The sequence below is a fragment of the Shewanella zhangzhouensis genome (assembly GCF_019457615.1).
In the GTDB taxonomy this organism is placed as follows: Bacteria; Pseudomonadota; Gammaproteobacteria; order Enterobacterales; family Shewanellaceae; genus Shewanella; species Shewanella zhangzhouensis.
The window spans coordinates 2,853,767-2,911,437 of record NZ_CP080414.1 but is presented as its reverse complement, the minus strand read 5'-3'; the positions used below and the strand labels follow the sequence as shown (position 1 = coordinate 2,911,437).

Annotated in this window: 57 protein-coding genes (2 of these 57 running past the window's edge); 48 read left to right on the top strand and 9 right to left on the bottom strand. The window is 48.2% G+C overall.

Features of this window, described 5'->3' with window-relative positions; translation table 11 throughout:
* The 12 genes from flhF to K0H63_RS12670 form a co-directional block, all read left to right on the top strand.
* A protein-coding gene (flhF, locus tag K0H63_RS12725; RefSeq protein WP_220064996.1) for a flagellar biosynthesis GTPase FlhF crosses the window boundary here: on the top strand, positions 1–975 show its 3' portion. The gene continues 417 nt to the left of window position 1, outside the view; only the last 975 of its 1,392 coding nucleotides appear in the window; its start codon lies off the left edge, out of view; its stop codon occupies positions 973–975.
* Positions 976–979: 4 nt separating this feature from the next.
* Positions 980–1,861 (top strand): MinD/ParA family protein, encoded by an 882-nt coding sequence (locus tag K0H63_RS12720; protein WP_011760394.1) that lies wholly within the window; start codon positions 980–982, stop codon positions 1,859–1,861.
* Positions 1,854–2,573, top strand: a complete 720-nt coding sequence (locus tag K0H63_RS12715) for an RNA polymerase sigma factor FliA (RefSeq protein ID WP_220064995.1) — start codon at positions 1,854–1,856, stop codon at positions 2,571–2,573. Before K0H63_RS12720 ends, K0H63_RS12715 begins: the two co-directional genes overlap by 8 nt.
* Before the next feature lie 44 nt (positions 2,574–2,617).
* Entirely contained in the window at positions 2,618–3,001 is a 384-nt protein-coding gene (gene cheY, locus K0H63_RS12710) for a chemotaxis response regulator CheY (protein WP_011760392.1), read from the top strand.
* A 13-nt stretch (positions 3,002–3,014) separates the two neighbouring features.
* Positions 3,015–3,752 (top strand): protein phosphatase CheZ, encoded by a 738-nt coding sequence (locus tag K0H63_RS12705; protein WP_011760391.1) that lies wholly within the window; start codon positions 3,015–3,017, stop codon positions 3,750–3,752.
* A 15-nt stretch (positions 3,753–3,767) separates the two neighbouring features.
* The gene (locus K0H63_RS12700) at positions 3,768–6,047 is read left to right on the top strand and encodes a chemotaxis protein CheA (protein WP_220064994.1); all 2,280 of its coding nucleotides are present in this window, start codon (positions 3,768–3,770) and stop codon (positions 6,045–6,047) included.
* Between the two features lie 30 nt (positions 6,048–6,077).
* Positions 6,078–7,187: a protein-glutamate methylesterase/protein-glutamine glutaminase gene (locus K0H63_RS12695; protein ID WP_220064993.1), complete on the top strand. Its 1,110-nt coding sequence runs from the start codon at positions 6,078–6,080 to the stop codon at positions 7,185–7,187.
* A 1-nt stretch (position 7,188) separates the two neighbouring features.
* Positions 7,189–7,608, top strand: a complete 420-nt coding sequence (locus tag K0H63_RS12690; protein ID WP_434086766.1) for a membrane anchored protein in chemotaxis locus — start codon at positions 7,189–7,191, stop codon at positions 7,606–7,608.
* A gap of 22 nt (positions 7,609–7,630) precedes the next feature.
* Positions 7,631–8,422 carry a ParA family protein gene (locus tag K0H63_RS12685; RefSeq protein ID WP_220064991.1) on the top strand — a complete coding sequence of 264 codons (792 nt, stop codon included), beginning with the start codon at positions 7,631–7,633 and terminating at the stop codon, positions 8,420–8,422.
* Positions 8,406–9,434, top strand: coding sequence for a chemotaxis protein CheW (locus K0H63_RS12680; protein WP_220064990.1), 1,029 nt, complete (start codon positions 8,406–8,408; stop codon positions 9,432–9,434). Before K0H63_RS12685 ends, K0H63_RS12680 begins: the two co-directional genes overlap by 17 nt.
* 7 nt (positions 9,435–9,441) lie before the next feature.
* Complete coding sequence (locus K0H63_RS12675) at positions 9,442–9,936, top strand: chemotaxis protein CheW (protein ID WP_011760385.1); 495 nt, start codon at positions 9,442–9,444, stop codon at positions 9,934–9,936.
* A gap of 69 nt (positions 9,937–10,005) precedes the next feature.
* Complete coding sequence (locus tag K0H63_RS12670; protein ID WP_220064989.1) at positions 10,006–10,410, top strand: DUF2802 domain-containing protein; 405 nt, start codon at positions 10,006–10,008, stop codon at positions 10,408–10,410.
* Positions 10,411–10,513: 103 nt separating this feature from the next.
* Here the strand turns inward: K0H63_RS12670 and K0H63_RS12665 are convergent, their stop codons facing one another.
* Positions 10,514–10,816 carry an EscU/YscU/HrcU family type III secretion system export apparatus switch protein gene (locus K0H63_RS12665; RefSeq protein ID WP_011760383.1) on the bottom strand — a complete coding sequence of 101 codons (303 nt, stop codon included), beginning with the start codon at positions 10,814–10,816 and terminating at the stop codon, positions 10,514–10,516.
* A 2-nt stretch (positions 10,817–10,818) separates the two neighbouring features.
* Complete coding sequence (locus K0H63_RS12660; protein ID WP_220064988.1) at positions 10,819–12,495, bottom strand: hypothetical protein; 1,677 nt, start codon at positions 12,493–12,495, stop codon at positions 10,819–10,821.
* Positions 12,496–12,967: 472 nt separating this feature from the next.
* On the opposite strand from K0H63_RS12660, the gene K0H63_RS12655 reads away from it, so the two are divergent.
* Together K0H63_RS12655 and K0H63_RS12650 are read left to right on the top strand one after the other, a co-directional pair.
* A complete protein-coding gene (locus tag K0H63_RS12655) occupies positions 12,968–13,732 on the top strand; it encodes an MlaA family lipoprotein (RefSeq protein ID WP_220064987.1) in 765 nt (254 codons plus the stop codon).
* Positions 13,733–13,801: 69 nt separating this feature from the next.
* Positions 13,802–14,905: a response regulator gene (locus K0H63_RS12650; protein WP_220064986.1), complete on the top strand. Its 1,104-nt coding sequence runs from the start codon at positions 13,802–13,804 to the stop codon at positions 14,903–14,905.
* Positions 14,906–15,227: 322 nt separating this feature from the next.
* Here the strand turns inward: K0H63_RS12650 and K0H63_RS12645 are convergent, their stop codons facing one another.
* Entirely contained in the window at positions 15,228–16,700 is a 1,473-nt protein-coding gene (locus tag K0H63_RS12645; protein ID WP_220064985.1) for a peptide MFS transporter, read from the bottom strand.
* A gap of 425 nt (positions 16,701–17,125) precedes the next feature.
* On the opposite strand from K0H63_RS12645, the gene rfaH reads away from it, so the two are divergent.
* The 29 genes from rfaH to K0H63_RS12500 all read left to right on the top strand — a co-directional run bounded on the left by rfaH (position 17,126) and on the right by K0H63_RS12500 (position 46,809).
* Entirely contained in the window at positions 17,126–17,629 is a 504-nt protein-coding gene (rfaH, locus tag K0H63_RS12640) for a transcription/translation regulatory transformer protein RfaH (RefSeq protein ID WP_220064984.1), read from the top strand.
* Positions 17,630–18,530: 901 nt separating this feature from the next.
* Positions 18,531–21,014: an SLBB domain-containing protein gene (locus K0H63_RS12635; RefSeq protein ID WP_220064983.1), complete on the top strand. Its 2,484-nt coding sequence runs from the start codon at positions 18,531–18,533 to the stop codon at positions 21,012–21,014.
* A 120-nt stretch (positions 21,015–21,134) separates the two neighbouring features.
* A complete protein-coding gene (locus K0H63_RS12630) occupies positions 21,135–21,530 on the top strand; it encodes a four helix bundle protein (RefSeq protein ID WP_220064982.1) in 396 nt (131 codons plus the stop codon).
* A gap of 126 nt (positions 21,531–21,656) precedes the next feature.
* Positions 21,657–22,643 (top strand): Wzz/FepE/Etk N-terminal domain-containing protein, encoded by a 987-nt coding sequence (locus K0H63_RS12625; protein WP_220064981.1) that lies wholly within the window; start codon positions 21,657–21,659, stop codon positions 22,641–22,643.
* A gap of 109 nt (positions 22,644–22,752) precedes the next feature.
* Positions 22,753–23,799 carry a UDP-N-acetylglucosamine--undecaprenyl-phosphate N-acetylglucosaminephosphotransferase gene (gene wecA / locus K0H63_RS12620; protein WP_220067899.1) on the top strand — a complete coding sequence of 349 codons (1,047 nt, stop codon included), beginning with the start codon at positions 22,753–22,755 and terminating at the stop codon, positions 23,797–23,799.
* Between the two features lie 108 nt (positions 23,800–23,907).
* Complete coding sequence (locus K0H63_RS12615) at positions 23,908–24,753, top strand: SMP-30/gluconolactonase/LRE family protein (protein WP_220064980.1); 846 nt, start codon at positions 23,908–23,910, stop codon at positions 24,751–24,753.
* The gene (locus K0H63_RS12610) at positions 24,743–25,663 is read left to right on the top strand and encodes a glycosyltransferase family 2 protein (protein WP_220064979.1); all 921 of its coding nucleotides are present in this window, start codon (positions 24,743–24,745) and stop codon (positions 25,661–25,663) included. The genes K0H63_RS12615 and K0H63_RS12610 overlap by 11 nt, the downstream gene beginning before the upstream one ends.
* Positions 25,664–25,688: 25 nt before the next feature.
* Positions 25,689–26,381, top strand: coding sequence for an acylneuraminate cytidylyltransferase family protein (locus K0H63_RS12605; RefSeq protein ID WP_220064978.1), 693 nt, complete (start codon positions 25,689–25,691; stop codon positions 26,379–26,381).
* Positions 26,382–26,385: 4 nt separating this feature from the next.
* Entirely contained in the window at positions 26,386–27,324 is a 939-nt protein-coding gene (locus K0H63_RS12600; RefSeq protein WP_220064977.1) for a phosphoglycerate dehydrogenase, read from the top strand.
* Between the two features lie 8 nt (positions 27,325–27,332).
* Positions 27,333–28,100, top strand: coding sequence for an SDR family NAD(P)-dependent oxidoreductase (locus K0H63_RS12595; RefSeq protein ID WP_220064976.1), 768 nt, complete (start codon positions 27,333–27,335; stop codon positions 28,098–28,100).
* Positions 28,097–28,852 (top strand): hypothetical protein, encoded by a 756-nt coding sequence (locus K0H63_RS12590; protein ID WP_220064975.1) that lies wholly within the window; start codon positions 28,097–28,099, stop codon positions 28,850–28,852. Before K0H63_RS12595 ends, K0H63_RS12590 begins: the two co-directional genes overlap by 4 nt.
* A 110-nt stretch (positions 28,853–28,962) precedes the next feature.
* A complete protein-coding gene (locus K0H63_RS12585) occupies positions 28,963–30,234 on the top strand; it encodes an oligosaccharide flippase family protein (RefSeq protein ID WP_220064974.1) in 1,272 nt (423 codons plus the stop codon).
* A gap of 12 nt (positions 30,235–30,246) precedes the next feature.
* A complete protein-coding gene (locus K0H63_RS12580) occupies positions 30,247–31,422 on the top strand; it encodes a hypothetical protein (protein WP_220064973.1) in 1,176 nt (391 codons plus the stop codon).
* The gene (locus K0H63_RS12575) at positions 31,409–32,272 is read left to right on the top strand and encodes a glycosyltransferase (protein WP_220064972.1); all 864 of its coding nucleotides are present in this window, start codon (positions 31,409–31,411) and stop codon (positions 32,270–32,272) included. The genes K0H63_RS12580 and K0H63_RS12575 overlap by 14 nt, the downstream gene beginning before the upstream one ends.
* Entirely contained in the window at positions 32,269–33,084 is an 816-nt protein-coding gene (locus tag K0H63_RS12570; RefSeq protein ID WP_220064971.1) for a motility associated factor glycosyltransferase family protein, read from the top strand. Before K0H63_RS12575 ends, K0H63_RS12570 begins: the two co-directional genes overlap by 4 nt.
* A 12-nt stretch (positions 33,085–33,096) precedes the next feature.
* A complete protein-coding gene (rfbB, locus tag K0H63_RS12565; RefSeq protein ID WP_220064970.1) occupies positions 33,097–34,176 on the top strand; it encodes a dTDP-glucose 4,6-dehydratase in 1,080 nt (359 codons plus the stop codon).
* Positions 34,176–35,063 (top strand): glucose-1-phosphate thymidylyltransferase RfbA, encoded by an 888-nt coding sequence (gene rfbA, locus K0H63_RS12560; RefSeq protein WP_220064969.1) that lies wholly within the window; start codon positions 34,176–34,178, stop codon positions 35,061–35,063. Before rfbB ends, rfbA (K0H63_RS12560) begins: the two co-directional genes overlap by 1 nt.
* Positions 35,060–35,935, top strand: a complete 876-nt coding sequence (gene rfbD, locus K0H63_RS12555; protein WP_220064968.1) for a dTDP-4-dehydrorhamnose reductase — start codon at positions 35,060–35,062, stop codon at positions 35,933–35,935. Before rfbA (K0H63_RS12560) ends, rfbD (K0H63_RS12555) begins: the two co-directional genes overlap by 4 nt.
* Positions 35,932–36,477: a dTDP-4-dehydrorhamnose 3,5-epimerase gene (gene rfbC / locus K0H63_RS12550; protein ID WP_220064967.1), complete on the top strand. Its 546-nt coding sequence runs from the start codon at positions 35,932–35,934 to the stop codon at positions 36,475–36,477. Before rfbD (K0H63_RS12555) ends, rfbC (K0H63_RS12550) begins: the two co-directional genes overlap by 4 nt.
* Positions 36,478–36,479: 2 nt before the next feature.
* Entirely contained in the window at positions 36,480–37,541 is a 1,062-nt protein-coding gene (locus tag K0H63_RS12545) for a DUF1972 domain-containing protein (protein WP_258405578.1), read from the top strand.
* 66 nt (positions 37,542–37,607) lie between these two features.
* The gene (gene galU, locus K0H63_RS12540; RefSeq protein WP_220064966.1) at positions 37,608–38,492 is read left to right on the top strand and encodes a UTP--glucose-1-phosphate uridylyltransferase GalU; all 885 of its coding nucleotides are present in this window, start codon (positions 37,608–37,610) and stop codon (positions 38,490–38,492) included.
* 78 nt (positions 38,493–38,570) lie between these two features.
* Positions 38,571–39,929: a phosphoglucosamine mutase gene (gene glmM, locus K0H63_RS12535; protein ID WP_220064965.1), complete on the top strand. Its 1,359-nt coding sequence runs from the start codon at positions 38,571–38,573 to the stop codon at positions 39,927–39,929.
* A 339-nt stretch (positions 39,930–40,268) separates the two neighbouring features.
* A complete protein-coding gene (locus tag K0H63_RS12530) occupies positions 40,269–41,402 on the top strand; it encodes a dTDP-glucose 4,6-dehydratase (RefSeq protein WP_220064964.1) in 1,134 nt (377 codons plus the stop codon).
* A 25-nt stretch (positions 41,403–41,427) separates the two neighbouring features.
* Positions 41,428–41,793 carry a four helix bundle protein gene (locus K0H63_RS12525; RefSeq protein ID WP_220064963.1) on the top strand — a complete coding sequence of 122 codons (366 nt, stop codon included), beginning with the start codon at positions 41,428–41,430 and terminating at the stop codon, positions 41,791–41,793.
* A gap of 4 nt (positions 41,794–41,797) precedes the next feature.
* Positions 41,798–42,700, top strand: a complete 903-nt coding sequence (rfbA, locus tag K0H63_RS12520; RefSeq protein ID WP_220064962.1) for a glucose-1-phosphate thymidylyltransferase RfbA — start codon at positions 41,798–41,800, stop codon at positions 42,698–42,700.
* A 134-nt stretch (positions 42,701–42,834) separates the two neighbouring features.
* Positions 42,835–43,716 carry a dTDP-4-dehydrorhamnose reductase gene (rfbD, locus tag K0H63_RS12515; protein ID WP_220064961.1) on the top strand — a complete coding sequence of 294 codons (882 nt, stop codon included), beginning with the start codon at positions 42,835–42,837 and terminating at the stop codon, positions 43,714–43,716.
* Between the two features lie 50 nt (positions 43,717–43,766).
* Complete coding sequence (gene rfbC / locus K0H63_RS12510; RefSeq protein ID WP_220064960.1) at positions 43,767–44,297, top strand: dTDP-4-dehydrorhamnose 3,5-epimerase; 531 nt, start codon at positions 43,767–43,769, stop codon at positions 44,295–44,297.
* Positions 44,298–44,402: 105 nt separating this feature from the next.
* A complete protein-coding gene (locus K0H63_RS12505) occupies positions 44,403–45,761 on the top strand; it encodes a UDP-glucose dehydrogenase family protein (RefSeq protein WP_220064959.1) in 1,359 nt (452 codons plus the stop codon).
* Positions 45,762–45,801: 40 nt separating this feature from the next.
* A complete protein-coding gene (locus K0H63_RS12500; protein ID WP_220067897.1) occupies positions 45,802–46,809 on the top strand; it encodes an NAD-dependent epimerase in 1,008 nt (335 codons plus the stop codon).
* 55 nt (positions 46,810–46,864) lie between these two features.
* Here K0H63_RS12500 and K0H63_RS12495 read toward each other — a convergent pair whose 3' ends face one another.
* On the bottom strand, positions 46,865–47,392 hold the full coding sequence (locus K0H63_RS12495; protein WP_220064958.1) for a copper resistance protein NlpE: 528 nt from the start codon (positions 47,390–47,392) through the stop codon (positions 46,865–46,867).
* A 271-nt stretch (positions 47,393–47,663) separates the two neighbouring features.
* Here K0H63_RS12495 and K0H63_RS12490 point away from each other — a divergent pair, with 271 nt between their 5' ends.
* The 5 genes from K0H63_RS12490 to K0H63_RS12470 all read left to right on the top strand — a co-directional run bounded on the left by K0H63_RS12490 (position 47,664) and on the right by K0H63_RS12470 (position 51,941).
* Positions 47,664–48,419 (top strand): phosphatase, encoded by a 756-nt coding sequence (locus K0H63_RS12490; protein ID WP_220064957.1) that lies wholly within the window; start codon positions 47,664–47,666, stop codon positions 48,417–48,419.
* A 237-nt stretch (positions 48,420–48,656) separates the two neighbouring features.
* Positions 48,657–49,448 carry a 3'(2'),5'-bisphosphate nucleotidase CysQ gene (cysQ, locus tag K0H63_RS12485; protein ID WP_220064956.1) on the top strand — a complete coding sequence of 264 codons (792 nt, stop codon included), beginning with the start codon at positions 48,657–48,659 and terminating at the stop codon, positions 49,446–49,448.
* 27 nt (positions 49,449–49,475) lie between these two features.
* Positions 49,476–50,375 (top strand): fructokinase, encoded by a 900-nt coding sequence (mak, locus tag K0H63_RS12480; RefSeq protein WP_220064955.1) that lies wholly within the window; start codon positions 49,476–49,478, stop codon positions 50,373–50,375.
* A 139-nt stretch (positions 50,376–50,514) separates the two neighbouring features.
* A complete protein-coding gene (locus K0H63_RS12475) occupies positions 50,515–51,252 on the top strand; it encodes a YdcF family protein (protein ID WP_220064954.1) in 738 nt (245 codons plus the stop codon).
* Positions 51,249–51,941 (top strand): DUF2982 domain-containing protein, encoded by a 693-nt coding sequence (locus K0H63_RS12470; protein WP_220064953.1) that lies wholly within the window; start codon positions 51,249–51,251, stop codon positions 51,939–51,941. The genes K0H63_RS12475 and K0H63_RS12470 overlap by 4 nt, the downstream gene beginning before the upstream one ends.
* Before the next feature lie 98 nt (positions 51,942–52,039).
* Here the strand turns inward: K0H63_RS12470 and K0H63_RS12465 are convergent, their stop codons facing one another.
* From K0H63_RS12465 to galE, 5 genes are all read right to left on the bottom strand, one after another.
* The gene (locus K0H63_RS12465) at positions 52,040–54,364 is read right to left on the bottom strand and encodes an OmcA/MtrC family decaheme c-type cytochrome (RefSeq protein WP_220064952.1); all 2,325 of its coding nucleotides are present in this window, start codon (positions 54,362–54,364) and stop codon (positions 52,040–52,042) included.
* Between the two features lie 155 nt (positions 54,365–54,519).
* Entirely contained in the window at positions 54,520–55,500 is a 981-nt protein-coding gene (locus K0H63_RS12460; protein ID WP_220064951.1) for a LysR family transcriptional regulator, read from the bottom strand.
* Positions 55,501–55,712: 212 nt separating this feature from the next.
* Positions 55,713–56,129 carry a bactofilin family protein gene (locus tag K0H63_RS12455; RefSeq protein WP_220064950.1) on the bottom strand — a complete coding sequence of 139 codons (417 nt, stop codon included), beginning with the start codon at positions 56,127–56,129 and terminating at the stop codon, positions 55,713–55,715.
* Positions 56,130–56,582: 453 nt separating this feature from the next.
* Complete coding sequence (gene napF, locus K0H63_RS12450; protein ID WP_220064949.1) at positions 56,583–57,080, bottom strand: ferredoxin-type protein NapF; 498 nt, start codon at positions 57,078–57,080, stop codon at positions 56,583–56,585.
* A 28-nt stretch (positions 57,081–57,108) separates the two neighbouring features.
* Positions 57,109–57,671, bottom strand: the 3' portion of a protein-coding gene (gene galE, locus K0H63_RS12445) for a UDP-glucose 4-epimerase GalE (protein ID WP_220064948.1). Its footprint extends 448 nt past the window's final position; the window shows 563 of its 1,011 coding nt (coding positions 449–1,011); its start codon lies off the right edge, out of view; the stop codon is at positions 57,109–57,111.

Sequence of the window (57,671 nt, the reverse complement as noted above, 5' to 3'; positions counted from 1 at the left end):
ACTTTTACGCCGGATGCCGAGAAAAACCGTGCGCCGGGCCGCCAGCAAATTGAACTGGACGCCATGAAAGAAGAGTTGGCATCACTGCGCAATTTGCTGACCCATCAGGTGTCTTCCCTGATGATGGAGCAGAAAAATCGAACCGATCCTGTGGGCGCCATGCTCGAAACCCGCCTGCTGGAGGCTGAGTTCTCTCCAGCTGTGGCGGCTAAGCTGGCGGGCTTGTCTCAGCACTACAGCCCGGCTGAACTGGTCAAGGCTTTGCCACAAAGCTTGGCAAATATGCTTGATAATCAAGGTGATGATATTGTGAGGCGTGGTGGCGTCGTCGCCTTTGTTGGCCCAACCGGTGTTGGTAAAACCACGTCTATTGCCAAAATTGCGGCCCGATTTGCTGCTCATCACGGCGCCGATCAGGTTGCACTGATCACCACCGACCATTATCGCATTGGAGCCTTTGAGCAATTGGCAACTTATGGCAAAATCATGGGATGTCCTGTTAAGCAAGCTCATGATCTCAATGAGTTGCAACAAATTCTTTATCAGCTGCGCAATCGCAAGCTAGTATTGATAGATACCGCCGGAATGGGACAGCGAGATATGCGACTGGTGGAGCAATTAGACAATTTAACGGCTAACAGTGCCTTGCCGATCCGCAGTTATCTGGTATTGTCAGCAACGTCGCAACGTCGTGTGCTTCAGGATGCGGTTAAACACTTCCAGCGCATCCCTTTATCCGGCGCTGTATTGACCAAACTGGATGAATCTGTTTCTCTGGCCGGCGCATTAAGCGTACTTATCCAGAGTGGGCTGCCACTGAGTTATGTGACTGATGGACAAAGAGTTCCTGAAGATATGAAAGTCGCAGACACCCTGGCGTTGGCAAGACAGGCGCTTGATGCCCTGAATGAACCTGAGTATCAGGGCATCGACAACAATATGTGGTCGGAAAGCACGACCTTTGCGTTCGAGTAAAGCTATGACCCGTGATCAAGCAAGCGGTTTACGTATGATGAATCAGCCATATAACGAAAAAGTAAAAGTCATTGCCGTGACAGGCGGCAAAGGTGGGGTAGGCAAGACCAGCGTGTCCATCAATACGGCTGTGGCTCTGGCAGAAAAGGGCAAACGGGTATTGGTACTGGATGCCGACCTCGGCTTGGCTAACGTCGATGTGATGTTGGGTCTGCGTGCCGAAAAAAATCTCTCCCATGTGTTGTCCGGGGACGCCGAACTGGACGATATCATTCTGCGTGGTCCCAAGGGCATAGGCATAGTACCCGCTACGTCGGGTACTCAGGCGATGGTCGAGCTGACCGCTGCGCAGCATGCAGGTCTTATCCGGGCCTTCAGTGAAATGCGCACCCAATTCGATGTGCTTATTGTCGATACCGCAGCCGGTATCTCCGACATGGTGCTCAGTTTCTCCCGTGCGGCTCAGGATGTGTTGGTTGTGGTATGTGACGAGCCTACGTCTATCACAGATGCCTATGCACTCATCAAAATCCTCAGCCGTGAGCATGGTGTGTTCAGGTTCAAGATTGTGGCAAATATGGTTCGCAGCCTACGCGAGGGCATGGAGCTTTTTGCTAAACTCAGCAAGGTGACTGACCGTTTTCTCGACGTGGCTCTTGAATTGGTTGCAACCATTCCCTTCGATGAAAACTTGCGAAAATCAGTACGTAAGCAAAAATTGATTGTAGAGGCTTACCCCAAATCACCTGCTGCCATTGCCTACCATGGGCTGGCGAATAAGGTGATGAGTTGGCCTATTCCGCAGCAACCCGGTGGCCATCTCGAATTTTTCGTAGAGCGGCTGGTACATCGTCCCGATTATCAAGAGGACAGAGCGAGTGAATAAAGCCGCGGCGTATACCTCCATGGAGAGTAAAACCTCCATCGTTGAACAGTACGCACCGCTGGTTAAAAGAATCGCGCACCACATGTTGGCCAGATTGCCGGCATCCGTACAGTTGGACGACTTGCTGCAGGCGGGCATGATTGGCCTGCTCGAGGCTTCGGCCAAATTTGACGGCGGCAAAGGCGCCAAGTTTGAAACCTTTGCTGGCATTCGAATTCGTGGTGCCATGCTGGATGAAATCCGTAAAGGTGATTGGGTTCCACGTTCTGTTCATCGTAATCAGCGCAGAGTCGCCCAGGTGATAGACGAACTGGAACAAGAGCTCGGACGTGATGCCCGGGACACAGAAATTGCCGAAAGACTTGATATGTCGATGGAGGAATACCATCATATCCTCAATGATGTTTCTGTTGGTAAAATCATAGGGATAGAAGATTTAGGCGTATCACACGATGTTCTGGTTCCCGACGGGGAACAAACCAACGACATTTATGATGACCTGGCTCAGAACCAGTTCCAGCAGGCTTTGGCAGATGCCATTCGCCAGTTACCCGAGCGGGACGCGCTGGTGTTATCACTTTATTACGATGAAGCACTGAATTTAAAAGAAATAGGCGCCATTCTTGATGTGAGTGAGTCGCGGGTATGCCAGATCCACAGTCAGGCGATGCTCAGGCTCAAAGGTAAGCTCAAGCATTGGACACAAGTATAAATTATTATTTGAGCAGCTAGAGTGTCAGCTCACCGGAGGAAACCTTGGACAAGAATATGAAGATTCTCATTGTTGACGACTTTTCAACAATGAGACGTATCATCAAGAACTTGTTGCGAGACTTGGGGTTTAATAACACCCAGGAAGCAGATGATGGCTCAACCGCCTTGCCGATGCTGCAAAAGGGTGATTTCGATTTTGTGGTTACCGATTGGAACATGCCGGGCATGCAGGGTATCGATTTGCTCAAAGCGATTCGCGCCGATGAAAACCTGAAGCATATTCCGGTACTGATGGTGACCGCTGAAGCCAAGCGTGAGCAGATTATTGCCGCCGCTCAGGCTGGCGTAAATGGCTATGTGGTTAAGCCTTTTACTGCTGCGACACTGAAAGAGAAGCTGGACAAGATATTCGAACGACTTGGTTGAGCAAGGATGAGCTATGCAGGCAAACACATCAGGGCTCATTAGTCTCGAACAGGCACAGGAACTCGTCACGCTCCTCAGTGCAGGTGAGCAGGAAAAGGCTGATTTACTGCTGCGGGACCTTGCTGTCCCCATTCAGAAAGAGCTGTTTGACGAAGTGGGTAAGCTGACCCGCCAATTACACAGTGCGCTGGTTGATTTTCAGTTGGACAGTCGCCTGATGGAACTGGCCAGTATCGACATTCCTGACGCCAAAGAGCGACTGAACTACGTCATCGATATGACGGAGCAGGCAGCCAATAAAACCATGGATGCCGTAGAAGAGTGTTTGCCTCTCGCTGACGCCCTCATTAACCATATTCAAACCGTCATGCCAGCCTGGGATAAGCTCATGCGGCGTGATATCGACATTACTGAGTTCAAAAGCCTGTGCCATGACGTACAGCAGCTGATGAATCGCAGTGCCATGGACTCAGAAAGACTGCGCGAGCTTTTGAATCAGATTTTAATGGCGCAGGACTTCCAGGATCTGACCGGACAGATGATCCGCCGTGTTATCGATTTGGTTCGTGAAGTCGAGAATAGCCTGGTGTCAATGTTGACCGTCTTTGGCGAGCAACCAGCCACAGAAGTTACCCAGAAGAGTACCAGCAGCATAGAAGCGGAAGGTCCAATCATGAATGCCGAGCTTCGTCAGGATGTGGTGACTGGTCAGGATGAAGTCGATGACCTGCTGTCCAGCCTGGGTTTCTGATAAGGAGTCAATTTAATGTCATTTGATGTTGATGAAGAGATTCTGCAGGATTTTTTGATAGAAGCCGGCGAAATTCTCGAGCTTCTGCAGGAACAATTGGTTGCTCTTGAGAATAATCCGGAAGACACGGATCTGCTCAATGCCATTTTCCGGGGCTTTCACACGGTTAAAGGTGGGGCTGGCTTCCTGGGGCTCGCACCCATGGTGGACGTGTGCCATGAATCGGAAAATACCTTTGATTTGCTCCGAACAGGTAAACGCCACGTCACCGCTGAACTGATGGATATCATTCTTCAGTCGGTGGACGCAATCAATACCATGTTCGCCCAAACTCAGGCAGGACAAGAGCAAGAACCTGCCTCTGCCGAGTTACTGGATAAACTCAAGCTTCTGTCCTCCGGCGCACCCTTACCGTCTGAAGGCGGAGAAGCCCCCTCATCGCCTTCATCTGAACCTACGATAAACGTGGACGATGAGATTCCCGGCGTTGAGCTTTTTGGCGACCTTGAAGAGCCTGTGGCGGCTGAGCCCGCTAGCCAGGCACCTGCCATGAGTGATGATTTTCTGTTTGACTCACCCGCCAGTGATTCCAGCATTGACGAAATCAACGAAGCCGAATTCGAAGCACTCCTGGATGCGCTGCACGGAAGTGGTAAAGGCCCTGGTGTCACCGGAGCGACTGGCGCTGCGCCAAGTACCGACAAAGCTGCCGCCAAAGCCGCACCTGCCGGTGATGAAATTACCGACGACGAGTTTGAAGCCTTACTCGATGAACTCCATGGTTCGGGCAAGTTTAAAGCCACCACCGATAAAGTGGTTGCCAAAGTGGAAGACAGTCCCGCAGACCATGTAGACACTGATGAAATCACCGATGACGAGTTTGAAAAGTTGTTGGATGAACTTCACGGTAAGGGTACCGGGCCCGGTATTGCATCTGCAGCTAAACCTGCCTCGCCAGCAGTGAGTCAGCCCAAATCAGCCGCAGCGCCCGCCGAGTCGCCAAAGCCCGTTGTAAAACCCTCATCATCTGTTGAAGCACCAAAACCTGTTGCTGCAGCAGAAAAAAGTCCAGCACCTGTCGCAAAAGCCGCACCGGCAGGCGGCGCCTCTGTGCCTCAGGGGGAGACCACTGTCAGGGTCGACACTGCCCGACTCGACCAGATCATGAACATGGTCGGTGAGTTGGTGCTGGTACGTAACCGCTTGGTCAGCCTGGGTGTTACCCGCGAAGACGAGGAAATGTCCAAAGCCTTGGCTAACCTCGATTTGGTGACAGCCGATTTACAGGGCGCCGTGATGAAAACACGGATGCAGCCCATCAAGAAGGTATTCGGCCGTTTCCCACGGGTAGTACGTGACCTAGCACGCAGCCTCAATAAAGAAATTGACTTGGTGCTGGTCGGCGAGGAAACAGATCTCGATAAAAACCTGGTGGAGGCCCTCGCAGACCCTCTGGTGCACCTGGTGCGCAACTCAGTCGACCACGGGATTGAAATGCCCGCCGATCGTGTAGCCAGTGGTAAACCTAAGACAGGTACCATTACCCTATCTGCCAGTCAGGAAGGGGATCATATTCTCCTGAAAATCGAAGACGACGGCGCTGGGATGGACCCGGAAAAACTCAAGGCCATCGCCGTAAAACGCGGTGTACTTGATGAAGATGCCGCGGCCCGTATGTCGGACCATGAGGCCTACAATCTGATTTTTGCTCCCGGTTTCTCCACCAAAACCGAAATTTCCGATATTTCTGGCCGTGGTGTGGGTATGGACGTGGTGAAAACCCGTATTACCCAGCTCAACGGTACCGTGCACATCGATTCGGTTAAAGGCAAGGGCACCATCCTTGAGATTAAAGTGCCGCTGACGCTGGCGATTATGCCAACCCTGATGGTGGAAGTGGCCAAGCAGGTATTTGCTCTGCCACTGTCGAGCGTCAATGAGATATTCCACCTGGATTTGACCAAGACCAACATAGTGGATGGTCAGTTGACTGTGATTTTCCGGGATAAGGCCGTTCCCCTCTTTTATCTGGAGCAGTGGCTGAGCCGCCGCAAAACCAAGTTCAAGCATGGTGACAAAAAGCACGGTCATGTGGTGATAGTGCAGTTGGGGACGATGCAAATTGGTTTTGTGGTCGATGCCCTAATCGGTCAGGAAGAAGTGGTGATTAAGCCGCTTGGCGCTTTGCTCCATGGCACGCCGGGTATGGCCGGTGCCACTATTACCTCAGACGGTGGAATAGCGCTGATTCTGGATGTTCCCGGATTATTGAAACATTATGCCAAGCGGAAGTAGCCCGAGCGCGTGCTGTTGGCAGGAATATAAATGACAATAAAAGTATTGGTCGTTGATGACTCAAGCTTTTTCCGACGCCGGGTCAGTGAAATAGTCACTCAGGACCCGGAGTTGGAGGTAGTTGCAACGGCATCCAACGGTATGGAAGCCATTAAGATGGCCTTGGAGCACAAGCCTCAGGTCATTACCATGGATATTGAAATGCCGGTGATGGACGGTATTACGGCTGTGCGCGAAATTATGGCCAAAATACCGACCCCCATTTTGATGTTTTCCTCTTTGACCCACGATGGCGCCAAAGCGACTCTGGATGCGCTGGATGCCGGGGCATTGGACTTTTTGCCCAAGCGGTTTGAAGACATCGCCACCAACAAAGACGAGGCGATTAAGCTTTTGCAGCAGAGGGTTAAAGCCCTTGGCAGAAGAAGGCTGTTCAGACCCGTCATTTCCAGAAGCCCCACACCAGAGCCAACCCGCCCCGCCATCGGCTCTCGGCCTCAGGTGCAATTGCAACGTCCTCAGACGCCTGCTGCTGCACCAGTGAGTGTGCGTGCCAGTGGAAAGCAATATAAATTGTTGGCGATAGGTACATCAACCGGCGGCCCGGTTGCACTGCAGAAAATCCTGACGCAGTTTCCCGCCAATTATCCGTTGCCTATTGTGCTTATCCAGCACATGCCGGCGGCTTTTACCCCGGCGTTTGCTCAGCGGCTCAATGGCCTGTGTCGCATTTCGGTGAAGGAAGCCGCTAACGGTGATTTGCTGCAGCCTGGCTGTGCCTATCTGGCGCCCGGCGGCATGCAAATGATGATAGAAAAGGCGGGTGTCAGCGGGCGTATCAAGATAGTCGCTGGCAATGCAGATATGAATTACAAGCCCTGTGTTGATATTACCTTTGCGTCTGCCTCAAAGGCTTATGGAGGTGATGTGCTGGCTGTGGTGCTGACAGGTATGGGTGCCGATGGCCGCGAAGGGGCGCGCATGCTCAAAAATCTGGGCGCTACCATCTGGGCCCAGGACGAAGCGAGTTGCGTGGTTTACGGTATGCCTCAGGCTGTTACTGCTGCCGGGATATCCTCCCAGTCCATCGGGCTTGAGAATATGGCCGAAGCCATTTTAAAAGAGTCAGGCCGTGGCTGACATGCGCCGTGATAGCTCTGGTGGAATGGCACTTGTCATTTTTTTGCTGGCGCTTTTCAGTGTGGTGATCACGGTGCTTTATTTCGATTTACGGGTAAAATACACCGAGCTGAAAGATAAAAATGCCGAACTCGCTGCAAGTCAGGTGCTGCTGATGGTACCAGACAGTCAGGCAGAAGCTCTGGCGCAATGGTTGGAGTCACATCCCCGCGAGACAGAGCGCTTACTAAAGCAGGTCGAGATCAAGGCTAATGGGGGGGATGGCGTCAAGGAGGACAGTACCCAAGGGGCTGAAAGCATACCCAGAAAGCTGGTGCCTGAAGTTATTTCAGAAAACAGCGATGGAGTGAAAGTTATCTCACTCCCAGATGGGGGCATCAGGGTAACAACCCGTGACGAAAAAACTGAAAAAAAACAATAAACGCTTACTGGGGGCCTGAGACGTGAACGTCTGGACCATTGCAAACCAAAAAGGTGGCGTGGGTAAAACCACAACCGTGGCAAGTTTGGCTGGCCTGCTGGCCAAGCAGGGTAAGCGCGTGCTGATGGTTGACACCGATCCCCATGCATCTTTGGGCTATTACCTTGGTATCGACTCTGAAGAGGTACCTGGGTCCCTGTATGATGTTTTCGTCGCCCATAAATCCCTCACTAAAGACCTTATCAGGCAACATACAGTGCCTACTCTGGTGGAAAATCTGGACTTGATCCCGGCAACCATGGCGTTGGCAACCCTCGATCGTGCGCTGGGGCATCAGGAAGGTATGGGGCTGGTGCTGCGCAATCTGCTCAAACTGATGGAAGACGACTACGATGTGGCACTGATTGACTGTCCACCGGTACTGGGCGTCCTTATGGTCAATGCGCTCGCAGCAAGCCAGCATATTGTGATACCGGTACAAACAGAGTTTCTGGCCATCAAGGGCCTTGACCGCATGATTAAGACTATGGAGTTGATGGGTCGCTCCAAACATACCCGATATAGCTATACCGTTGTTCCAACTATGTATGACAGGCGCACCAAGGCATCGCCGGCGGCGCTGGACGCTCTGGCTCAGCAATACGGTGATACCCTGTGGCCTGATGTTATTCCGGTCGACACCAAGTTCCGCGATGCCAGTTTGGCGCATCTACCCGCGTCACATTACGCAGCAGGTAGCCGTGGTATTAAAGCTTATGAACGTTTACTGACTTTTTTGATGGCCGGAGAATTTGACCATGTCAAAGTCAGTTGACGAAACCGTTGTTGATTTTTTCCGTTTGCTGCTGAGTGAAGATGCTCAGGCTGGTGATAAATCCTATGTGGTACCCAATGTCGCTGGCAACGCATTTACCGATGCCGGGGCTCCTGGGCGGGAGGCTCTGCCCGGCTCGGCATATGGCGAGCTGGCATCAGCGCCTTCGATACCTCAACCAGTAAAGACTGAGCCTCAGATCGCAAAATCCGAGTCAGCACAATCACCAAGGCTTGCCCCAAGCCGGGATCCGCTGGATAAGGCCTCGTTGGAAAAGCTGCTGGCGCCGGTGTTTGATGTTAAACCGGTTGAACAGCCCGCAGTTGCGCAACCTGCTATCGAACAAAAGTCTGCCTTGGTTGAATCAACCCCTGTGGTTGCAGAGACTGTGGCCAAACCAAAGATTGCAGTAAAGCCGCAGGTTCAGGAAAAAGTAAAAGCTCAGGTGACGCTTGAAGCAGAACAACAAGCCATCCCGGCAGCACACGTGCAAACTGCTCCACAGACACAAACGGGAGCAACGCCACCGAGCATTACAAAAGACCTGCGTGAAGAGCTGGATGATGAGTTTCAGGTACTATTCTTTAAAGTAGCCGGATTAACCCTGGCTGTGCCCCTGGTCAGTTTGGGTGGGATAGTTAAGGTTGAGCGCATCAATCATATTTTCGGGCGCCCTGATTGGTTTCTGGGTGTGCAGACTCACAGAGAGTCGCAACTCAATCTGGTGGACACCTGCGCCTGGGTGATGCCGGAAAAATACAATGAAGAACTGGCGCAAAACGTAAATTATCAATATCTTGTATTATTGGAAGACAGTAATTGGGGCTTGGCCTGTGAATCTTTGGTTAACTCGGTACGGATTAAGCAGTCCCAAGTCAATTGGCGCACCACGGCGGGTAAACGCCCCTGGTTGGCCGGTGTAGTGAAAGAACAAATGTGTGGCATCTTGAATGTCAGGGCATTGATCCAAATGCTCAATGCAGGTTTAGGTTGTCAGGATCCTATTAGCTGAGGTACGTATGACAGACTCGAGAAATGTAGCGGCAGTGGCTGCCGGAAAGGATGATGCGGTATTACAGTGGGTGACCTTCAGACTGGATAACGAAACCTATGGCATCAATGTGATGCAGGTTCAGGAGGTGCTGCGTTATACCGAGATTGCCCCTGTACCTGGAGCCCCTCACTACGTTTTGGGTATTATCAACCTGCGTGGCAACGTGGTGACGGTTATCGATACCCGCTCACGTTTTGGGCTGCAGCCGGCTGAAGTCGATGACTCTACCCGAATTGTCATCATCGAAGCCGAAAAACAGGTTATCGGGATTTTGGTCGACAGTGTGGCAGAAGTGGTTTATCTGCGCCGCTCTGAAATAGACAATGCGCCAAACGTGGGTACCGAAGAGAGTGCCAAGTTTATTCAGGGCGTAAGTAACAGGGATAATGAACTGCTTATTCTGGTTGATTTGGACAAATTGCTGTCTGATGAAGAATGGGCCGAGCTTGCTCAGATTTAATTAGATACCAAGCCACAGGCCGCCAATGGCGGCCTGTGGCGTATCTGACTCAGGGAGTGGTATTGCTGCATGGTTGAAAATGGGTTTCTAATCGCAGCCTTGGTGTACGTTTTAGCTTGTTTGGCGCTGGTGCTGTATCTGCAAAAGCAGCTCGGGAAGCTTCGCACCAAGGTGGATGCGTTGTCGTTGCTGCTTAAAGAAACCGACAAGCAGCGAGAGGGTTTCAAGCGGGAATTACATGAGCTCAGAAGTGGCACCATAGGCGTGGGTAAGCGGGTGCTTGAGTTGGAAAAGCGCTTGGTCGCACAGGATGCCAGAATCGATGAAACCCGTGAGCAGGACCCACAAGCCAGGCTGTATACCCGGGCGATGAAAATGGTCTCACTGGGTGCCGGTATCGAAGAGTTGATGCACGAATGCGAGCTGCCAAGGGCCGAAGCAGAGTTGTTGCTGCGCCTTCACGGCAAGGGGTAGTCAACCTCAGTTGCGGATGTTCACAGTCAGAGATGTTTTGTAGCACATGACCTTAGCTTCGATGTACAAGACATAAAAAAAGCTGCCTTTGGCAGCTTTTTTATTACACGGAAGTCTTTATCTTGTTGTGCATGTTTGCCCATTCTTCCGGGTAGCGACCATCCAACATGTACACAAACGACAGCAGTTCAGCGATGAGCACATAAAGCTCCTTCGGGATGCTTTCATTGAGTTCCATCATGGTCAGAAAATTGGCCAGTGCAGGGTCTTCGTGAATGTGGATGCCACATTCGCGGGCGAGGGCAATAATCTCCTCTGCGAGTAAGGCCTCGCCTTTGGCAGTTACCTTAGGGGCGCCATTACCGTCGTAACTTAAGGCTACCGCTATCTTGTCTTGCTTATTCATTCTCAGGCCCTTAAATCCACGGCAAAGGATTTGCCGGGCAGCAAACTGCCGGGCACGGTATCGTGGCGACAGGAAAGTATTGTGGTGCCAAAGCCCAATGATTGCAGATGTGCCTGCAGCACCGGGAGATAATTTCCTACACGGCTGTTGAGTTTCTCCTGACTGCAGACAAGCTGTACATTCAGCGCGCTCGGAGTGCGTTTAGCGTCGACCAGCAGTTCTGCATCATTCAATGAAAACTTAAGCTTGAGACGCCAACTATCTGCGTTGTCTTCCTGCTCCTGGCTGGCTTGGCGTTGCCAGTGGCCTTCCAATTGCCGCTGCTTTTCCCCCAAAAGGTAAGGGAGGCAGAAGAACCACCCGTCCCTTGGATTACTGGCCTCTGCATATTCACGCCTTACCTGCGCAAGTTGCATCAACGAGTCAAGGGTGTCGTCATCGGCGAGTGTCATGGCGTCCACCAGGCTCACCCCAGTTCCCTTGGCCGCTACATTGAGCCATTGCGTCATCAGTGGGGTAAGTGAGTGCTCGCGTTTAAGGGCCGCGCCACCAAGCAGCAACTGAAACACCATGGCCAGGGGTTGGTGCAATACCGCATCAGCAACGGCTCCCTGGCGGGCCAAAAGCTGGTTTCCGTTCGAAGCAGCGACGGCCTCCTGTATCGCCATGCCGCCCATTAACATGTTCACCGGCAGTGGTTTTAACAGGGCGAGTAAACGACGCGCCGCGTCTGGCGTTGTGGTTTGAGGCGTTTCTTCAATGTCTGCTAATTTTACCGGGGGAAGCGCGCCGGTTTTATCGAGATGCATTAAAAGCCTTTTCTCTGCAGCAAGGTGAGTGCCTACTTGCGCTTTACGCTCCGGCTCACCGATTATCTCGGCCGTGGCCTTTTGAAGAAGTGCAGACTCGCTGTGAACAGCCTTACCTGACTGAGAGTTAGGTGCCTTTACCTGTATCTGCTTATCCGCCTGCGCCTTATCCGCACTATCTGCCATTTTGCTGCTAAGGGTGGCCGTAAGCTGATTTTTGGCCTCAGTAACAGAAGATCCTGGAAACTTTTCGGGCTTGTCAGGGGCAGAAAGTGTGTTGGGCGCACTGGATTTGCTTGTCGCTAACGGAATTTCTGTTTTGATGTTGCGTTGGCCGCTCTCATCCGATGGCGTTGGTGCCGGCATGGCGGGTTTGTTTGCGTTTTCTGTGCTGCCGGTATGGATGTGATTGACCGTTTGCCCGGTGAGCTTTCTTTGCAGCGAGTTCAGAATAGCTTCTGGCGTTACGGGGGCCATTAAGCGATTTTGGGTCACAGGCGCTGCATTGCCACCGATGGCCTCGAGGCTGACTTTCGCTTCGGCCTTAATCGGGTCGAGCATGAGTTTAAGCTCTCCTTCCTTTAAGACGATTCTTACTCTCATCAGGTCAGGCTGTGGCGGTTTAAGCAAGGGTAAGGGCAACTGAAAGCCGCCTTTAAAGCTCAAATTCCCGTTGGTATATCTGGCGTCTCCCAACAGGTAACCACCTGGAGCTTTGGTTAGAGTCAGCAACTTCTCTGTATCAATGCCAAGGCGGCGAATCTGTTCTGCCAAGGCGCCAGGGAAGGGGAGCTGAATGCTTGGGGCGAGGGCGACCAGGGTCGCGACGGTGAGAGACGAAACGGCCGCCTGCTGGGGCACTCTCAACATCAGTGTTTGTGCCGAAAATTGGGACAGGTCAACCGGCGGTTTTATGAGATAGCTGGTATTTGCGATGGTGAGTATCGCAGCGCCCTGTGTCTGACTCAGTCTGACAGGCAGCAAGCTTGTTTCAGCCCCTGTGCTCGAATTGCTGGTCAGTATTGATGTGAGTGCGCTGATTTGAGTCATGTTATAGCTCGGGTGCAAGTGAGTCTCATCGAGGTCCTGAATTGGCGGTGCTTTGCTATGTGAGAAGACTGGATACTGAGTACATCACTTCATAGCGGCTCGATATTTAGCGTTGGAACAAAGTATAAGTTGCCTGCATACACCAACTTACACAATTTATCGATTGATCTTATTGTGGGGAAAAGTATGCTTAGCCGTCAAAGTAGCAGACGTGGTTCAGAGTGTTATGCTTTATTATCGTCAGCCACGGCGCTTTCTAAAGCCGATTTAGGCCTTTTGTATAGAGAGAGTTATGAAGTTGAAATGGATTGCCTTGCCATTCATGTTGTTGGCAGGCTTGGCTCAGGCAGAGCAGGACAATTCGGTCTCAGAGAAGCAGGTTGAAGTTGTTTACAACGATCCCCGCGACCCTTTCGAAGGGTTTAACCGCGCCATGTGGGATCTTAACTACAACGTGCTGGACCGCTACATCTATCGTCCCGTCGCCCACACCTACAAAGATTATGTGCCCAGTCCGGTAAAGTCGGGGCTGCATAATTTTGTCCGCAATCTTGAAGAGCCCAATGCCTTGGTGAATAACACACTTCAGGGAAAATTTGGTTGGGCGGCCAACGCCGGCGGACGTTTTGTGGTGAACTCCACCATAGGTCTGCTCGGGGTCGTTGATGTGGCAGACATGATGGGCATGCATCGGAAACAGGATGATTTTAACGAGGTTTTGGGTTACTACGGTGTGCCCAACGGTCCTTACTTTATGGCACCATTTTTTGGCCCCTATGTTACCCGTGAACTCGCGAGTGATTGGGTCGATGGACTATACTTTCCATTGTCAGAGCTGACGATGTGGCAGTCTGTGGTCAAATGGGGCATCAAAAGCCTGCATGTGCGGACAGAAGCCATCGACCAGGAACGATTGCTCGACAATGCTCTGGATCCCTACACCTTTGTAAAAGATGCATATTTACAGCACATGGACTACAAGGTGTATGATGGCAATGTACCATCAAATCAAGAAGATGATGAGCTTCTTGATGAATATATGCAGGAGCTAGAATAGCCGTCCTCAAGGGATAACTCCGCTAGAGAGTCCCCCTCCTATGCGCTATCTGCTCCCTGAGGGAAGTATATGGCGCTAAAAGATGTATCTGTGTTGTTGGTTGAAGACGATCCTGTGTTTCGCAGGGTCGTCGCGTCATTTTTGGACAGCCGTGGCGCTTTGGTGACCGAAGCCGACGACGGTGTTCAGGGCCTGGATTGCTTTAAACGACAAAACTTTGATGTAGTGCTGGCCGACCTGAGTATGCCCAATCTGGGCGGACTCGACATGCTGCGGGAAATGTATCGTCTTGATCCCGCCATGCCTTCCATTGTGATTTCCGGAAATAACGTGATGGCCGATGTGGTCGAGGCGCTCAGAATTGGGGCTTCAGACTATTTGGTGAAGCCGGTTGCTGACTTATACATTATCGAGCAGTCAATTCGCCAAAGTCTTGGCAGCATGGGGGCGCAGAGCTCGGAACTACAGGATATGGATGAGCTCTCCCGGGTTGAACTGGAAGAGAACCTGCGTCTACTTGAGCAAAATACTGAGGCCGCCAAGCACATTCAAAAAGAGCTGTTTCCCGCTTCACAGGTGCTTTATCCCAAAGTCAGAATCGATTACAGCCTGTATAAAAATGATGGGATCAGCGCGTTTTTTATCGATTCCACCATGGCAGACAGCGACCACCTTATTCTCTATATGGCGCACTTTCATCCGGAAGACAATCGCGCTGCCTTCGCCAGTGTACTGCTGAGAAGCTTTGTTAATCATAAATTGAAGGCCTACCGCAATGGCGTGAGCACCACTGTGGTTGAGCCCTTTAATATGCTCAGCTACCTGAATGAGCGCATTGTAAAGTCTGGGCTTGAAATCACCGTGGACATTGTTTACCTGAGTGTTGAGCTTAAACATTACCGCGCGTCTGTGTCCCAGGCGGGGCACGGGCTTCGCTGTTATCTTCGAAACGATAAAGGCCTTACACCACTGGCCTTACCCGATGCGCTCCAGCTTGGTCTCCTTGATTGGGGAAAGCCCAGCAGCCAGTTCCGCTCCTTATTGCCCGGTGAGAAACTCTGCATCGCCACCTCAGATCCCTCCCACAAGCAAATGTTGCTGGACGACAGGTTTGATGGCCTTGTTTGTAGTGATGGGGTACTTGCCGGGGGCTATGTGCAGGCGAGTTTCTAGAACGCGACTTCGTGGCTATAGAACGCTGCTTCGCAGCCACAGAGCGCTCGCAACGCGGGCTGCGTGTCTCCAGGGCGCGCGGACACGCTGCTTCTAGAATCTAGAATCTAGAAGGGCGAAGCCCGCTCTGCTGTTCCTGTAAGCGAAGCGCTCTGCTTTCTGTTATCGAGCGTTCGGTAGTGAGCCTGCGAATGTTCGGTTTCCGGAAAACAATAAAGCCCGCATAGCGGGCTTTATTGTTTCTAGAACCTAGAACTTAGAAGTCGCAAAGCGACGCTCTAGAAGCGAAGCGCTCTGCATGTCGTGAAACGCTTCGTTGTTATCAGCTGCGCTTCATCGCTTCATGCTCGCCGGTAACGGCGATTTCTTCTTCCAGGGCTTCTTCTTCGGTGTGGTGCACTTTGCTTTCGGCGCCATGCATCCAATCAACCAGTTTGTCAGCCATAAAGTACAGGATCACACCTGAAATGGCAGCGGTGATGGCGATACCGGCAAAAATAGACATGGCATTGGCCAGCTGTTCTTCTTTCTCACCACCGTGACCGATAAAGGAACCCACAACACCACCAATCTTGTTGGCAGCGGCGATGAAGAGGAACCAGGCACCCATCATCAGAGATACGATACGCAGGGGAGCAAGCTTGGTCACCATAGACAGACCAATTGGAGACAAGCACAGTTCACCCATGGTGTGGAAGAAGTAGGCACCAACCAGCCACCACATGCTGGACTTGGCAGTTGGGTCACCACCCATTTCAACCACGGCACCAATCATAAACAGGAAACCGATGGCCAGCAGAACCAGGCCGAGCGCAAATTTTACAGGTGAGTTTGGCTCACGGTCGCCAAGGCGCACCCAAATAGAGGCAACCACAGGGGCAAAAATTACGATAAACATGGCGTTAAGTGACTGGAACCAGGTAGTGGGTACTTCCCAGCTGCCAATCATGCGGTCGGTAAAATCGTTGGTAAACAGGTTCATCAGGCCGCCGGCCTGTTCAAAGCCTGCCCAGAATACGATGGTGAAGAGACCCATCACCATGATCACTTTGATACGGTCGCGCTCAACTTTGGTTAGCGGTTCTTTACGTACCTGACCACGGGCCTCGTCTTTTTGCTTCTCAAGCTTGGCAGCAGGCACTGTACCGATGTTGCCCAGCAACTTTTGTGCAAACAGGAATTGGATGATGAGTGACAGCACCATACCGATACCGGCACAAACAAAGCCAGCCTGGAAGTTACCATCATAGGCGCTGACCACAGAGCCAACGATGATACCCGACAGGAAGGCACCTACGTTGATACCCATGTAGAAGATGGTGAACGCGCCGTCGCGGCGATGGTCGCCCTCGGCATACAGGTCACCCACCATGGTAGAAATGTTGGGCTTGAACAGGCCGTTACCGAGGATAAGGACGCCCAGACCCAGATAGAATACTTCGGTCTCCATGCCCTGAACCCAGGCGTGGGGAGTACCCAGAATAAATTGGCCGGCCGCCATCAGGGTGCCGCCAATCATGATGGCTTTACGTTGACCAAGGAAATTATCGGCTAACCAGCCACCCAGCAGCGGGGTGAGGTACACCAGGCCGGTAAAAGTACCGTACAGAGAAATTGCATCGGCCTGGCTCCAACCTAAGCCATGACCGCCCTCACTTTGTACTCTGTCAACCAGATACAGCACCAAAATGGCACGCATGGCGTAATAACTGAATCGTTCCCACAGTTCCGTTGTGAACAGCAGAAACAGCCCCTTTGGATGCCCGAGCATCGTACCCTGGGAATTTTCGCTCATTAAGTCTTCCACCTTAAGCTTGTGATTGCACGTAAAGCAGCGGCCCTACGAAACATAAAATGTGACATTCCTGACGGCATAATTAACAGTAAGCATCTGTTAGTAAATGTTTTTTACAACTTGTTGCAGGAGCGTCTATACGTCGTTTTTATAATAAACCCCTAATGTAACAGGGTTATGCCCTAAAAAGGCCTCCTTTATATACCCTTTAGCCTACCGCAAAGTCAATTTTGAGGTGATTCGAGCTGTTTAGATTCCCTCCCCGTAAAGCCCCATATCCGGGAGGCAAGGTGTGATTTGATTGATCTAGAGCTGTTACTCGATGTATCAATCGATGCTACAAATAATCGTTCAAATCGGCGCACGATTAGGGTAAGCTTCTTGGCCGTGAATAGGACGTCACCCAACCGTAATAGAGACATTAGATGAAGGCTTGGTATCTCATTTACTGTAAGCCCCGCAACGAAGTGCGGGCACAGCAGAATCTCTCCATGCAGAACCTCGAAACCTACCTGCCAAAATATCGAAAGCAGGTAAAATCGAGCGGAGGAACTGTATCTGTCTCTGAATCAGTGCTTTTTCCAAATTATTTGTTTGTTCTGTTTGATCCCGAAGTCACCAGCGTAAGAAGCATACACGCAACCCGCGGTGTTTCTCGCATTGTTGGATGCAGCGAACAAATGACTCCCATCGATGATGCGTTAATTCGTGCCCTCAAGCGTAAAGAATTGCAGGTCGAAAAGCTTGCCAGCGAAAGGCCATTGGTAGCGGGCGAGCGGGTAAAGTTTTGTGCAGGTCCCTTTTCTGACCTCGAAGCCATCTTCCTCGAATCGGATGGTAACAAGCGCTGTCAGGTGCTGTTTGAGTTTATGGGGCAGCAAAAGCAGCTCGACGTTGAGCCTTCAAGTATCGTTCGTATATGTGCGTGATCCCCCTCAAAGGTTGTAAGATTTTTGCCATAGAGTGACTGTTACACTCTGTGGTGGAGTCATTTTGTTGACTGATAAATATGTTTTAAAGCAGTTATTTACTTGAATACAGTGTAAATCGGCAGTTTGTTGACTGTTCAAGCATAAGCAAAACCATTGAATTTAAGAGAGTTTGCTGCATTTTTGGGCTGGGGCAGGCAGCAACTTCGGGTACACTCCCCAAGCTGTTGCTTATAGTCAGCTGGATGCGCTCAACATTGAGTGTTCAAATCAGTTTTATGGCAAACAGTGACGAGTTTTAAATAACTCACTGAAAAATATGGAACTCGTTAATCGAGGGGCACGTTGGAAGCCAAAATCCATGGGCGGTAGCGTGCCTGAAGGGCAACGGACAGAACAGTTTCTGTCCGTTAGCGAACGCCGAAGCCCCTCAGGGGCGCCACGCGGACGGTAGCGTGCCTTAACCCCACTTACGTGGCGAAGAGCGCAGCAAAAGGCGCTGCTTCTAGGGCGCCCGCAAAGCGGGCTTCTAGGGCGCCCGCAAAGCGGGCTTCTAGGACGACACTTCGTGTCTCTAGAGCGCAGCGTAAACGCTGCTGCTAGAACCTTGAACCTTGAACCTTGAACCTTGAACCTTGAACCTAGAACCTAGAACCTAGAACCTAGAACCTAGAACCTAGAACCTAGAACCTAGAACCTAGAACCTAGAACCTAGAACCTAGAACCTAGAACCTAGAACCTAGAACCTAGAATCGAAGCGCTGTTCTTTCTGCTTTTTCAGTAGCTCAGCGTTCGGTAGTGAGCGTGCGAGCGTTCGGTTTTCCTGGAACCTAGTTCCTGAAAGTCGCGCAGCGACGCTCAGCTTTGTTTTACATTCAATCACCTTTTACGGAGACATCTGGTGTTACAACAACTAAAACAATTCTTGATTGCCGGTGTGGGTGCACTGGTTTTGGTTGGGGGCCCTGTTGCAGCAATTACGCCGTCGCCGCAAATGATTGAACAGTTCAAAAATCTGCCCAAAGCGGAGCAGGAACGTATTGCACGGCAATATGGCATCGACCCGAGCATGCTTTCTGGCCAAGCCACCCAACCGACGATTACAAATCCTGAAGTTGTTGCACCGCGAAGCACAGGTTCGATTACCGAAGTCGTTAACCAAAGCGAGACTGACGCCTTTAATCAGGCCACCAAAACCGAATCTCAGATTGAGGCCCGCGAAGAAGACCTTGAAAAGCAGCTCAAGCGCTTCGGGTACGACATGTTCGCAGGTGAGCCCTCTACTTTTGCTCCTGTGTCTGACGTACCCGTACCCGCCGAATACATGATGGGGCCGGGCGATGTGCTGAATGTGCAGCTTTATGGCAAAGAGAATAAAAATTTCAGCCTGACCGTTGGCCGTGATGGCCTGGTGCAATTCCCCGATTTGGGGCCCATCTCCTTAGTAGGGATGAGCTTCTCAGAAGCCAAAAACTTCCTCACCGACAAAATCGCACAATCCATGATTGGCATTCAGGCCAACATCACCATGGGCGAGCTGCGCTCCATCCGCATTTTTGTGGCAGGTGATGCCTATCGCCCCGGGTCTTATACCGTCTCCAGCCTCTCTACTATCACTCAGGCGCTTTTTGTGTCTGGCGGCATAAATGAAATTGGCTCTTTGCGTAATATTCAGCTCAAGCGCGCTGGCCGCACCGTGGGCACCTTCGATTTATACGACTTATTGCTCTCCGGCGATGCCTCAAAAGATTTGCGCCTGCAATCAGGTGACGTGGTGTTTATTCCGTCAGTAGGTGGGCTGGTGAGTGTAACGGGAGAGGTTCGCCGCCCAGCCATATATGAAATCAAAGCTAATGACACCATGGCCGATGTACTTAACATGGCCAGCGGTGCCAAACCGGGCGCCTATCCAGAAGCCAGTACCATTGAGCGTTTCAGCAAAGATGTAAAAACCGTAATTAATGTGGATTTAACTCAGTCTTCTGGCCTCAGTGTTAAGGCCAAAGCAGGGGACTTGGTGAGAGTAAAATCAACATCCACCCGTATCGATAATGCAATAACCCTGGTGGGCGCAGTCGTTCGACCAGGCAAATATCAGTACCGCAATGGCATGCGCCTTCGCGATATGCTGCCGTCAATCTGGGGCGATTTAACCCTGAATGCCGATCTGGATTACGGCTTGCTGGTACGTGAGATTAACCAGCGTGGTGATGTAAAGGTAATTCAGGTTTCTGTGGGCAAAGCCATCAGTGGTGATGAAACTGCCAATATTGCTTTGCAGCCTCGTGACACCCTGATGGTATTTGATTATGCCGACAGAGAGACACTTCTAGAGCCTGTTATTACCCAACTGCGTCAGCAAAGCCGCTTTGGTGATGCGATAAAACTGGCCGACATTAACGGCAGTGTGCGTTTCCCCGGTAAGTATCCGATTACAGAAGGCGCCACCATTAAAGATTTGCTTGTGGCCGCTGGCGGCCTTAAGGAAGGCGCTTATACGCTTTCGGCTGAACTGACCCGTCAGAACATCTCTGAGCAAACCGGCGTAACCGTAAGCCATCAACAGCTGAGTTTGCAGGATGTTTTGCTGGACATTCCTTCTGCCAATATCGCCCTGCAAAGCCGTGATGTGTTAACCGTGCGCGACTTACCCGACTGGCAGGACACCCGTTGGGTAACCATTAAAGGTGAAGTACGGTTCCCCGGTACCTACAGTATTCAACGTGGCGAAACCCTTAAGCACGTACTTAGCCGTGCCGGTGGTCTGAGTGAGGATGCGGCACCACGCAGTGCTGTGTTCTTGCGTGAATCGGTAAAGCAAAAAGAAAAGACTGAGCTGTTAAAGTTATCCGACGAACTGCGCCGTGAAATTGCAGCCAAGGCGCTTACCAAGGATACCCCCACAGTGGGCTATGCCGATGCCCAAAGCATGCTTAAAGAGCTTGAAAATGTTGAGGTGCTGGGCCGTTTGGTGGTGGACATCAACGCCATTCAGCTTGGCATAGACGAAGCCGACCTCAAGCTTGAAGACGGCGATGCCCTTTATATCCCGGCGCAAAACCAAACCGTATCAGTAATGGGGCAGGTACAGCACCCCAGCACCCACAGATATAAAAAGGGCTTTACCTTTGACCAGTATCTCGAGCTTGCCGGTGGGCCCCGTAAACGCGCCGATGACGACCGCGCTTACATTCTCCGCGCCGATGGCTCTGTCGCCATGCCCGGAAGCTCTTATTGGTTTAGCAGCAACGAAGAGATGCAACCAGGTGATACCATCGTTATGCCGCTGGATACCGAGTACAAAGACAACCTGACACTGTGGAGCCAGGTAACGCAGATCATCTACAACACCGCCGTAGCAGTGGCAACGATCAGCGGGCTGTAACTCGAAGGCCAGAGCGCCCGCAAAGCGGGCGTCTGAACGCCCTTCGGCCTACAGAACGCAACTGCGTTGCTACAGTGACGATAAATCGTAGATGTTCATTTCGTTATTCCAAGGATGGATATGAAATTTAAATCGTTAGAGGTGTGGCAGCTGAGCTATCAGCTTGCCATTACCACTTACCGAGAAACTAGTGGCCTAAAGGATTGGGGCTTTAAGGACCAAATTACCGGCTGTGCATTGTCAATTCCTTCTAATATTGCCGAGGGGATTGAAAGGCAAGGCCCGAAAGAGCAAATACAGTTTCTCTTCATTGCCAAAGGGTCTTTGGCCGAGTTCATAACTCAGGCCATGATTGGAAGAGACATAGGCTATCTGAATGACAGTACTGTTGATGATTTGCTGGATGATGCACAGACGATTTCCGCAATGTTAGGCGGGCTGATATACAGCATAAGTAACAGGTGTAAACCTAAGGCTGCAAAAGGTAAACCTAAGACCGCAAGCAGTAAATCGTAGGCCGGAAACGGTTTAATTTTCTTTTTCTGTAGCGAAGCGTTCCGTAGTGTAACGACTGTAGTCGTGGAACGTTCCTTAACAACGTGTTCCGTAGAGAATCGTTCAACTTTCCATACATAAAAGCTAATGACTACTCAAATTACTCATAACCCACATAGTTCTACATCAAATGCGGATGCCGACTTCCCCCGCTCACGACCGTTGGAAAGTTCCGATGAAATCGATTTGCGAGAGCTCTTCTCTGTCATCTGGCAAGGCAAATGGCTCATCATCGCTATTACCGCCGTTTTTGCCATTGGATCGGTGATTTTTGCCATCATGCAGCCAAATATATATAAAGCCGAAGCACTATTGGCACCAGCTGACGCAGATGGCAGTAGCGGTGGTCTTGCTGCCTTGGCATCCCAGTTCGGAGGCCTCGCCAGTATGGCGGGCATAAATTTGGGCGGCGGCAGTGGCACAGATAAAACCCAGCTCGCCATTGAAGTACTAAAGTCGCGCCAATTTGTGGGTGAGTTCATTGAAAAACACCAAATACTGCCTGAGCTGATGGCAGTAGACAAATGGCACATGGCGGATAACAGCTTAAGTTTTGACCCAGAACTCTATAACGCACAGACCAAAACCTGGGTCCGCGAGGTGAAGGCGCCATTTAAGCCTGAACCATCATTATTGGAATCGCACAAAGAGTTTTTAAAAATCCTGGCTGTAAGCAAAGACAAAGAAAGCGGCATGGTTAAGCTTGCTGTCCAGCACCAATCGCCGTTTGTTGCAAAACAGTGGGTAGACTGGCTAGTAGCCGACATCAATCGCGTGATGAAAGAGCGCGATGTGTCAGAGGCCATGCGCAGCACCGAGTTTTTGAATAAACAGATAGAACTTACTAACGTGGCTGATATACGAGCCATTTTATACAAGCTGGTAGAAGAACAGGCGAAAACCATCATGTTTGCTGAAGTCCGTGATGAATATGTGTTTAAAACTCTGGACCCAGCATTGGTACCTGAAGAGAAGGCAAAACCAAAGCGTGCTTTGATTTGTGTGCTTGGAACGATGCTGGGGGGCATGCTCGCGATCATGATCGTGTTGTTCAGACATTTTGTGAGAAAGTAAATTTAGCGTGGCTGTAATGGGTGCTAGAACCTAGAACCTAAAACCTAGAACCTAGAACCTGGAATATTTTGGATTGATTCATGAAGTTTAGTCTGGAAGGGGTGAAATGATGGATTATGTTATCCCACTTTTGGCAACATTCGGTATTTCCTTTGTTGCCATTAAATTGATAAAGCCTTTGGCGGTAAAGGCGGGGCTCGTTGATCTACCTAATGAGCGTAAATTGCACGTTGGAGCTATCCCTCTCATTGGGGGTATCTCAATATTTATTGGCGTGTTGATGGCTTCTATGTTTTTTATTCAGCAAAGCCAAATATTTAATATTTACCTCATATCGTCTGCTCTAATTTTGTTTCTAGGCGTATTGGATGATAGATACGACCTGTCTGTCAAGCTTCGAATGACGTCTCAAGTACTAGTAGCTTCTTTGATGATATTTGGAGCAGGTTTTTACCTTAAAACTCTTGGTCATATTGTTGGTCCAATCGAGGTTCTGCTTGGTCCTTTAGGTGCTTTGGTTACGATAGTCGCTGTTATAGGTGCAATCAATGCGTTTAACATGGTTGATGGTATCGATGGTCTCGCGGGTATGTTAAGTTTGGTCACCTTTTCTGGATTGGCATTTCTACTTAGTCGTGTGAATAATGACTGGTATTTATTGCCAATATTATTTATTGCGGCTTTATTAGCATACTTGATGTTTAATCTTAGTTGGCCTAAAAACTTCGGCAAAATTTTTATGGGCGATGCTGGCAGTATGTTAATTGGCTTAACCGTAGTGTGGCTTTTGGTAATTGGTTCAAGCCAAGACGTTCAAGCATTTCGCCCAGTAACGGCTTTGTACCTGATAGCCATTCCTCTTATGGATATGGCTGCAATAATGTATCGCCGAATTCGTAAGGGAGTTTCGCCCTTCAAAGCAGATAGAGATCATCTTCATCATATTTTTGAACGTGCTGGTTTTAACCGTAAGCAAACATTGCTTATTATAACAGTTATTTCAGCATTTATTACAATCATAGGTTGCCTGGCCGAAGTCTATATGGTTTCAGAGTCATTAATGTTTTTTGGCTTTATGATAATGTTTACCATCTACAGTTGGATTTTAATGCATGTTTGGCAGGTTGTAAGTTGGATTAGATTAAGGCTGAGTTAAAACTTTTTAGTGCCAATGTTAAAGCGGTATTATTGGTTACTAGGTTTAATTAGTTCAATCATCATTACCTAATTAAATAAACTATATTTATCGTTGAAAGTAAATTTTATGGAAATTAAAGCGCTGCTTGCTCCTGAATGTGAACTAGGTGAAGGGATTTTTCTAGATAACCAAAGACAAATGTTGTATTGGGTTGATATTTTAAAAGGCAGTTTGTATCAATTTAGTATTCTAGAGCAAAGCCTTATTAATGTTTTTATAATCGATGGGTACCCGAGTTGTATATTTTCGGTATCCGAAGACTCGCTTATATATGCTGATAAAAGTGGCCTTAAGGAATTAAAGTTATCAAATGGTAGTGTAAAGTGCTTAAGTCCGCATATAGACCACTGTGCGCATACGCACAGAGCAAATGATGGAGTGAAATTGGCTGATGGTAGCTTAGTTTATGGAACAATGGCATATAATCCTGAAAGTACTATTGGGAAGATATATCATTCGACACCAGAAAATTCCGTAGTCGTGCATAATTTAGACTTTCATATTCCAAATACATTTGTTCAAATGGGCGAGTCTTTATTAATCTCTGATTCATTTACTAAGAAAATTTATGAGCTTAGTTTGGTTAAAGACGAAAAACGACAAGAGCTTCTTAGACTGTGGAAGGACTTTTCCAAAAAAGACTTTACACCCGATGGAGGGTGCTTATCTGCTAGAGGGTTTATACATATTGCTTTATGGGACGGTGCCGGGGTACTTGTTCTCGACAGTGTTGGCAATGTGGTGAAACAGATATCGTTGCCAGTACTTAGACCAACAAACTGTGTTATACATGAGAATCGATGGCTATATGTTTCTAGCGCTCGTGAAAACATGACCCTTGAACAGTTAAAACAATACCCTCTCTCTGGAAAAACGTTAGTTGTTGATTTGGGAAGTGATTATGAGTATTAAACCGCTTGTAAGCATCGTGATCAGAACCTTAAATGAGGAAAAGCATTTAGTAGAGCTACTGGAATCAATAAAAAATCAAGATAAATCTGAATTTGAAATTGAAACTGTAATAATCGACTCAGGTTCAACCGATCACACTTTAGAAATAGCTGATAGCTATGGTTGTAAAATAACACACATCAAAAAAGAAGATTTTACGTTTGGTAAATCATTGAATGATGGATGCGATTTTGCAAGCGGAGACTATTTTGCTTTTATAAGTGGACATTGTATTCCTACGGACAGATATTGGATTAAAAACCTTGTTACTCCTCTCTTAGATACTTGTAGTTATACATATGGGAGGCAGTTAGGGCGTGATACTACTAAATTTAGTGAGAGACAGTTATTCGATAAATACTTCCCAGGGCAATCACGTATCCCTCAAGTAGGTTTTTTCTGTAACAATGCTAACGCCGCTATACGAAAAGATGCTTGGTTGGCGCATAGATTCAACGAAGAACTCACAGGATGTGAGGACATGTACCTAGCAAAATTGCTAGTCGATAACGGAAAAAAAATAGGGTACGTGTCAGAGGCTTCTGTTTATCATATACACGATGAAACTTGGTCAAAAATTAAAATTAGGTATGAAAGAGAAGCCGTAGCATTACAACAAATAATGCCACAAGTTCAAATAAGTTTTTTTGATATGATTAGTTACATATTGGTTGGTATTGCAAAAGACATCAAAAAAGCTATAACTGAAAAAATATTTTTTCAAGAGATTAAATCGATATTTGCTTTTAGAGTGGCTCAATATTATGGTGCTTATGTTGGAAACAAAATGCATAGAAAGCTATCGCAAAGCATGAAGTATAAATATTTTTACCCGCGAGTAACAGATATGGATGTATCTGAGGATATTTAGTTTTAAGTAAAAGGTTATCGCTAATATGAGAATTGTTGCTTTATTGCCCATGAAGGCTAATAGCACGAGAGTGCCAGGAAAAAATTTCAAAGATTTTTGTGGTAAACCGCTGTTTAAATGGATTTTAGATACTCTACTTAGTATTGAAGAGATCGATGAAGTTGTTATAAATACAGATGCTAGAGAAATTCTTTTAAAAAATGGTTTGATTGAGTCAGAACGCGTATCAATTCGGCAAAGAAAACCTAGTATTTGTGGTGATAACGTTTCAATGAACAGAGTTTTACAAGATGATGTTGAAAATGTTGAAGCTGATATTTATCTAATGACGCATACTACAAATCCATTAATCTCCAAAGATACGATAAGGCAAGCGTTAACCAAATATATTTCTGAGTTGGCATCAGGAAACGCAGATTCCTTATTTACAGTAAATAAAATTCAAACGAGATTTTATAATGAATCCTGTCAACCTATTAATCATGATCCAGAAAACTTAATACCTACTCAGGATCTTGAACCATGGTATGAAGAAAATTCAAATTTATACCTATTCAATCGCCAGAGTTTTGCTTCAACAAAAGCGAGAATAGGTAAAAAGCCAACTATGATGGTTACACCTGCTCTCGAGTCGTCAGATATAGATACACCAGACGATTGGGACCGTGCGGTTGTTATGACACACTACATGTTTGAAAAGCAGATGATTAAGGTATAAGAAAATGAAAAGAATACTGGTAACTTGCCCACCAATGCTGGGCTTGTTGGATGAGTTTATGGAGCCTGCTAAGCAGCAAGGATTAGAGTTAGTAGCAGCTAAAACTACTCAAGTTTTAACAGAAGAAGAGTTAATTCAATTGTTACCTGAGTATGATGGTTGGATTATTGGGGACGATCCAGCAACAAAAAGAGTCTTTCAAGCTGCAGTTGGCGGAAAATTAAAGGCTGCAGTTAAATGGGGTATCGGAGTTGATAATGTTGATTTTTCAGCATGCCATGAACTAAACATCCCCATAACAAATACACCAAATATGTTTGGTGGTGAAGTAGCTGATCTTGCCATGTGTTATTTACTCTCTTTGGCAAGACAAACGCACTTTATTGACAGGGAAATAAGAAGTAATTTTAGTTGGCCAAAACCTGCAGGAATGAGTATATCAGGAAAACATATAGGTGTTATTGGTTTTGGAGATATTGGTAGAAACCTTACAAAACGTTTATCAGGTTTTGATGTTTCTGCAACTGTCTACGATCCTGGTGTAGAGGGTAATGGGGGATTTAGCTTTGTGGAAAGGAAAGTCTTTCCTGATGGAGTTGATAGATGTGACTTCCTAATTTTCACATGCTCTTTAAATGAACATAATTATCACATGTTAGACGCTGATGTTATATCTTCTATGAAAAAGGGAGCCATGGTGATAAATGTTGCACGAGGCCCTTTGATTGATGAAGCCGCTTTAATTCACGCGCTTCAAACTGGTCACATCTCTGCTGCAGGGCTAGACGTATTTGAAGTTGAACCTTTAGCAAATAGTTCTGAACTGCGTAATATGCCACAATGTATTTTTGGTTCCCATAATGGTTCTAATACGCGAGAAGGTGTGCGACGTGCCACTTATAAAGCTATTGATGAAATGGCGAGCTTTCTAGCCAATAGATAAGGTGATCTATGGAAGAGTTAACACTTAAGAAATGGGTCTTAATTACTGGTGCGCTTGGCGGTATAGGGCAGGCGCTGGTCCAAGAGTTTTCCATAGCTAACTATAATGTAATTGCTACAGACGTAAGGGAAATTGGTGAGAATTTCGAACACTTGGACGATATAAAGTTCTTACAATCAGATCTTGATAAAATTGCTCAATGTGAGATTGCTGCAACATCATTTCACAGAAAAGTGCACGAATTGACCAATGGGCAGGGTATTAATGCATTAATTAATAATGCCGCAATTCAGATTGTCGAAAACTCTCAGACTCTTACCCGACAGCAGTGGAATAAGACATTAAACGTCAATCTATTAGCTCCTTTTTATCTGTCCCAGATTTTTGTTAATGAGCTTAGTAATAACAGTGGTTCTATTGTAAATATAAGTAGTATACATGCGACAAACTCAAAAAAGGATTTTGTTGCTTATGCTACTAGTAAAGCAGCTCTGAGTGCATTGACGCGAAATATGGTTTTAGACCTAGGTAGTAAAGTCCGGATAAATGCTATTGAGCCTGCAGCTATTGCAACTGAAATGCTCAAAGAAGGATTCTTAGGCAGGGAGGAGCAATATAGGCGTCTTGAAGAGTTTCATCCAATTGGACGAGTTGGAACGCCAAGCGAAGTAGCAAAGCTAGCTGTTTTTTTAAGCTCGGAGAGTGCAGGATTTGTTCAAGGCGCTTGTATTAGTGCAAGTGGTGGAATAAAGAGTTGTTTAAGTGATCCATCATGAATAAAGCGAAAATATTTCTTAAAAAAACTATACTAAGCATTTTTAACATTGTCTATAAAATCCAGTTGCTTAGATATAAGAAGAAGCGTAAAAAGGTTCTCCTATACACAGATTCAAGAGGCACGGAAATCGATAGTTTTTATAAACAACGGAACCCGTACTTTTCCTACATTAAATATCTAAAAAACTATGAGGTTGTTTATAAATTTTGCCCGCATAAGTTTACTAGTATTTTAGATTTCCTAGATTATTACAACAACAGTGATGAAGTTTTTGACTTTGTAATTTTACATTGTGGGATAGTAGATTTTGCTCCTCGACCATTGTCCTCCTACCATAGTATGTTAGAAACTAAATATTCATATTTGGTAAAGCGGAATTGGTTACAATACTTTTTAAACAGGGAGGATTTTTTATGTGACTATGAAGATGAGAAGACTCTTCAATTTATGACGCTGGAATTTTTAGAGAACAAAATAGTTCCCGAACTGCAAAAAATCAACGGGTTAATATATGTCGGAGTTAATAGAGTTTTAGAAAATTGGGACGGAAATTACTGGCGTAAAAGGCCGAGTTGTATCAATCAACAACTCGTTCAAGACCAGTTAATAATGAGTAAGGTGCCTATTAGCATTGATTTTTGTGATTGGTCTGATGACGACATAAAAAAATATACGGTTGATAATGTGCATTACAATGGACACGGATTGGAGCATATAGGCGAACAGTTGTACAGGATTTTGACTAAATGAAAAAATAAATTTTTAATTGCATTGCATTGCATATTGCATATTGCATATTGCATATTGCATATTGCATATTGCATATTGCATATTGCACATTGCACATTGCACACTTCCACGTGCATATCATTTTCAAAGTCATAAGTATAGAAGTCTTTTACGCAAACATGTTGGGAAACTTAATAAAATATGCGTTTAGTGAAGGGGTGGCCAAGTTAGCTCCTTTTTTTACTACGCTTTATGTAGCAAAATTTATTTCTGTTGAAAGTTTCGGTAAGTACAGCTTGGTCATTGTTGCTTATGAATTATTTTTCATATTGATATCTTTTAATATTCAAGCAACAACCAGGATTGATTATTTTAAATTAACTCGCGCTTCATTTCTAAATTCAAAGCGGCAACATCTTATTATTTGTTTTTTTTTGGCAATATTCATTTCGATTCTTTCGTCCGCCAGTAATGAATATGCTTATATACTTATATTATTAGTTTTTTCTTCTCTGACACGATGTATATCCGTTTTTCAGTTAGCAGTATATCAGTGTGAAAAAAGTGCTTCAAAGTATGTGATATCCAATTTGACCTTTACTATAAGCTTATCAGTTTTTACTCTGATTTTTGTCAATACAGGTTGTGAGTATCTCAGTTGGTTATATGGTTTACTATTAGCTAGTTTGTTTCAGTTAGTGGTTAGTTCTACTTTGTTTGGTTACGTTAGAACAGTGTTGTTTCTATCTTTTAATAGAGTTGACTTTAATTTAGACTCCTTTAAGTCAACTTTTGTAATCGCTTTGCTTTTTCTTCCTCAAGCTTTGGGTTGGTGGCTCAAGTTGGGGGCGGATCGTTGGGTTATTGAACAAGGATTAGGCGCTTCAATTTTGGGTGAATATTCACTTGCTTTTCAATTTGCATCAGTTTTGCTTATTGCTGCAACTGTTATTAACTTAGTATTAGTTCCCGAGCTAAATGTAAGTTTAAAAAATTGTAATATAAAAAGAATAAAAATTCTGATATCGTCAGCGATTTTATTTTTAGTTTTGCTATCATTCATAGTTAATTATGCAGGAGTTGAAGTTATTCGAAAGGTTTATGATTTTGAATATAAAAATAGCATTCAATACCTTGAGTTTCTTATCTTTCCGTTTCTTGTTCAGTCTTTTGTTCTTATTTTTAGTAATCTTTTATATTACCTAGGGAAAGGTGCTTTTATGGCTAAAATAATATTAGTGACGTTTACTCTTCAGATTGCTATCAATTATTTTTTTGTTGAATATTTTCACGTTAGCGGAATGATTTTAGTTTCTTTATTTGCTAATGTTATTGTGTTTATGCTAATAGTTGTTAAGTCTATAATAGAGTTAAAGCGAGAGCTTAAGAGCTATCTAATTTAAGCGAAGATGATTTTGAAAATCCTAAATTTAGAATTGCTAGCTTTTCAGATATTTATATTTGTTGTGGTTGTCTGTTATTCTTGGACGCCAATTGCGGTTTTTTGCATACCTGTTTTTATTATGATTGCCTTTGCAGCAACAAAATTAAAAATTTTAAACTATATATTATTATCATATGTAGTGTTAATTTTTTTGGTTATGTATACGCTAAATAATCAGATCATGTACGTCGAGTGGGCTAGAAATCTTTTATTTATACCTTTGATAGGAGTTTCCTACGTATTAGGTGATTGGTTAACAAGAAATAGTAAACTAATTAGGCCAGTTGCTATGTGCTTTTTTCTATCTTCGACTGTCGTAGTTTTATATACATTCTTGATTGCAGTACCTTCAGATTGGGCTTTGTTTCTTGGCGAGAGAAGGGGATATATGGCTAGAGAGTATTTGTTCTTTGGCCGATTTTTTGAGTTCTCTTTAGGTGTTACGCATTTAAATTTATATATTAACTTTTGCCTAGTGTTAATTGTCGCTGCCATGGTTAACTTTGGTGCTAAAAAAATATATTTTTTCGGACTATTTCTTTTTGTAATTTTAGGCTTGCTGACACAGTCACGATCTCCAGCATTATTTGCATTGATTATTCTATCTGGATATCTAATTTATCAGTTTAGCATTGCAAACAAAAAGACAAATTATTTGTTAATTCTTTTGTTTGTTATTTTTTCTATGGTTTTGTTATTATCACCAATTTTTATGTTTTCAGACATCTTTTCGTCTTCTAGATTTTCAGCGGAAGGTATGACCGATGTATCCAGGCTAATATTTTTTGCTAAAGGTTGGGAGCATATGACTTCAGAGCCATGGGGCAATTCCCTATTGTATACCGACCCCACAATGCCTTTGCTCAATTATCATAATACGTTCTTGTCTATTGGAAATCGTATAGCATTGTGTGCATTCTTTATCTTTCTGATTTTATTTTTATTTAGTGCTTTTCAAATCAACAACTTTAAAAATGTTAAGCTTAAAGCAACCTTGTTTCTTTTGCTGTATTTTTGTTTTCATAATTTTATGATTGAAGATGTAATTAAATTTGATGCCTTTGTTTTATTTGTATTTCTAGTTTTAGTTACATACGTTAGGCGGATGGCTTTTATGGAAAATAGGTTTGGAAATGCAATCAAATAAGAGATTTGTTCCTGTAGATATATTGACTGCCAACTACAACAATAATGACTATTTGGATGACTTTTTTGATAGCATTTATCAGTCATCTGTCTGGCCTACGCGCATTGTTTTTGTTGATGATAAGTCAACCGATAAATCTCTAGAGACTGTACGGCGATGGTTGTCTAGGTTACCGCAGATATTCATTGTGGAGCTTAGTTGCAACGTAGGATTTGCGCACGCTTTGAATGAAGGTTGTAAATATATTATATCTGAATACATAGCCAGGATTGATCCAGACGATATAATGGAGCAAGATCGATTAGAAGCACAATATGCGTATATGTCTGAGCATCATGTTGATGTCCTCGGTAGTAATGTAGCTTACTTTTTAAATGGTCAGCAGGATTCAATCAAACAATCGAAGTTTCCAATTGAGCACAATGATATTTTAGCTAGATATCATGAAGGCAATCATGGCGTATGTCATGGCGCAGTGATGTTTCGAAAAGTTTGTTTAGATACTGAACAATATAGGCAAGAATACGTACCAGCAGAAGAGTATGATATTTTTTCTAGACTCTTAAATAAAGGTTTTAAGTTTGGCAATTTAGGCAAAGTTCTAACTAGAGTTAGAATTCATGCTGGAAGCGTGTCAAATAACCTGCCTTATACAACCATAGAGAAGACATTTAGATTGAGGTACTTAATTTGGGGGAGAGAAACTAGTCGGCTTATAGTTTTTAAAGAGTATCTTGTTAGAAATAATTATCGAAAATATCTTTTTGAAAAAGGTATTAAACGTTATGTATTTTTGCTTATTGCGTCATTGCTTAAGCCTAAAGCTGTTATTAGAAGGTTTGTGAAGTGAAATTGAATAGAATTAAAGAATGTGCAAAGCACTTAATCCGCAATAACAAGTTTTTTTATGACTCTTACGATAAAGGTTTTTCACTTGGTTGTAGTAACTTCAGAAAATTGAAAGATAAATATAAAGGTGAGCGAGCATTTATTGTTGGTAACGGTCCGTCGCTCAATAAACACGATTTATCCTTGCTGAAAAATGAATATTCCTTTGCTGTAAATGGAATTTTTTACAAAACAGAGACTGAAGGTTTTAGGCCTACTTTTTATGTAGTTGAAGATCGTCATGTTATGTTAGATAATATAGATAAAATTAACGAGTTCGAAGCGCAATATAAATTTTTTCCAGTAGATTATAGAAGTAAGCTTAAAAACAAAAAGAACAGCTGGTTTTTCCGAATGGATAAAGGCTATTATCATAAGACGAGTCCATATTTCGCAATTCCTAGATTCTCATCAGATATGAATGATAAATTGTATTGCGGTCAAAGCGTAACAATGATTAATTTACAAATAGCATATTACTTGGGATTTAGTGAAATATATTTAATAGGAATGGACCACTCGTATCAGATTCCTAGCGATGCTGACGTTGCAGGTGAAGAGATAACGTCAAATTCAGATGATCCAAACCATTTTCATCCGGATTATTTTGGCAAAGGGAAAAAATGGCACGACCCTCATTTAGATCGTGTAGAGAGAACCTACGAATATTACAGGCTAGTTTTTGAGTCTCAAAATAGGAAAATCTACAATGCGACCGTCGGGGGGCAACTAGAAGTTTTTGATAGGGTTGACTATAAATCTCTTTTTAAGTAATGGAAGGCTATAATGATAATCTTAGTCAGCGGTGGTGCAGGATTTATAGGTTCTGCGCTTATTAGAGATATTATTCAGAATACCAACTCCAGAGTTGTTAATATTGATAAATTAACTTATGCAGGGAATTTAGAGTCACTGATAGAAGTTAGTAATAGCGACCGTTACACATTTGAGCAGGTTGATATCTGTAATCGAGCTGAACTTGACAGAGTCTTTCGTACCTATCAGCCTCAAGCCGTGATGCATCTAGCGGCGGAAAGTCATGTTGATCGTTCAATATCGGGCCCGGCAGACTTTATTGAGACCAACATCGTTGGTACATACACTCTGCTCGAGGCTGCGCGTGCTTATTGGACTGGTCTGGATGAGCCCAGCAAGTCCGCGTTTCGTTTCCATCATATTTCGACCGATGAAGTGTATGGAGATCTGCCGCACCCGGAAGAGCAAGAAGGTATCTTGCCACTGTTTACTGAATTTACCCCCTATGGTCCTAGCAGCCCTTATTCCGCGTCTAAGGCTTCGAGTGATCATTTAGTACGTGCTTGGCGTCGCACCTATGGTTTGCCGACTATTGTGACCAACTGCTCTAATAACTATGGCCCATATCACTTTCCGGAGAAGCTGATTCCGCTGGTTATTTTAAATGCGCTTGAGGGTAAACCTTTGCCAGTTTACGGTAAAGGAGACCAAATTCGAGATTGGCTGTATGTAGAAGACCATGCCCGCGCATTGTACAAAGTTGTCACCGAAGGTAAGGTTGGAGATACCTATAACATCGGTGGCCATAATGAAAAGCAGAATATTGATGTGGTGCATGCGATTTGCGATTTACTAGATGAATTAGTGCCCAAGTCCCAGTCTTACCGCGAACAGATAACCTTCGTTCCTGATAGACCGGGACACGATCGACGTTACGCCATTGACGCCACCAAAATTGAAGCGGAATTGGGCTGGAGGCCTCGGGAAAGCTTTGAATCTGGTATCCGAAAAACGGTAGAGTGGTATCTTAATAACCAAGATTGGGTGAATAGTGTTAAAAGTGGTGCCTACAGGAATTGGCTGACACTGCAGTACGGAGAAAAGGTTTAATGAAAGGGATAGTGCTGGCTGGAGGTTCTGGTACCCGCCTGTATCCGCTTACTCGTGGCACATCGAAACAGATGCTCCCCATTTATGATAAGCCGATGATTTATTACCCATTATCGACATTGATGTTGGCAGGTATTCGCGAAATATTGGTGATTACTACGCCTGAAGATCAGGCTGGGTTTCAGCGTTTGCTTGGCGACGGCTCAGATTACGGGATAACTCTTTCTTATGCGATTCAGCGTAGCCCTGATGGACTGGCACAGGCGTTTATCATAGGTGAGGAATTTATCGGCAAAGATTCAGTGTGCTTGGTACTCGGCGATAACATCTTCTATGGTCAGTCTTTTTCCAAGACCCTGAAATCTGCCGCGTCCAGAACAATGGGTGCTACCGTATTTGGTTATAAGGTAAAAGATCCCGAACGTTTTGGTGTGGTGGAATTTGACAACGACTTTAAAGCGCTTTCTATAGAAGAAAAGCCTCAGTATCCCAAATCGCATTATGCTGTTACTGGTCTCTACTTTTACGACAACCGTGTTGTTGAGTGGGCTAAGCAAGTGCAACCCTCTGCTCGGGGAGAGTTAGAAATCACAACACTCAACCAGATGTTTCTTGAAGATGGTTCTCTTAATGTTGAGTTGCTCGGACGTGGTTTTGCCTGGCTTGATACAGGTACGCATGAAAGTTTGCATGAGGCCTCTTCTTTTGTACAAACCATCGAAAATGTGCAGGGGTTGAAAGTGGCCTGCCTCGAAGAAATCGCATGGCGAAATGGCTGGTTAACTGACGCTGAGCTTATGGACATCTCAAGCCCTATGCTTAAAAACGAATACGGTCAGTATCTTCGTCGCTTGGTAGACGATGAGCGAAAACGGGGTGGTGTGTGAGAGTGCTGATTACTGGGGCTAATGGCCAGGTAGGACAATTTTTGGTAGACAAGCTTTGTAAGCGAAGCGATGTAGAGCTTTTTGCAATGGATCGTATGCAGCTTGATATCTCAAATAGAGCTGTAGTTCGCGATGCGTTTGAGCGAATAAAGCCTCAGGTTGTCATTAATGCGGCAGCTTATACTGCAGTGGATAAAGCAGAGTCTGAAATAGATCTTTGCTTTGCGGTAAATGAAATCGGTTCTCTTAATCTTGCTCAAGCAAGTGAACAGCATCAAAGTTTACTGTTACATATTTCAACCGACTATGTATTTGATGGTACCAAATCAGGTGCTTACATCGAGTCCGACATCGCTAAACCCACAAGCATCTACGGTCGTAGTAAACATGCTGGTGAGGAGGCCATTAAGACGAATTGCTCATGGTTTGTGATTCTACGTACTGCTTGGGTGTTTTCCGAGCACGGAAGTAATTTCGTCAAAACAATGCTAAGGCTTGCCCAAAGTAAGCCGGAGCTTGGCATTGTGGCCGATCAGTTTGGTGGGCCTACCTATGCCGGTGATATTGCAGACACACTTATAAAAATGATGGATAAGCTCTTGGTCAATAGAGCATTGACGGGCATTTACCATTACTCCGGTTACCCACATGTGAGTTGGTATGATTTTGCTGGCAGGATTTTCGCTTCGGCAATGCAAAAGCAGGTGTTAATGCAAAGCCCGAAGCTAAGACCCATAGAGACAAAAGATTATCCAACTTCAGCGGTACGTCCGGCCAATTCAAGACTTGACTGCGAAGCAATAGCAACAAGGTTTGACATTTCGCCCAGTGACTGGCAGTTGGCATTGGAAAAGATAGAAGACTACAGATGAAAGTAATAGATACAAACATCCCGGATGTAAAAATCATCGAACCGACTGTTTTTGGTGATGAACGTGGTTTTTTTATGGAAACCTGGAATCAGAAGCGGTTTGAAGAGCTGGTTACCGGCAAGCCCACAATCTTCGTTCAGGATAATCATTCAAAATCTAGAAAAGGGATTTTGCGTGGTTTGCATTATCAAACGGTAAATACTCAAGGTAAATTGGTTCGGGTTGTAGCTGGTGAGGTCTATGACGTTGCTGTAGACATTCGCAAGAATTCTCCAACCTTTGGGAAGTGGGTGGGAGTTTATCTTTCTGCTGAGAATAAACGTCAACTCTGGGTACCAGAGGGTTTTGCGCACGGATTTTACGTCACCAGTGATGAGGCTGAATTTGTTTATAAATGTACTGACTATTATAACCCTTCGGCCGAAAAATCAATTTTATGGTCCGACCCGTCATTAGCTGTGACATGGCCAATTACTGTTGAACCAGCTTTGTCTGCGAAAGACGCATCTGCAGTTACTTTATCTTATGCGGAGTTATTATAGTTGTGAAAGTTGCAGTAGTTGGTACGGTTGGCATTCCTGCTTGTTATGGCGGTTTTGAGTCTTTAGTAGAAAACATTACTCTAAATCATTCAGCGGGCGTTGATTACACTGTCTTTTGCAGTGAACACGGGTATTCAGAGAAACTATCAAAACACAATGATGCTGAACTTATCTATCTTCCTTTGCATGCTAATGGCGTTCAAAGTATATTTTATGATATTGCTTCGCTGATTAAATGCCTTTATTTGAAGCCCGATGTGACCTTGGTTTTAGGGGTTTCGGGTTGTACTTTTTTACCATTTTACAAATTGCTCTCCAAGTCAAAGGTTATTACTAATATTGACGGTTTGGAGTGGCGTAGAGATAAATGGAATTGGTTTGCCAGAAAATTTTTAAAACTTTCTGAGCGTCTTGCAGTAAATTTTTCTGATGTGGTTGTATCAGATAACCAGGCTATTACAGATTACGTTTTTTCGGAGTATGGCAAAACGGCTTCAACTATTGCTTACGGCGGTGACCACGCGTTAAGACAGAATGCTTCATTTTTTGATGGTAATGGTTCGTCCTCAATGTATGCGCTTGCTTTGTGTCGCATTGAGCCAGAGAATAATGTCGAGATGATTCTGAATGCTTTTTCCAAATCTAATACTAAAATTAAGTTTGTTGGCAATTGGAATTCTAGTGATTTTGGGAGGAATACAAGGTCTAAATATTCATCCTTCGAAAATATTGAATTGATTGACCCTATTTACGACTTGGACAAACTTTTTGAATTGCGTTCTGGATGTTCTTTCTATGTGCATGGTCACTCTGCAGGTGGTACTAATCCATCTTTGGTTGAAATGATGCATTTTGGATTGCCAATTTTTGCGTTTGATTGTAGTTTTAATCGTTTTAGTACAGAGGACCGTGCATTTTACTTTTCTAGTGTAGAAGAATTGGTTTTTCTTATAACTGATTACCCGTCAGACAAATACAAGTGCAGTGGAGAGTTTATGAAAGATATTGCATCTAAACGATATGCATGGAAAATAATTGCAGCTGATTACGAACGGCTTTATTAAGTTTGCACTGAGAAATTAAAAATTTTTGAGAGTTTTAAATTGTAATTTTGACGGACGTCTTTACATATGAAAGCTGTGATTCCCGTAGCTGGTTTGGGCACACGTATGCTACCAGCGACAAAGGCGATACCCAAAGAAATGCTCCCTTTGGTGGATAAGCCACTCATTCAGTACATTGTGAATGAATGTGCCCAGGCGGGTTTCAAGGAAGTGGTTTTGGTTACCCATGCCAGTAAAAACTCAATTGAGAACCACTTTGATACTTCATACGAGCTTGAGGCTCAGCTCGAAAAAAGGGTTAAACGGCAACTTTTGGATGAAGTGCAATGCATTTGTCCCAGGGGCGTGACTATTATGCATGTTCGTCAGGGCGAGGCTAAAGGCTTGGGTCACGCAATATTGTGCGCCAAACCTGTTATTGGCGACAATCCTTTCGCTGTGGTTTTACCCGATGTGATTTTGGATGAATACAGTGCAGACCAAACTCAAGATAACCTGGCCGTTATGCGTGCTCGATTTGAGGCTACAGCTGCAAGCCAGATTATGGTTGCGCCGGTGCCCGCAGCTGAAGTTAACAAATATGGCATAGCTGATTGTGACGGCATTGGGCTTTGCGCCGGTGAGTCAACCCGCATCAGCCGCATGGTCGAAAAGCCTGCTATTGAAGAAGCCCCCTCGAATCTTGCTGTGGTAGGTAGATATGTGCTCTCTGCCAATATCTGGCCTTTGCTTGCAAAAACGCCATCTGGCGCAGGCGGCGAAATTCAGCTCACTGACGCAATTGACATGCTGATTGCAAACGAGACTGTTGAAGCCTTTCATATGTCAGGTAGCTCACATGACTGTGGTGATAAACTGGGTTATATGACCGCATTCGTAGAGTATGGTTTAAGAGACGCTAATCTTGGGCACGAATTTAAAGCCAGCATAAAGCGTTTGCTAGCCGTATGATTTAGCTACGCAAAGATAAGTGTTAAACGTTAAATTCAGGCCGGGCTTGCCCGGCCTTTATCTTTCTGGGAGTTGGATATGTCACGGAAGTACTTTGGTACCGATGGTGTTCGTGGAAAGGTGGGCGAGTTTCCGATAACTCCTGATTTTGCGCTTAAATTGGGGTGGGCAGCAGGCACTGTGATGGCAGCCTCCGGCACCAAAGAGGTGATCATTGGCAAGGATACCCGCCTGAGTGGTTATATGCTTGAATCTGCGATGGAAGCGGGCTTTTGTGCGGCTGGTGTGAACGTGGCCTTAACCGGGCCTTTGCCAACACCTGCTATTGCCTATCTAACCTCCACCTTCAGGGCCGATGCCGGTGTGGTTATCAGCGCTTCACACAACCCTTATTACGATAACGGTATTAAGTTTTTTGCAAGCACAGGTACCAAGCTTACCGATGAGCAAGAGCTCGAAATCGAGCGTCTGCTGGTTTCAGCCATTGAAGATGGTGCAATGGCTTGTGTAGCGTCTGACAAGCTTGGCAAAGTTCGCCGGATTAATGATGCAGCAGGGCGTTATATCGAATTTTGTAAGGGCACCTTTCCTAATACGCTCTCGTTAAGCGGTTTGAAAATTGTGGCAGACAGTGCCCATGGCGCGGCTTACCACATTGCCAAGAATGTGTACCGTGAGCTGGGTGCTGAGGTCATCAGTATTAATGATAAGCCCGATGGTATTAACATTAACGAGCATTGCGGCGCCACGCACATGGATAGCCTGCAAACTGCTGTGATGATCCACGAAGCGGATTTGGGGATTGCGCTGGATGGCGACGCAGACCGTTTGATGATGGTAGACAGTAAAGGTCAGGTTGTTGATGGCGATGCGTTATTGTATTTGCTGGCCAAATCCGCCCAGCAAAGAGGTGAGCAGGTGCCCGGGGTTATTGGCACCCTGATGTCAAACCTTGGGTTTGAACAGGCTCTTGGTAATCTTGGTATCCCTTTCAAGCGCGCCAAAGTGGGTGATAGATACGTTGTCGAGCTGCTTAAAGAAACAGGTTGGCGCCTGGGCGGTGAAAACTCCGGCCATCTGTTGATGCTCGATTTCACCACAACAGGGGATGCGATAGTCGCTTCGCTGCAGGTACTGAGGGCGTTACTTGAATCCGGTTCAGGCCTTGCTGATGCCATTACCGAGCTTGAGATGTTCCCCCAGGTGCTTATCAATGTGCGATTGAATGGCGATGCAGCCGTTGCCTTGTCGCATCCATCGGTATCCGATTCAGTTGCAACGGCCGAAACGGCGCTTGGCACAGATGGGCGTGTACTGATTCGTAAATCAGGTACTGAGCCCCTCATCCGTGTAATGGTTGAAGCCAAAGATGCCATTAAGGCCAATCAATATGCGGAGCTGATTGCGGATGCCGTAAGGGCCGTATTTCCAGCCTAAGCCTCAGACTTATTTGCCACACTTAAAGCCAGCAAGGTAAACTTGCTGGCTTTTTTGTATTCTGGGCAAAGTTCTTGGTGTGGCTTAAGGGCGCAGCGTCAACGCTTCTGCTGGAACGCACGCGAGGCGAGCTTACAGAACGGCCTTCGGCCTACAGAACGCCGCAAGCAGCTACAGAGCACTGGCGGTGCAAGCTTCCAGGACGACACTTGGTGTCTCTAGGACGCAGCAAAAATCGCTGCTGCCAGGGCGCCCGCAAAGCGGGCTTCTAGGATCTAGAAGCGAAGCGCTCTGTTTTTCTGGAAGGGCGAAGCCCGCTCTGCTTTATTGAGGTTGTCCTTGAAGATTCTTGTCACAGGTGGCTGCGGCTTTATCGGTTCGGCGGTAATCAGACATTTAATCAGTCACACTGAACACAGCGTGGTGAATGTCGACAAGCTGACTTATGCGGCAAATCTGGAGTCGATCGCTGAGGTGGCCGAAAGCGCCAGATACGCGCTTGAGCGTGTGGACATCTGTGACAGACAGGCACTTGGGGCGGTTTTTGCTCGCCATCAGCCCGATGTGGTGATGCACCTTGCTGCAGAAACCCATGTCGACCGCTCTATATCCGGTGCGGATGCCTTTATCCAAACCAACATAGTGGGTACTTACACCTTGTTGGAAGTTGCCCGTGAATACTGGCTGCAGCTCGACGATATGCGTAAAAAAGCATTTCGATTTCATCATGTCTCGACCGATGAAGTATTTGGCGACCTTGCTGACCAAGTTAATGCCGAATGTTTGGTTGTGAATGCTGAATTGAACGCCGGTGGTGCAAATTCACCATTGAGCATTCATGATTCAACGTTAAAAGCAGCGGCACCATTTACCGAAAGCAGCGCTTATGCCCCGTCATCGCCTTATTCCGCCTCCAAGGCATCAAGCGATCACTTGGTTAGGGCATGGCACCGAACCTATGGTTTGCCGATAGTTGTCAGCAACTGCTCCAATAACTACGGGCCATTTCAATACCCGGAAAAACTCATTCCGCTGACTATTCAAAATGCGCTGGCGGGTAAGGCGTTACCCGTATATGGGCAAGGAAATCAAAGCCGCGATTGGCTTTATGTGGAAGACCACGCTAGGGCGCTGCTTGCCGTATTGACCCGTGGGCGGGTAGGCGAGACTTATAACATCGGCGGCAATTGCGAGCGTCAAAATCTCGAGGTGGTTAAAAGCATTTGTGCGATCCTCGACGAGTTGGCTCCCCTGAATGAGCGCGCTCAGGCGCTAAGCACTCATCATTCCCCCCCAGATATTCAACACTACGACAGTCTTATCACTTTCGTAGCTGACAGACCCGGCCATGATGTTCGCTACGCCATCGATGCCAGCAAAATTACCGAAGAGTTCGGCTGGAAACCCCAGGAGACCTTTGAATCCGGACTGCGTAAAACGGTTGAGTGGTATGTTTTGAATGGTGAATGGTGAATGGTGAACTCAGGGAGTAACGCTGATGACTGGTAATGCAGTGCTTGATAAATCGTTTCAATTTGCTGTCAGAATAGTGAAGCTCAGTCAGCACTTAGTGAAAAATCAAAAAGAATTCGTGCTCTCAAAGCAGTTACTCAGATCGGGTACTTCAATTGGGGCCAATGTGAATGAAGCCCAATCCGCACAAAGCCATGCTGATTTTATTGCTAAAATGGCGATAGCGAGCAAGGAAGCCAGAGAGACTCACTATTGGCTATTGCTTTTGTGTGAAACAGACTATCTGAATAGCAAAGATACCCATGTTGTGTCGCTGCTGGAACAAAGTGAAGAGCTAATCAAGCTCATTGTTGCTATCGTAAAATCTGCCCAGCAGAATCAAACTAAGTAAAGTCATGTCACTTAACATTCAGCATTCAGCATTTAACACTCAAACGACCAAAGGCATTATCCTGGCGGGCGGTACCGGCAGCAGGCTTTATCCCATTACCCGCGGCGTATCCAAGCAGTTGTTGCCCGTGTACGACAAACCCATGGTGTACTATCCATTGTCGGTGCTCATGCTTGCCGGCATTCGCGACATTCTGCTGATATCCACGGCAAGTGACCTTGCAGGTTTCCAATCTTTACTCGGTGATGGCAGTGGACTTGGCATTCGCATCAGTTATGCCGTTCAGTCCAAACCAGAAGGGATAGCCCAGGCATTTTTAATCGGTGAAGACTTTATCGGTAATGACAAGGTTGCGCTCATCTTGGGTGACAACATTTTCTACGGCCAAAGCTTTTCCAGGCAGCTGCAGCAGGCCGTGGGTTGCGTTCACGGTGCCACGGTGTTTGCCTACCATGTGACGAATCCCGAGCGATTTGGGGTGGTGGAGTTTGATAACACAGGTCGTGCTGTCAGCATTGAAGAAAAGCCACGCGAGCCAAAGTCCCCTTATGCAGTTACCGGCTTGTATTTTTACGATAATCAGGTCATTGAGATTGCCAAAAGCCTTACACCTTCGGCCCGCGGAGAGCTTGAAATTACCGACATCAATAATGCGTATCTCGCAGCCAACCAATTACAGGTGAGTGTGCTTGGGCGGGGCTTTGCGTGGTTGGATACCGGAACACATGATGCTTTGATGGAAGCGGGGCATTTTGTGCAAACCATTGAAAAGCGACAAGGTCTGAAGATTGCGTGTCTTGAAGAAATCGCCTATCGCCAGGGCTGGATATCGACAGAGATCTTGTTGCAGCACGCAAACGCGCTTAGTCAGAGCGGCTATGGGGACTATTTACGCGGTTTGCTTTAGTGCGCTTCGCGCCAGAGCGCCCACAAAGCGGGCTGCTAGACCCTAGAATCTAGAACCTAGCCCCTAGAACCTAGAAGTCGCAAAGCGACGCTCTAGAAGCGAAGCGCTCTGTTTTCACACAAGGTAATGTTTTGATGAATGTATTACTGCTAGGAGCCAGTGGTCAGGCAGGGCGCGCATTGCTGGCATCCAAGCCGCCGGGTTGGCGAATACTGGCCCCTGCCAAAACTGAGGTGGATTTTCTGCAGCCACAGTCGATAGCGGACTATCTGCTGCTTAATTCGCCTCAGTTGGTGATCAACTGCGCCGCTTATACGGCGGTAGATAAGGCTGAAACAGACACCGAGCCCTGTGTTCGCATAAATGCCGGCGCTTGCGAGCAACTCGCCAGGGCGGCAGCCGTGGCTGATGCGGTGCTGATACATCTTTCTACCGATTACGTGTTTGATGGTCTCCTCGACCGTCCATATCGCGAAGAGGACTCGCCAGCGCCCTTGTCTGTTTATGGGCAATCCAAGTGGTTGGGGGAGCAATCCATAGCCGCCAACTGTGCCAAACATCTTATTGTCAGAACATCCTGGATTTTTGACGCCGAGAGTAACAACTTCGTCAATACCATGCTGCGTTTGGCCGCATCCAAGTCAGAGCTTCGGGTTGTATCGGACCAAGTTGGGGGGCCGACGCCCGCATCTGAGTTGGCCCGAGTGATCTGGCACCTTGCCCGGCAATCCGTGGAGGGAAATGGCCCTTGGGGCGTCTATCACTTTTCCGGCCAGCCCTTTGTCAGTTGGTACGAGTTTGCCACAAGCATTTTGAGTGAGGCATACAGGCTCGGCGTCATCCACCGAATGCCAAAAATAACACCTATCAGCGCCAGTGAGTTCGGCTCCCCTGCGCAGAGGCCAGCAAACTCGAGGCTCGATGGCTCTAAAATCAAGGTATTGTATGGAGTTTCCGCTGCAGACTGGCAGTGTGAGTTAGGTAAAATCCTGGAAGCCAAGGCCAGGGGCCGTTAACTCAGCTACAAACCCTGACTGTTAATCTTTTTACATCGCAGGAGCAATTCATGCAGGTGTTAACCACTGCCATTAATGAGGTAAAGCTAATTATCCCCAAGGTGTTTGAGGATGAACGGGGATACTTTTTCGAAAGCTGGCAGCAGCAGCGTTTTGCCGAAATAATAGCGCCGGTTACCTTTGTGCAGGACAATCAATCCTTGTCCCAAAGGGGCACCCTAAGGGGGCTTCATTGGCAGGAACAGCATCCCCAGGACAAGCTTATTTCCGTGCTGTCGGGCGCTATTTTTGATGTTGCCGTCGATATTCGTCCAGAATCGCCCACCTATGGCAAATGGGTGGGGGAAACGCTCTCTGCAGAAAATCACAGGCAACTCTTCATCCCCAAAGGTTTTGCACACGGCTTTTATGTGTTGTCAGAAACGGCCATCGTCAGTTACAAGTGCAGCGACTTTTATCATCCCGAGGCCGAGTGCAGTATACGGTGGGACGACCCAACCCTCGCAATTCAATGGCCTATTGATGGGCCTCCTTTATTGTCAGCCAAAGACGCCGTAGCGCCGCTTTTTACACCTCGTTAGTTTGTAGCTGTCTAAACCTCTTGCGTACTTTTTATGCGTTTTGTCATATGCTTGCGACAAAACGTATGGCATGCTTAAACATCGTGTTGAGAAACGGGGACACCGATGAAAGTCACAGTGTTTGGTGTAGGTTACGTTGGTTTGGTACAGGGCGCAGTGCTTGCCGAAGTCGGTCATGATGTTCTGTGCGTGGACATAGACGCAGCCAAGATTGAGCGCCTCAATAAAGGTCAGATCCCGATTTATGAGCCAGGTCTTGAAGCCCTGGTAAAGGAACAAACTGCCCATAAGCGTTTGTCATTTTCTACCGATCCCATTGCCGGTGTTGCCCATGGTGAGGTGCTTTTTATCGCTGTGGGTACGCCCCCGGATGAAGATGGCAGCGCCGACCTGGCCCATGTGCTGGCGGTGGCGAAAGATATTGGGCTGCACATGTTTGACCCCAAAATTGTGGTCAACAAAAGCACAGTACCTGTGGGCACGGCCGATAAGGTGCGGGACACCATTGCGGCTGAATTGGCCTCTAGGGATCTGAATATCTGTGTGGATGTAGTCTCCAACCCTGAGTTTCTCAAAGAAGGTGCTGCCCTAGATGACTGCCGTCGACCTGATCGCATCATTATTGGTAGCGATTCACAGGACGCCCAGGACGTGATGCGGGAGCTTTACGCGCCCTTTAACCGCAATCACGACCGCATGATCTTTATGGATGTGCGCAGCGCCGAGCTGACAAAATATGCGGCCAACTGCATGCTGGCCACCAAAATTTCCTTTATGAATGAGATGGCGAATATCGCCGAGCACCTTGGCGCCGATATCGAAATGGTGCGTAAGGGGATAGGTTCAGATCCGCGCATCGGTTACCAGTTTATCTACCCCGGTTGTGGTTATGGGGGCTCCTGTTTCCCTAAAGACGTTAAAGCCCTGGTGAAAACCTCTGAAAAAATTGGCGTTGACGCTCGGGTGCTCAAGTCAGTTGAAGCGGTTAATCTCAAGCAAAAGCAGCGTTTACCGGAATTGGTGAAGCAGCACTTTGGCGAAGACTTATCCGGGCTGGTGTTTGCGCTTTGGGGACTGTCGTTTAAACCCCAGACCGATGATATGCGTGAGGCGCCAAGTCGGGTGGTCATTGAGGCGATTATCGCAGCAGGCGGCGCAGTGCAGGCGTTTGACCCCGAAGCCATGGCTGAAGCACAGCGCATTTATGGTGTACGCGACGAGCTTAAGCTGCTTGGCACCAAGGAAGCGGCGCTCAGTGGCGCAGATGGTCTTATCGTGTGCACCGAGTGGTCGAGTTTCAGGGCGCCGGACTTTAATGAAATCAAACGTCTGCTCAAGCAGCCGGTGATTTTTGACGGCCGCAACCTGTACGACCCTGCACGGCTTGAAACCAAGGGTATTGCCTATTACGGCATTGGCCGTGGTCGGTCGGTAAAGCATCCTGATGTGCGCAAGGTACTTTGATGATTTATGGCAGTGTAAGGGGAATTAAGTGATCCACTCCATGAAAGTGTTGGTAACAGGGGCTGCGGGCTTTATCGGCGCTGCCGCATGCAACAGGCTGCTTGCCGAGGGGCATCAGGTGTATGGCATCGATAATCTTAATGATTACTACGATGTCTCATTGAAGCAGGCGAGGTTGGCCGCTCTGGAATCTCATCCCTACTTTCAGTTTCAGAAAATGGAGCTTGCCGACCGCGGGGCGATTGCAACGCTTTTCGATACCTTAAAGCCCGATTGGGTGCTGCATCTTGGTGCTCAGGCCGGGGTGCGCTACTCCATCGATAATCCCCATGCCTATGCCGATGCCAATTTGGTGGGGCACCTCAATATTCTCGAGGGGTGCCGCCAAAGCGGGGTAAAGCATCTGGTGTATGCTTCCTCAAGTTCAGTTTACGGGCTGAATAAAAAGCTGCCCTTTGCCACCAGTGACTCTGTCGACCATCCGGTGTCCCTCTACGCGGCCACCAAAAAAGCCAACGAGCTGATGTCACACAGTTACGCCCACCTTTATGGCGTGCCCTGCACAGGCTTGAGGTTTTTTACCGTCTATGGCCCCTGGGGCAGGCCGGATATGGCGCCCATGCTGTTCGCCAGGGCCATCATGGCGGGTGAGCCCATCAAGGTGTTTAATCAGGGCGATATGAGCCGCGACTTTACCTTTATCGACGATATCATTGAAGGGGTGGTGGGTGTGTTGCCGCTGCCGCCGAGTGAGTCGCCCGATTGGTCGGTGGAAAGCGGTAAAAGCTCGGAAAGTTCAGCGCCGTACCGGGTGCTCAATATCGGCCACGGCAGCCCTGTGTCTTTGATGCACTTTATTGAAACCCTCGAAAATGCCCTCGGCCGTAAGGCTATCAAGCAGTTTTTGCCGATGCAGGATGGCGATGTGAAAGCCACCTGGGCGGATACTGAGGACTTGTTTGCGATCACCGGCGTACGCCCGAAGGTCGCAATTGAAGAGGGGGTAAAGGCCTTTGCTGACTGGTACTTGGGCTACTTTCGTCCCTGAACCACCCACATAAAAAACGCGCCTCTGGGCGCGTTTTTGCTTCTTGGCCACAGCCTTACAGCTGTTTGCCGAGGCGATAGTGGTCAGCAAGGGCGCCCGTGATGCGCTTGCCGTCACGGTCCAGCATAAACAGCTGGTTTTCACCTACCTGATACCAGGCGCCGCTCTCAAGCTGAATGGCGCCGCCGCTGGTGTTCCATGTGAAGGTGCCACGCTCTTCAAATACCTTGGGCTCGGCTCCGGCTTCTTGCTCACCCAGATACTGAGTCTCGAGCAGATAAGTGCCATCACCATTGATTACCAGGCGGGTGTTGATGCCTTCACAACTGGCGCAGGGGACCACACCTTCATAGCTGCCGGGCCAATCCAGGGAGGTGCGGCTGCTGTCACCAACGGGCAGGGCATCTTTGGCATAGTCGTTCTGTGGCTTTACGGAGGTAGTCCCTTTATCTGACGATGGCGTTGCTGCTTGCAAAGCTTCGGTCTCTAGTGGAGCTTCTGCTTGAGCTGGAGCTTCAGCCTGAGAACAGGCCAGCAAGGGCAGTGTCAGTAAGAATCCGGATAGGAGTTGGGGTAATTTCATGGCAGCTTCAGGGTTAAAACACAGTGCCAACCAGCATACAAGATACAAAACTCAGGGTGAAGCTGACTTTATTGTCTGTTGACAAGGGCATATGTGTCCTGTTGCCGTTTGCGCTGTTGGGGCGCGCTATTGAGATTGTCGTTAATTTAGACACCAGGCTGTTGTTATGTTGGCTTCATGAACAAAAGCCACGCAGTAAAAAATGGCTGGTGTCTCGAAAGTCACTGCAAAACGCTGTTAGAGTGGTCCAAAAGATGCTGAGGAGGAATCTATGCAGTTTCCGGTCGATACCCATACCCACACAGTGGCATCCACCCATGCCTACAGTACCATCCATGATTATCTGGCAGTGGCGAAGGAAAAGGGCATTCGTCTCTTTGCCACCACGGATCATGGCCCGGCCATGAAAGATGCACCGCATTTCTGGCATTTTGTGAATTTACGCGTGCTGCCGCGGGTTTGGCATGGAGTGGGAATTCTGCGGGGTATCGAAGCCAATATCATGAATGAAAAGGGCGAAATCGATTATTTCGGTGAGTATCTGTCCGAGCTCGATTTGGTGCAGGCAGGTTTTCACGAACCTGTGTTTGCGCCAAGCGATAGACTCAGCCACACCCGCGCCATGATTGCCACTATGGAGTCTGGGCTGGTGGATATCATCACCCACCCGGGCAATCCGGCATATCCCATCGATATAGAAGCTGTAGTCGGCGCTGCCAAGGCGTGCAATGTGGCGCTGGAAATCAACAACTCGTCGTTTACAGCATCCCGTAAAGGCAGTGAAGAGAATTGTCTTGCCATTGCCAGGATGGCAGCCAAATTAGACGCTCAGCTCGTCATGGGGTCAGATGCCCACGTTGCATTTGATTTGGGGGGATTTGACCGCTCGCTTGCCATTGTGGATGCGGCGGATTATCCCCGGCAGCGACTATTAAATGAGAACCCAATGGCGTTGCTGCACTTTCTGCAGCTACGTGGCCATCAACACCTCGATGAACTTATCCACTATTTCAGGCCGGTTCTCTGAACTCGCAGCTTGATGGTGCTGCCAGACCTTGCCGCCGGATATGACGGCCGGGCACCGGTGTTTGCCGTGAATACGAATGCACAGCCACTGGCAACCCTTTTCTCAGAGCAGGTGCTGCCTTAGTATCTTTGGCACTGAATTTAACGAAATTGTTATTATTTCCTGCCCGGTGCCGATGGCATAATGGCGGCTTTTGCTTGGCCAGAAAATCATGGACCGCATAGCGCAGGAGGATGTATGACATTGGTGGCATTGGATAAAACGACACTGGATAGACTGGGGCAGATTGCCCGTCAGGCCGGTGCGGCCATAATGGCAGTGTACGGGCAGGATGACGTGGCCGTGACCCAAAAAAGCGACGACAGCCCGGTGACTGCCGCTGATTTGGCCAGCCATACCGTGATAATTGAGCAGCTCGCTGAGGCCTTCCCGCACACGCCAGTGCTGTCCGAAGAGGCTGTCATCGATTGGGAAAGCCGCCGTCAGTGGCAGGAGTACTTCCTTATTGATCCCCTCGATGGCACCAAGGAGTTTATCAAGCGTAACGGTGAGTTTACCGTCAATATTGCACTGGTGAGAGATGGCGTTGCCGTGGCCGGTGTGGTGTTTGCGCCTGTGCTGGATACCTGTTATCTCGGAGCAAATGGACTCGGTGCCTGGCTTGAGCGTCAGGGGGAGCAGCAACCATTGCAGGGCTGTGCGCAAAAACGCGAGGTTCCCGTGGTGGTTGGCAGTCGCTCACATCAGTCTGCCGAGATGGCGGGGTATCTGGCTGAGCTTGGCGACCATGAGCTTCTCAGCGTTGGCAGCTCGCTTAAGTTTTGTATGCTCGCCGAAGGGCGGGCCGACCTGTATCCCCGACTGGGGCCAACCAGTGAGTGGGATACGGCAGCCGCTCAGGCGGTGCTGGAGAGCGCCGGGGGCAGAGTGGTGGTGTATGGGGAAACCAACCCACTGGTTTACAACAAAAAAGAACAGCTTCTTAATCCCTGGTTTATGGCAACTGCGCCGGGGTGGAACGGTGATTAACAGCCCAGGCTGAAGTGGAGAAAGCAGATGATGCGAATGGGGGTGGATCTCGGTGGCACCAAGATTGAGCTGGTGGCATTGGGAGAAGATGGCAGTGAGCTTTTCCGCAAGCGTATTGCTACACCAAGAGAATATCAGGGCACTCTGAATGCGGTGGTGACCCTGGTAAATGAAGCCGAGACCACGCTGGGCACCAAGGGTAGCCTTGGTATTGGCATTCCCGGCGTTATTTCTCCCTATACCGGGCTGGTGAAAAACGCCAACTCGACCTGGATAAATGGTCATCCTCTTGACCGCGACCTGGGGGCATTACTTAACCGGGAAGTGCGGGTCGCCAACGATGCCAACTGCTTTGCAGTGTCTGAGGCCGTGGATGGCGCCGCTGCCGGAAAACGCGTGGTATTTGGCGCGATTTTAGGCACAGGTTGCGGCGCCGGGCTTGCCTTCGATGGCCGGGTGCATGAAGGCGGCAACGGCATTGGTGGTGAGTGGGGCCATAACCCCTTGCCCTGGATGCGCCCCGATGAGTTCAATACCACTGAATGCTTTTGCGGCAACAAAGATTGTATCGAGACCTTTGTTTCTGGCACTGGCTTTGTGCGTGATTTCAGGGCCAGTGGTGGCACCGCCCAAAATGGCGCGGAGATCATGTCTCTGGTTGAGGCCGGTGACGCGCTCGCCAATCAAGTGTTTGACCGCTATCTGGACCGGTTGGCCCGCGCACTCGCCCATGTGATCAATATGCTCGACCCCGATGCCATAGTGCTTGGCGGCGGCATGTCCAATGTGCAGGCTATCTATGCCCGGTTGCCAGCCATTCTGCCCAGGTATGTGGTGGGCCGAGAGTGTCGCACCCCTGTAGTACAAAACCTCTATGGCTGCTCCTCCGGTGTCCGCGGCGCCGCGTGGCTGTGGGAAAAGCGCTGATCCGGGTATTGCTGCTCCCCATCCATCACACAGAAAACGCCTTGTCCGCTTTCATGCCGGCAAGGCGTTTTTTCAGGTAGCCACAACTTCTCTCCTTGGGTAAGCTCTTGCCTCATCCGCGTTAAGGCAAAATTTATCCATGTTTTTACTTAAAAAGATCCTCTCTCTGCTGGTGATGCCCATTCCACTGTTGGTGCTGGTGTTGCTGATGGTGCTTTTTCTGTGGCGACGACGCGTTCTGGCACGGTCACTACTGATGTTTTCCATCGTGGCGCTGGTGTTTTTATCGTCCACTTTCGGCAGCAATTTGCTGATTACACCGCTCGAGCAGCGCTACAGCGCCAACCCAAGACCTATTGTGGGCCATTGCGTGGTGTCGGTTCTCGGTTCCGGGCATGATGATGCCATCCAGGGCAGCGCACTGCAGCAGTTGTCACCGGTGGCGCTTGCCCGTCTGACGGAAGGTCTCAAACAAATGTCACTGGGACAGGATTGCACCCTCATCGTGAGCGGCTATCGCAGTGACTACAATCGTTTTGCCCATGCAGAGGTGATGAAGCAGGCAGCGATGGAGCTTGGGGTGCTCGAGGCGCAGATAATTGCCTTGCCCCTTGCCAGGGACACGCTGGAAGAGGCGCGCCAGATTAAGGCGTTGGGGCTGGACGTGCCCATAAGACTTGTTACCTCGGCGGCCCATATGCCAAGGGCTATGGCCATGTTTGCCCACGAGGGCCTCACTGCAGACGCAGCCCCCACCGACTTTACCGCGCGTCAATCCACCTGGTGGCGACTTAATGCCGACGCTTTGTACAGTTCGCAAAAGGCCATTCATGAATATGTTGGCACCCTGTGGTTTGAGTTGAGGTACGGAGCATGACAGAGCAAAGCAACGGACATTTTTCCATCGTCGCGGCCACCAAGCGCAACGGCATCACCTTAACGGTAATAAGTGCGCTGCTGTTGTGTGTTTCGCTGATAATTTTTATCGCCGCCAGACACTGGTTTGGCCCGGGATTGGTGCTCTTCACTCTCGGTGCAGTGGGCCTGGTGCTGGGGTATGCCAAGGTGTCGCAACCTCCAGAGTCTCTCAAAGGCGATGTCGAGGGATTGGTATTTTTTCACCGCAGAGGGCAATATCGGCTCGGGTGGGAGAACATTCAGCGCATCGATGTGCCCCGCGTCAGCCAGGGATTGGACAGTTTGGATCTGCCTTTTATCGGCATTAAAGTGAAAAAAATCAATCCGGTGCTTGATTGTATCTCCCCCAGGCTCGCCACCGGGCTCTTATCCGAGCAGCGCCCGTTATTGATGACGGCCGCCGCACAGGACGACACTCTCGAGTCCCTCGAAACCCAGCTTGGCGCCGAATTTACCCCCTTGCTTACCCATGGAGAGCGGTATCGCGGCGTACTGGCGATGTTTGGTCATCGCTGCCTGCTGCTGGATAAGCAGCTTGGCTATCACCTCTATATCCCCGCCGATGCCCTGGATGATGAGCCAGTGGTTGTTGCCAGAAGGCTCAGGGAGTTCAAAGCGCTGCAACTCAGCCACAGTAATCAGCTTTAGCAATCAGCCATAGCAATAAGGAATGAAAACGGGGGCCCGAAGGCCCCCGATGGGTTTGCAGAGAACTGGGCTTTGCAGGGCAGCCCTAAGGTACCCTCTTAGTGAGAGGCCTCTGCGTGCACCTTATCAATACCGTAAGCTTTACCTTCTGCGTGACAGGTGGCGCAGCTTTCTACCGGCAGATTGCTGGTGGTAGCAGGTTCACCCTGAACGTAAGCACCATTGCTCTTGAAGTGGGCCAGTGCGGCGCCATCTGAGTGAGCGTGGCAGGTACGGCAGGCTTCGGCCACTGGGGTAATGTACTCTTCAGCAGAGGTGCTGACCTTGATGGCGCGCTTGCCAGAGGTCAGGCCACCGTCGTTGGCAAAGAACTGGGCACCGTCTTTGTGACAGGCACTGCAGTCAGTGGCAACACCGGGATAGCCTTGCAGCTCCATGTTCTTGTCAAGGTAGATGGCTGGTACACCACGGCGTGCATCCCAGTTACCGCTGTGGAAGCGGTGAGCAACTGTGATGAGGTCACGGTTATTGAAGGTAATGTCGGTAATGGTTTCGAATACACGATTACCATCGACATCCACTTCCCCTGTGTCGTACTGCACTGGGTGGCCAGAAGTACCGGCCAAGGTATTGTGACAGTTCATACACTGGGTAAACTCAGTCACACCGTGGGTGCCTTTCACGTGGGTCAGGTTTTGGTGACAGCTGTTACACTTGGCTTCTTCCACAGTGATACGTGCTGGGGTATCCATACGGGCTGCAACAGTTGCGCCGCTTGGGTCATCCAGATTGAAGTAGGTGAGCGGTGCGGCGTTGGCCAAACCATGATCTGCACCAAAGTCCAGTCCTTCAATGGCAGCACCTGCACCATCACGGCACTTAACAACCATGCCTTTATCCGCACAGACCTGTACTTCGGCAGTTACATACACAGTGCCGGTCAGGGATGCTTCAGGGAAGGCTTTACTCACGGTCAGTACGCCACCGGAGAGCACCGCGTTGTCGGTGAGTCTGAGGTTCAGGTTGCCATTCACGAAACCACCTGAGTTCACATTACCAATCAGCAGTGGACGGGTAGTGCTGGTCATGTAGTCGGTCAGCACAGTGCCATCGGCCACTGGCGCACCGTTCATGGTGATCTTGGCGCTGACAGTCAGGGTTTTCTGGCCATCGTCAACCACTGGATCAGACACTGTGGCAGTTTGAGGCTCAATCTTGAACAGCTCAGCGTATTCAGCGCGTTTGCCAACTTTGTGAGCCATGGCAGGACTCAGAGCACCGCTGGCGTGACAGGATTTACACTGGGTATCGTCGGATTGTGCCAGGTCGAAATCAGAGTGGCCTTCACCGGTTTCAAAGTTAACGTTGATGTGACAGCCAACGCACGCCTGACGGTACAGGTTATTGCTCCAGGAAGGACCGTTGTTGTGACAGCTGGTACATTCACGCAGCTCGCCTGGGAAACCCAGTTCACCGAAGTATTCTTTGGCTTCGCCAGAGAGGAAGTCGCTGATATGGTGTCCGGCGTGGAGACGGTGGATCATGGGGCCGAAATCAAACAGCCAGCCTTCGGCGAGCTGATCTTCATCGGGTTGGTTGTCGGGGTTGTGGCAGGCGATACAGTTTTCCACACTTTGATAGTTGTGGTGTGCTTCAATTTTGGCAATACGGCCGTCCACGTTGCCGTGACAGCTGATACAGGCTGCGTCGGTCACTGTGTCTTTACCGGTGGCTTCAACAATGGCACCCGTGGCTGGCACGTAGTCCAGTCTGTCAGAGAGCACCTTATCAGCCAATGTAGTGCCGCCGCTGTCTTTGACGTTGTATGCTCGCAGGAACAGGCGGTGGGTAGCATTGAGATCATCATTGGGATTCATGATGGGCGCAGCACCGTCATGGGTCCAGGTACCTGTATATGTGCCGGGCTCGTCGGCATCTTCCACCAGAGTACAGGCATTACCGGTTTGTCCACGGGAGCTATAGGTGCCAGTAAGCGTACAGTACATGGAAGATCCCAGGTCCTGCACCATGGCATTGTTCACCCATTCCAGTGGTGCGCCGCTACCAGAGCTGTTGGCCGCCAGGGTCATTGAATACAGAGAAACCATGTCCAGCCCAGAGAAGGGGACTGAACTGCCTTGAGCGTTTTTGCCCATGGCTTTAAATTTAATCGCAAAGTCACCTGAGCCAGCCACATTGATGTCGGCTGGGAGTATTTCGAAAGTCACATCTACGGCTTTATCTGCACTGGTTACGAACGAGCCGGCTGGGGTACCTGGTTTACCAGGTTCGCCTGGGGTACCGGGAGTGCCCGGAGTACCAGGTGCGCCGTCCTGACCATCTTTACCGTCGCCGCACGCGGTAAGGGTCAGAGCACTGAGGAGTGCTATCGTCAGCAGTGATCTGTTGTAGTTTTTCATCATCGCGTCCCTTTATAGCCTTTAAGACTGCTATTGCAGTATTTCCACTATAGGACGATGAATATATATATAAAGTGGTAGTTGCGAGTCTGTTTCAAATGTGTGAAACAGGCTTTTAAACTCTTATTTGTGAATTTCGATTTGGGTAATTGGTAATTTTAGATGCTGAAATTTACTGGATGATCTTCGGTTACCAACCCCAATGTGAGCGAGATAATGTGCAGCAGTTTTTCCCTGTCGTCTGGGCTGTATCTGCGGTGGTGGGCCGGCTTTTCGATTAGGTAAAGGCCGGGTACGGCGGAACCGCTGTGCAGACGGGAAATTTCCTTTGCAGACAGATGTTTGACTTCGACACCCGGCAAGGCATTCAGTAATCCCCATTCCAACGGCGAGGCAAATGCCAGGCTGTGTTGGCACAGGAGATGACCAAACCACTCTTCTTTATCCGACACCCGCAGCACCGTGGGTGGAACCAAGCCTTCCCTGTGGCAAAACAGCTCCAGTGGGTCAACTTTATCGTTGAATCCGGGGTGGTTCATACACAGAAACGGATATTCGCAGATGTGTTCAAGGCAGATATCGGTATGTTGCCAAATAGGGTGATTGGCTGCTCCGACAAGACAAAGCCCTGGGGCGTCGCAAAGGCGTTCATAACTCAGCTCGGTGTGTGGTTCAGGCGCCAAAGCCAGGCCCAAATCCAGTTCGCCGGCATGTATTCTATCGGCTGTATTTTCCTGCCAATGATGTAGCACCACCGAAGGGCAAAGCCCTTCTCTGCGGTTGAATTCCAACGCCAGAGTCGTGAGGATCCCGGAGCTGACGGCAAGGTCGAATACCTGACACTCTTGCCTGTGGAATGCCTGATGGTCTTTAAGCTGCATGCCAAGGAGATTAATACCGTCGGTAAGCTCTCGAATAGCAGGATAGATCTGCTCTGCCAGCGGCGTTGGTCTGAAGCCCTGTTGACGCCGATAAAAGAGCTCATCTGCAAAGATAAGCCGTAAGCTGGCGAGCGCCCGGCTGACCTTTGGGGCAGACACATCCAACTGTCTGGCCGCAATGTTGGCGTGCCCGGTCTCGAAGATGGCGCGAAAGAGCAGCAGTGAGAAAATATCGAGCTCTGCCAGTTGTTTATCCAAAGGCTTATTCATCGAGAGCAAAAAAGAGGGTGGTTGATGCAACTACACTAGCAAAGCCTGCTGACGGTGGCTTTGATAAATGTCATGTTTTTAACAATCACTTAACTTTGCGCGAAAGGGGAGCAAAAAACGCGGCCTGGGCCGCGTTTGAGTGAATACAACATTTTAGGAAGCAAGTGTCAGCACCTTGCCTTGATAAGGCTGAATGCCAATCAAGCGGTTTCCTGACGCAGCAGTACCTGAGACTCTTTCTGGTTGTCGGTTTTGTGGGCTTCAAGCAGTTCGCCGCTCATGCTTTCGCGGGTCCTGAAGCCCACAAACTGGCCGCCTTCGAAGATTTCCATGCGGTCACATTTGACCTCTCCCTCAACCGTGCCGCCACCGGCAATGATGAGCTTTTCGCAGAAGAGTTTACCTTTGAATTGCCCGGACACTTTAAGCTCGGTGCATTTCAGCACCCCGTCAATCACTCCACCCGGTTCAATGGTTATCTTGTTGAGAGCTTCAACGTTGCCCAGAAGTTCACCGCCAATGAGGGCATCACCCTCGAAACGGGTTTCGCCACTTAGGCGGGTGCCGGGAGAAATGAAAGTCAGGCCAGCGCTGGATTTAGTATTTTTTCCAAACATAGTTCTGGAGGTAATTCCGAAGTATGAGAAATTTGTTTGATGGATGTTACTCCCGATTTGCGCCAGTGCAAACCACTAATATTTGGCGCTTATGTCAGAAATTTGGCTCAGATCTCCCTTCTTAGCCGTCGGTTTACACCGACAACACCGGGGCGATGTTTGGCGATGGCGCGTCGCAGCGGCCAGGTGGCTTGAGCGGGCGGGAGTGGTGGAGCGGGAAAATGGGATAAGGGGAATTGGGGATTAAGGGATTAGGGGAATAGGGGAATAGGGGAATAGGGGAATAGGGGAATAGGGGAATAGGGGAATAGGGGAATAGGGGAATAGGGGAATAGGGGGATTGGGGATTCAGTCTGAACCATCGACATGTCCCGGTGCTAATCACCCTTTCCCCATGTATACCAAGGCGTTACCTCAGAAAGTGTAATCGCCCTGACCGGTTTTTGGCGGAACCTACTGAGGAGTGGCCTGGGGTTTTATCATCACAATGGCATCGGCCGGGCAGGGGGCCACGCAGGCGCCGCAGCCGGTACAGGCATCCAGCAATAATTCCGGCGTGGGGGCACGGCCCAGAGTCGGCGTGAAGCGGATGGCACTGGCATCGCAGGCATCTTTGCAGCTTTGGCACCAAATGCCTCTGTGAGCGAGGCACGACTCCTGGATGCTGGCTACGAGTGTCCAGGGCGGTGACTTATCGAGTGCAAAGATGGGCTCTGGGCAGACTTTGGCGCATTCCCCGCAGAAGGTGCACTCGGCGTTGTCGAAGTTAACTTCGGGGAATCCCGCTTCTCCCTTGACGATGATCTTCGTCTCACACACAGTAATGCAGTCACCACAGCGGCTGCACAGATCGGTAAACTCCACATCATCGCGCACAAAAGGAGGTCGCAGGGCGTTGTCCTTGCGGCGGCTGAAGAGTCGGCGGCGACTTAAATTAATGTTCTCTTTCATAGGCAAAAGGCCCCGGAGGGCCTGAATCTTATCGATAACCGTTGGGATTGCCGGACTGCCAACGCCAGCTGCTGGCGGCCATCTCGTCCACTGAGAGCTGTGCTTTCCAGCCCAGTTCGTCGGTGGCTTTGCCGGGATCGGCATAACAGGCGGCGATGTCGCCGGGGCGCCTTGGCGCTATTTCATAGGGTACGGCTTTGCCCGAGGCTTTTTCAAAGGCCTTGACCATATCCAGTACGCTGTAGCCCTGACCCGTGCCCAGATTGTAGGTGACCAGACCCGGTTGGGTTCTCAGCTTTTCAAGGGCTTTCAAGTGGCCATCGGCCAGGTCTACCACGTGGATATAATCCCGCACGCCCGTGCCATCGTGGGTGGGGTAGTCATTGCCAAAAATTGACAATTTTTCCCGTTTGCCTACGGCAACCTGGCTGATAAAGGGCATCAGGTTGTTGGGGATGTCATTGGGATCTTCACCAATCAGCCCGCTTTCATGGGCACCCACCGGATTGAAATAGCGCAAGCGGGCGATATTCCAGCTGGGATCCGAATGGTGCAGGTCGGCCAGAATATGCTCCACCATCAGCTTGGACT

Coding starts and splice junctions, on each gene's coding strand:
- K0H63_RS12720 (WP_011760394.1), top strand. CDS start 980: ATGACCCGTGATCAAGCAAGCGGTTTACGTATGATGAATCAGCCATAT.
- K0H63_RS12705 (WP_011760391.1), top strand. CDS start 3,015: ATGCAGGCAAACACATCAGGGCTCATTAGTCTCGAACAGGCACAGGAA.
- K0H63_RS12700 (WP_220064994.1), top strand. CDS start 3,768: ATGTCATTTGATGTTGATGAAGAGATTCTGCAGGATTTTTTGATAGAA.
- K0H63_RS12695 (WP_220064993.1), top strand. CDS start 6,078: ATGACAATAAAAGTATTGGTCGTTGATGACTCAAGCTTTTTCCGACGC.
- K0H63_RS12690 (WP_434086766.1), top strand. CDS start 7,189: ATGCGCCGTGATAGCTCTGGTGGAATGGCACTTGTCATTTTTTTGCTG.
- K0H63_RS12680 (WP_220064990.1), top strand. CDS start 8,406: ATGTCAAAGTCAGTTGACGAAACCGTTGTTGATTTTTTCCGTTTGCTG.
- K0H63_RS12675 (WP_011760385.1), top strand. CDS start 9,442: ATGACAGACTCGAGAAATGTAGCGGCAGTGGCTGCCGGAAAGGATGAT.
- K0H63_RS12670 (WP_220064989.1), top strand. CDS start 10,006: ATGGTTGAAAATGGGTTTCTAATCGCAGCCTTGGTGTACGTTTTAGCT.
- K0H63_RS12665 (WP_011760383.1), bottom strand. CDS start 10,816: ATGAATAAGCAAGACAAGATAGCGGTAGCCTTAAGTTACGACGGTAAT.
- K0H63_RS12660 (WP_220064988.1), bottom strand. CDS start 12,495: ATGTTGAGAGTGCCCCAGCAGGCGGCCGTTTCGTCTCTCACCGTCGCG.
- K0H63_RS12655 (WP_220064987.1), top strand. CDS start 12,968: ATGAAGTTGAAATGGATTGCCTTGCCATTCATGTTGTTGGCAGGCTTG.
- K0H63_RS12650 (WP_220064986.1), top strand. CDS start 13,802: ATGGCGCTAAAAGATGTATCTGTGTTGTTGGTTGAAGACGATCCTGTG.
- K0H63_RS12645 (WP_220064985.1), bottom strand. CDS start 16,700: ATGAGCGAAAATTCCCAGGGTACGATGCTCGGGCATCCAAAGGGGCTG.
- rfaH (WP_220064984.1), top strand. CDS start 17,126: ATGAAGGCTTGGTATCTCATTTACTGTAAGCCCCGCAACGAAGTGCGG.
- K0H63_RS12630 (WP_220064982.1), top strand. CDS start 21,135: ATGAAATTTAAATCGTTAGAGGTGTGGCAGCTGAGCTATCAGCTTGCC.
- K0H63_RS12625 (WP_220064981.1), top strand. CDS start 21,657: ATGACTACTCAAATTACTCATAACCCACATAGTTCTACATCAAATGCG.
- wecA (WP_220067899.1), top strand. CDS start 22,753: ATGGATTATGTTATCCCACTTTTGGCAACATTCGGTATTTCCTTTGTT.
- K0H63_RS12615 (WP_220064980.1), top strand. CDS start 23,908: ATGGAAATTAAAGCGCTGCTTGCTCCTGAATGTGAACTAGGTGAAGGG.
- K0H63_RS12610 (WP_220064979.1), top strand. CDS start 24,743: ATGAGTATTAAACCGCTTGTAAGCATCGTGATCAGAACCTTAAATGAG.
- K0H63_RS12605 (WP_220064978.1), top strand. CDS start 25,689: ATGAGAATTGTTGCTTTATTGCCCATGAAGGCTAATAGCACGAGAGTG.
- K0H63_RS12600 (WP_220064977.1), top strand. CDS start 26,386: ATGAAAAGAATACTGGTAACTTGCCCACCAATGCTGGGCTTGTTGGAT.
- K0H63_RS12595 (WP_220064976.1), top strand. CDS start 27,333: ATGGAAGAGTTAACACTTAAGAAATGGGTCTTAATTACTGGTGCGCTT.
- K0H63_RS12590 (WP_220064975.1), top strand. CDS start 28,097: ATGAATAAAGCGAAAATATTTCTTAAAAAAACTATACTAAGCATTTTT.
- K0H63_RS12575 (WP_220064972.1), top strand. CDS start 31,409: ATGCAATCAAATAAGAGATTTGTTCCTGTAGATATATTGACTGCCAAC.
- rfbB (WP_220064970.1), top strand. CDS start 33,097: ATGATAATCTTAGTCAGCGGTGGTGCAGGATTTATAGGTTCTGCGCTT.
- rfbA (WP_220064969.1), top strand. CDS start 34,176: ATGAAAGGGATAGTGCTGGCTGGAGGTTCTGGTACCCGCCTGTATCCG.
- rfbC (WP_220064967.1), top strand. CDS start 35,932: ATGAAAGTAATAGATACAAACATCCCGGATGTAAAAATCATCGAACCG.
- galU (WP_220064966.1), top strand. CDS start 37,608: ATGAAAGCTGTGATTCCCGTAGCTGGTTTGGGCACACGTATGCTACCA.
- glmM (WP_220064965.1), top strand. CDS start 38,571: ATGTCACGGAAGTACTTTGGTACCGATGGTGTTCGTGGAAAGGTGGGC.
- K0H63_RS12525 (WP_220064963.1), top strand. CDS start 41,428: ATGACTGGTAATGCAGTGCTTGATAAATCGTTTCAATTTGCTGTCAGA.
- rfbA (WP_220064962.1), top strand. CDS start 41,798: ATGTCACTTAACATTCAGCATTCAGCATTTAACACTCAAACGACCAAA.
- rfbD (WP_220064961.1), top strand. CDS start 42,835: ATGAATGTATTACTGCTAGGAGCCAGTGGTCAGGCAGGGCGCGCATTG.
- rfbC (WP_220064960.1), top strand. CDS start 43,767: ATGCAGGTGTTAACCACTGCCATTAATGAGGTAAAGCTAATTATCCCC.
- K0H63_RS12505 (WP_220064959.1), top strand. CDS start 44,403: ATGAAAGTCACAGTGTTTGGTGTAGGTTACGTTGGTTTGGTACAGGGC.
- K0H63_RS12500 (WP_220067897.1), top strand. CDS start 45,802: ATGAAAGTGTTGGTAACAGGGGCTGCGGGCTTTATCGGCGCTGCCGCA.
- K0H63_RS12495 (WP_220064958.1), bottom strand. CDS start 47,392: ATGAAATTACCCCAACTCCTATCCGGATTCTTACTGACACTGCCCTTG.
- K0H63_RS12490 (WP_220064957.1), top strand. CDS start 47,664: ATGCAGTTTCCGGTCGATACCCATACCCACACAGTGGCATCCACCCAT.
- cysQ (WP_220064956.1), top strand. CDS start 48,657: ATGACATTGGTGGCATTGGATAAAACGACACTGGATAGACTGGGGCAG.
- mak (WP_220064955.1), top strand. CDS start 49,476: ATGATGCGAATGGGGGTGGATCTCGGTGGCACCAAGATTGAGCTGGTG.
- K0H63_RS12475 (WP_220064954.1), top strand. CDS start 50,515: ATGTTTTTACTTAAAAAGATCCTCTCTCTGCTGGTGATGCCCATTCCA.
- K0H63_RS12470 (WP_220064953.1), top strand. CDS start 51,249: ATGACAGAGCAAAGCAACGGACATTTTTCCATCGTCGCGGCCACCAAG.
- K0H63_RS12465 (WP_220064952.1), bottom strand. CDS start 54,364: ATGATGAAAAACTACAACAGATCACTGCTGACGATAGCACTCCTCAGT.
- K0H63_RS12455 (WP_220064950.1), bottom strand. CDS start 56,129: ATGTTTGGAAAAAATACTAAATCCAGCGCTGGCCTGACTTTCATTTCT.
- napF (WP_220064949.1), bottom strand. CDS start 57,080: ATGAAAGAGAACATTAATTTAAGTCGCCGCCGACTCTTCAGCCGCCGC.